This window comes from Gulosibacter sp. 10 (genome assembly GCF_900163695.1).
In the GTDB taxonomy this organism is placed as follows: Bacteria; Actinomycetota; Actinomycetes; order Actinomycetales; family Microbacteriaceae; genus Gulosibacter.
On the sequence record NZ_FUIC01000007.1, the window covers coordinates 168370 to 226040 of the forward strand.

At 71.2% G+C, this 57671-nt stretch carries 43 protein-coding genes (1 of these 43 running past the window's edge); 17 read left to right on the top strand and 26 right to left on the bottom strand.

Features of this window, described 5'->3' with window-relative positions:
* Window positions 1–1137 carry the 5' portion of an ABC-F family ATP-binding cassette domain-containing protein gene (locus FM112_RS02190; protein ID WP_087002792.1) on the bottom strand. Its footprint begins 537 nt before the window's first position, so only the first 1137 of its 1674 coding nucleotides appear in the window; its start codon is at window positions 1135–1137; the stop codon falls past the left edge of the window.
* A 192-nt stretch (window positions 1138–1329) separates the two neighbouring features.
* Between FM112_RS02190 and FM112_RS02195 the strand changes: the two genes are divergently transcribed.
* A complete protein-coding gene (locus FM112_RS02195; protein ID WP_087002794.1) occupies window positions 1330–1641 on the top strand; it encodes a hypothetical protein in 312 nt (103 codons plus the stop codon).
* Here FM112_RS02195 and FM112_RS17490 read toward each other — a convergent pair.
* The 3 genes from FM112_RS17490 to FM112_RS02210 all read right to left on the bottom strand — a co-directional run bounded on the left by FM112_RS17490 (window position 1635) and on the right by FM112_RS02210 (window position 4031).
* Complete coding sequence (locus FM112_RS17490; RefSeq protein ID WP_254910323.1) at window positions 1635–3080, bottom strand: heparan-alpha-glucosaminide N-acetyltransferase domain-containing protein; 1446 nt, start codon at window positions 3078–3080, stop codon at window positions 1635–1637. The genes FM112_RS02195 and FM112_RS17490 overlap by 7 nt on opposite strands.
* Before the next feature lie 58 nt (window positions 3081–3138).
* Window positions 3139–3534, bottom strand: a complete 396-nt coding sequence (locus FM112_RS02205) for a hypothetical protein (protein ID WP_140400538.1) — start codon at window positions 3532–3534, stop codon at window positions 3139–3141.
* A 164-nt stretch (window positions 3535–3698) separates the two neighbouring features.
* On the bottom strand, window positions 3699–4031 hold the full coding sequence (locus FM112_RS02210) for a hypothetical protein (RefSeq protein WP_087002799.1): 333 nt from the start codon (window positions 4029–4031) through the stop codon (window positions 3699–3701).
* A gap of 139 nt (window positions 4032–4170) precedes the next feature.
* On the opposite strand from FM112_RS02210, the gene glgX reads away from it, so the two are divergent.
* From glgX to treZ, 3 genes are read left to right on the top strand one after another with little or no spacing between them, the layout of a single operon-like run.
* Complete coding sequence (glgX, locus tag FM112_RS02215) at window positions 4171–6357, top strand: glycogen debranching protein GlgX (RefSeq protein ID WP_087002948.1); 2187 nt, start codon at window positions 4171–4173, stop codon at window positions 6355–6357.
* A gap of 19 nt (window positions 6358–6376) precedes the next feature.
* A complete protein-coding gene (gene treY / locus FM112_RS02220; RefSeq protein WP_087002801.1) occupies window positions 6377–8719 on the top strand; it encodes a malto-oligosyltrehalose synthase in 2343 nt (780 codons plus the stop codon).
* Between the two features lie 59 nt (window positions 8720–8778).
* Entirely contained in the window at window positions 8779–10545 is a 1767-nt protein-coding gene (gene treZ / locus FM112_RS02225; protein ID WP_087002803.1) for a malto-oligosyltrehalose trehalohydrolase, read from the top strand.
* 70 nt (window positions 10546–10615) lie between these two features.
* On the opposite strand, the gene erm is transcribed toward treZ, so the two are convergent.
* On the bottom strand, window positions 10616–11389 hold the full coding sequence (gene erm / locus FM112_RS02230; protein ID WP_087002805.1) for a 23S ribosomal RNA methyltransferase Erm: 774 nt from the start codon (window positions 11387–11389) through the stop codon (window positions 10616–10618).
* 326 nt (window positions 11390–11715) lie between these two features.
* Here erm and FM112_RS02235 point away from each other — a divergent pair, with 326 nt between their 5' ends.
* A complete protein-coding gene (locus FM112_RS02235; RefSeq protein WP_087002807.1) occupies window positions 11716–12642 on the top strand; it encodes a LysR family transcriptional regulator in 927 nt (308 codons plus the stop codon).
* A gap of 102 nt (window positions 12643–12744) precedes the next feature.
* Here the strand turns inward: FM112_RS02235 and FM112_RS02240 are convergent, their stop codons facing one another.
* The 5 genes from FM112_RS02240 to FM112_RS02255 form a co-directional block, all read right to left on the bottom strand.
* Complete coding sequence (locus tag FM112_RS02240; protein WP_087002809.1) at window positions 12745–14136, bottom strand: ferredoxin reductase; 1392 nt, start codon at window positions 14134–14136, stop codon at window positions 12745–12747.
* Window positions 14133–15437, bottom strand: coding sequence for an SRPBCC family protein (locus FM112_RS02245; RefSeq protein ID WP_087002811.1), 1305 nt, complete (start codon window positions 15435–15437; stop codon window positions 14133–14135). Before FM112_RS02245 ends, FM112_RS02240 begins: the two co-directional genes overlap by 4 nt.
* A 231-nt stretch (window positions 15438–15668) precedes the next feature.
* Complete coding sequence (gene purU, locus FM112_RS02250) at window positions 15669–16529, bottom strand: formyltetrahydrofolate deformylase (RefSeq protein ID WP_087002813.1); 861 nt, start codon at window positions 16527–16529, stop codon at window positions 15669–15671.
* A 91-nt stretch (window positions 16530–16620) separates the two neighbouring features.
* The gene (locus tag FM112_RS16750) at window positions 16621–16920 is read right to left on the bottom strand and encodes a hypothetical protein (protein WP_140400539.1); all 300 of its coding nucleotides are present in this window, start codon (window positions 16918–16920) and stop codon (window positions 16621–16623) included.
* A complete protein-coding gene (locus tag FM112_RS02255; protein ID WP_087002815.1) occupies window positions 16917–19658 on the bottom strand; it encodes an FAD-dependent oxidoreductase in 2742 nt (913 codons plus the stop codon). The genes FM112_RS16750 and FM112_RS02255 overlap by 4 nt, the downstream gene beginning before the upstream one ends.
* Window positions 19659–19784: 126 nt before the next feature.
* On the opposite strand from FM112_RS02255, the gene FM112_RS02260 reads away from it, so the two are divergent.
* Window positions 19785–20516: an IclR family transcriptional regulator gene (locus tag FM112_RS02260; protein WP_087002817.1), complete on the top strand. Its 732-nt coding sequence runs from the start codon at window positions 19785–19787 to the stop codon at window positions 20514–20516.
* 60 nt (window positions 20517–20576) lie between these two features.
* Here the strand turns inward: FM112_RS02260 and dinB are convergent, their stop codons facing one another.
* A complete protein-coding gene (dinB, locus tag FM112_RS02265) occupies window positions 20577–21872 on the bottom strand; it encodes a DNA polymerase IV (protein WP_087002819.1) in 1296 nt (431 codons plus the stop codon).
* Between the two features lie 57 nt (window positions 21873–21929).
* Here dinB and FM112_RS02270 point away from each other — a divergent pair, with 57 nt between their 5' ends.
* Window positions 21930–23630: an AMP-binding protein gene (locus tag FM112_RS02270; protein ID WP_254910324.1), complete on the top strand. Its 1701-nt coding sequence runs from the start codon at window positions 21930–21932 to the stop codon at window positions 23628–23630.
* Window positions 23631–23815: 185 nt separating this feature from the next.
* Window positions 23816–24685: an acyl-CoA thioesterase II gene (locus FM112_RS02275; RefSeq protein WP_254910331.1), complete on the top strand. Its 870-nt coding sequence runs from the start codon at window positions 23816–23818 to the stop codon at window positions 24683–24685.
* Here the strand turns inward: FM112_RS02275 and FM112_RS02280 are convergent.
* Window positions 24682–25362 carry an NUDIX domain-containing protein gene (locus tag FM112_RS02280; protein WP_140400540.1) on the bottom strand — a complete coding sequence of 227 codons (681 nt, stop codon included), beginning with the start codon at window positions 25360–25362 and terminating at the stop codon, window positions 24682–24684. The two genes, FM112_RS02275 and FM112_RS02280, sit on opposite strands and share 4 nt — an antisense overlap.
* A 95-nt stretch (window positions 25363–25457) precedes the next feature.
* Between FM112_RS02280 and FM112_RS02285 the strand changes: the two genes are divergently transcribed.
* The gene (locus FM112_RS02285) at window positions 25458–26258 is read left to right on the top strand and encodes an MBL fold metallo-hydrolase (protein ID WP_087002823.1); all 801 of its coding nucleotides are present in this window, start codon (window positions 25458–25460) and stop codon (window positions 26256–26258) included.
* Here FM112_RS02285 and gatB read toward each other — a convergent pair.
* From gatB to FM112_RS02305, 4 genes are all read right to left on the bottom strand, one after another.
* Window positions 26230–27744, bottom strand: coding sequence for an Asp-tRNA(Asn)/Glu-tRNA(Gln) amidotransferase subunit GatB (gatB, locus tag FM112_RS02290; protein WP_087002825.1), 1515 nt, complete (start codon window positions 27742–27744; stop codon window positions 26230–26232). The genes FM112_RS02285 and gatB overlap by 29 nt on opposite strands.
* Window positions 27744–29261 carry an Asp-tRNA(Asn)/Glu-tRNA(Gln) amidotransferase subunit GatA gene (gene gatA, locus FM112_RS02295; protein ID WP_087002827.1) on the bottom strand — a complete coding sequence of 506 codons (1518 nt, stop codon included), beginning with the start codon at window positions 29259–29261 and terminating at the stop codon, window positions 27744–27746. Before gatA ends, gatB begins: the two co-directional genes overlap by 1 nt.
* Window positions 29262–29270: 9 nt before the next feature.
* Window positions 29271–29567 carry an Asp-tRNA(Asn)/Glu-tRNA(Gln) amidotransferase subunit GatC gene (gatC, locus tag FM112_RS02300; RefSeq protein WP_087002829.1) on the bottom strand — a complete coding sequence of 99 codons (297 nt, stop codon included), beginning with the start codon at window positions 29565–29567 and terminating at the stop codon, window positions 29271–29273.
* A 67-nt stretch (window positions 29568–29634) separates the two neighbouring features.
* The gene (locus tag FM112_RS02305; RefSeq protein ID WP_140400541.1) at window positions 29635–30345 is read right to left on the bottom strand and encodes a DUF6882 domain-containing protein; all 711 of its coding nucleotides are present in this window, start codon (window positions 30343–30345) and stop codon (window positions 29635–29637) included.
* 469 nt (window positions 30346–30814) lie between these two features.
* Here FM112_RS02305 and FM112_RS02315 point away from each other — a divergent pair, with 469 nt between their 5' ends.
* Both FM112_RS02315 and FM112_RS02320 read left to right on the top strand, forming a co-directional pair.
* Entirely contained in the window at window positions 30815–31840 is a 1026-nt protein-coding gene (locus FM112_RS02315) for a hypothetical protein (protein ID WP_140400542.1), read from the top strand.
* 3 nt (window positions 31841–31843) lie between these two features.
* Entirely contained in the window at window positions 31844–32200 is a 357-nt protein-coding gene (locus FM112_RS02320; protein ID WP_369678154.1) for a GntR family transcriptional regulator, read from the top strand.
* Window positions 32201–32242: 42 nt separating this feature from the next.
* On the opposite strand, the gene FM112_RS02325 is transcribed toward FM112_RS02320, so the two are convergent.
* The 7 genes from FM112_RS02325 to FM112_RS02355 all read right to left on the bottom strand — a co-directional run bounded on the left by FM112_RS02325 (window position 32243) and on the right by FM112_RS02355 (window position 40583).
* The gene (locus FM112_RS02325) at window positions 32243–32968 is read right to left on the bottom strand and encodes a hypothetical protein (protein ID WP_140400543.1); all 726 of its coding nucleotides are present in this window, start codon (window positions 32966–32968) and stop codon (window positions 32243–32245) included.
* Window positions 32969–33028: 60 nt separating this feature from the next.
* Window positions 33029–33418 carry a hypothetical protein gene (locus tag FM112_RS02330; RefSeq protein WP_087002838.1) on the bottom strand — a complete coding sequence of 130 codons (390 nt, stop codon included), beginning with the start codon at window positions 33416–33418 and terminating at the stop codon, window positions 33029–33031.
* Between the two features lie 28 nt (window positions 33419–33446).
* A complete protein-coding gene (gene ligA, locus FM112_RS02335) occupies window positions 33447–35747 on the bottom strand; it encodes an NAD-dependent DNA ligase LigA (RefSeq protein WP_254910325.1) in 2301 nt (766 codons plus the stop codon).
* A gap of 5 nt (window positions 35748–35752) precedes the next feature.
* A complete protein-coding gene (locus FM112_RS02340) occupies window positions 35753–36232 on the bottom strand; it encodes a hypothetical protein (protein ID WP_140400544.1) in 480 nt (159 codons plus the stop codon).
* Window positions 36229–37413: a tRNA 2-thiouridine(34) synthase MnmA gene (gene mnmA, locus FM112_RS02345; RefSeq protein WP_087002844.1), complete on the bottom strand. Its 1185-nt coding sequence runs from the start codon at window positions 37411–37413 to the stop codon at window positions 36229–36231. Before mnmA ends, FM112_RS02340 begins: the two co-directional genes overlap by 4 nt.
* A gap of 36 nt (window positions 37414–37449) precedes the next feature.
* A complete protein-coding gene (locus tag FM112_RS02350) occupies window positions 37450–39309 on the bottom strand; it encodes an ABC transporter ATP-binding protein (protein ID WP_369678155.1) in 1860 nt (619 codons plus the stop codon).
* A gap of 65 nt (window positions 39310–39374) precedes the next feature.
* The gene (locus tag FM112_RS02355) at window positions 39375–40583 is read right to left on the bottom strand and encodes a cysteine desulfurase family protein (protein ID WP_087002849.1); all 1209 of its coding nucleotides are present in this window, start codon (window positions 40581–40583) and stop codon (window positions 39375–39377) included.
* A gap of 108 nt (window positions 40584–40691) precedes the next feature.
* On the opposite strand from FM112_RS02355, the gene FM112_RS02360 reads away from it, so the two are divergent.
* The 3 genes from FM112_RS02360 (at window position 40692) to glgB (ending at window position 47190) form a co-directional block, all read left to right on the top strand.
* On the top strand, window positions 40692–42755 hold the full coding sequence (locus FM112_RS02360) for a glycogen-debranching protein (protein ID WP_087002851.1): 2064 nt from the start codon (window positions 40692–40694) through the stop codon (window positions 42753–42755).
* Window positions 42756–42891: 136 nt separating this feature from the next.
* Complete coding sequence (locus FM112_RS02365; RefSeq protein ID WP_254910332.1) at window positions 42892–44856, top strand: alpha-1,4-glucan--maltose-1-phosphate maltosyltransferase; 1965 nt, start codon at window positions 42892–42894, stop codon at window positions 44854–44856.
* Between the two features lie 18 nt (window positions 44857–44874).
* A complete protein-coding gene (glgB, locus tag FM112_RS02370; RefSeq protein ID WP_087002854.1) occupies window positions 44875–47190 on the top strand; it encodes a 1,4-alpha-glucan branching protein GlgB in 2316 nt (771 codons plus the stop codon).
* A gap of 73 nt (window positions 47191–47263) precedes the next feature.
* Here the strand turns inward: glgB and FM112_RS02375 are convergent, their stop codons facing one another.
* Window positions 47264–48214 (bottom strand): tetratricopeptide repeat protein, encoded by a 951-nt coding sequence (locus tag FM112_RS02375; RefSeq protein WP_087002857.1) that lies wholly within the window; start codon window positions 48212–48214, stop codon window positions 47264–47266.
* A 13-nt stretch (window positions 48215–48227) separates the two neighbouring features.
* Entirely contained in the window at window positions 48228–50861 is a 2634-nt protein-coding gene (locus FM112_RS02380) for a hypothetical protein (RefSeq protein ID WP_140400545.1), read from the bottom strand.
* A 248-nt stretch (window positions 50862–51109) separates the two neighbouring features.
* Here FM112_RS02380 and FM112_RS02385 point away from each other — a divergent pair, with 248 nt between their 5' ends.
* From FM112_RS02385 to FM112_RS02395, 3 genes are all read left to right on the top strand, one after another.
* On the top strand, window positions 51110–52942 hold the full coding sequence (locus FM112_RS02385) for a DivIVA domain-containing protein (RefSeq protein WP_087002863.1): 1833 nt from the start codon (window positions 51110–51112) through the stop codon (window positions 52940–52942).
* Window positions 52943–52990: 48 nt separating this feature from the next.
* Window positions 52991–54004, top strand: coding sequence for an AI-2E family transporter (locus FM112_RS02390; RefSeq protein WP_369678156.1), 1014 nt, complete (start codon window positions 52991–52993; stop codon window positions 54002–54004).
* An 856-nt stretch (window positions 54005–54860) separates the two neighbouring features.
* Complete coding sequence (locus FM112_RS02395) at window positions 54861–56915, top strand: HNH endonuclease signature motif containing protein (RefSeq protein WP_087002869.1); 2055 nt, start codon at window positions 54861–54863, stop codon at window positions 56913–56915.
* 376 nt (window positions 56916–57291) lie between these two features.
* On the opposite strand, the gene FM112_RS02400 is transcribed toward FM112_RS02395, so the two are convergent.
* Window positions 57292–57603 (bottom strand): hypothetical protein, encoded by a 312-nt coding sequence (locus FM112_RS02400; protein ID WP_140400546.1) that lies wholly within the window; start codon window positions 57601–57603, stop codon window positions 57292–57294.
* Window positions 57604–57671: the final 68 nt, after the last annotated feature.

Here is a 57671-nt window from a genome sequence, read left to right on the forward strand (position 1 = left end):
GTCGGTGCCCCCTGCTGCGAGCAGCCGCAGGAAATGCGATTTCCCGGAGCCGTTCGAGCCGAGCACCGCGACCCGGTCGCCGTACCCGGCCTCGAAGCCGAAGGGCCGCATGAGCCCCGTGAGCTCCAGCGAGTCGCACCGCAGCACCCGCTTGCCGGTGCGGCCGCCGGCCAGATGGATCGCGAGCCGCTGCTCGCGGGGCCGCTCCTCGGGCGGTCCCGCGGCCTCGAACCGCGTCAGGCGCGTCTGCGCGGCGCGGTACCGGGAGGCCATGTCGGAGTTGTAGGCCGCCTTCTGCTTGTACATGAGCAGCAGCGAGCGGAGCTTCGCCCGCTCCTCGTCCCAGCGGCGCCGCAGCTCGTCCAGCCGCTCGAACCGCCGTTCCCGGGCCCGGCGGTACGTGTCGAATCCGCCCGGGTGCGTCCATGCGGCGCTCCCGGCCGCACCGAGCTCGAGGGTGACGATCGAGGTCGCGGTCCGGGCCAGCAGCTCGCGGTCGTGGCTCACGAAGAGCACGCCCTTGCCGCTCGACCGCAGCTGTTCCTCCAGGCGGCGCTTGCCCGGGACGTCGAGCGAGTTGTCGGGCTCGTCCAGCAGCAGGAGCTCGTCCGGGCCGCGCAGCAGCGCCTCCAGCGCGAGCCGCTTCTGCTCGCCGCCCGAGAGCGTGGACAGCGGCCGATCCCGGCACCGGTCGAAGGGCTCCCCGAGGGCGTCGATCGTGCAGGCGTCCCACAGCACCTCGGCCTCGTATCCGCCGGCGTCGCCCCAGTCCGCCACGGCCGCGGCGAACGCCATCTGCGAGTCCGTCGTACCGCGCTCCGTCATCGCCCGCTCCGCTCCGGCGAGGCGGGACGCCGCCGCGCGGACGCCCGCCGGCGCGACGGAGAGCAGCAGTTCGCGCACCGTCCCGCCCTCGATGAACTGGCGCATCGCGCCCATCGCGCCGCTGCGGGCGACCGTCCCCGAATCGGGGGCCAGCTCCCCCGCGACGATGCGCAGCAGCGTGCTCTTCCCCGCGCCGTTGGCACCGATGAGGGCGACGCGCTCCCCGGGGCCGACCCGCAGGGATGCGTCGCGCAGCAGCGGACGGCCGTCCGCGAGCGTGTACGCGGCCGAGACGACTTCGAGATGACCCATGCCCGGAAACTATCACACCTGTGATAATCATCGATCCGCTCTGTCCGCGCCGACACGCTCCCGCACGCCGAGGAGCCGTCGCGCACGAGCCGCACCTCCGGCCCGTCGACTCCGCGCTCCCAGGTTCCCGCCCGCCCTCGCGCGTAGCGTCTTCGCCGTACCGATCGCCTGTCGAGCAGAGAAGGAGCCGGCGTGTCGAACTACCAGCCGTACCCCCAGCAGCAATACCAGTCCGGGCCGCCTCAGAACCAGGCTCCCGCCGACTCGATCGGCAGCTGGATGCTCACGATCTTCATCATGGCCATCCCGATCGCGGGGTTCATCTACATGCTCGTCATCGCGTTCGGCGGCACGCAGTCGGTCTCGAAGCAGAACTTCGCGCGCGCCTACCTCATCTGGATGCTCATCGGCATCGCCATCGCCATCATCGCCGCCATCCTCCTCGCGATCGCCGGCGTCTCGTTCTTCGCCTGGTTCTCGGACGCCACGAGTCGCCTCTACTGACGGACGGGCGGCGCTTCGGGCTCGCGCTCGGAGCGCCGCGCCCGCGGCACCTCCGCGGCGGCCCGGGCCGCTCGCGCCACGAGCCGTTCCAGCGGTCCGCGCCCGAAGAAGGCCGACCACGCGGTGGCCGCGATGACGAGCAGGAGCGCGAACCAGCCCCAGCCCGCGGGATCCTGGTAGTAGCCGAGCGGTCCGCCGAGGACGAAGAACACGACGACGTGCAGGCTGTACGTGGTCAGCGGCATGCTCCCGAGCGCGGCGATGGGCAGCAGCGGCCAGCGCAGCGGGCGGCTCAGCAGCAGGCTCAGGCCGATCACGGCGAGGGCGAAACCGCCCGAGCCGACGATCTCGGCCGAGCCGCCGGAATGCGGAGACGCGCTCGCGGCGGCCTCGAGCAGCATCGCCGGGATCTGCTCGGCCCCCAGCATCGCGGGATACTCCGACCATCCGGCGCCGAGGCCCGACCACGACTCCCCCTCCCAGCTCCAACCGCTCTCCGACGAGTCGACGAGCTGCTCCTCGGGATAGCACGAGACGAAGCCGTCGCCGTAGTCGTCGCACACGAGCCCGTCGAAGTCGAGAGCATCGGGCGGCACGCCCACCTCGCCGTCGAGGCCGTAGTCCTCCGAGGAGAACGACTCGTACCCCTTGCCCGCGAGGCCCGAGTCGGAGTAGCCGAACGCGGAGACGCTCTCCTCGTCGGAACCCGCGTGCGCGGAGTACAGCGCCGAGGCGCCGTAGCCGATCGTCGCGAGCAGCGCGCCGAGGAGCAGCAGCGCGCCCGCCGTCCGCCCCCGATCGATCCGCAGCCTGCCCACGACCATCCCGGCCAGCAGCAGCGCGAGCCACACGGTGATCGGATACGTGCCGACGAGCACGAGCGAGAGGCCGGGCCCCATCGGCTGCAGCACGACGGCCAGCAGCAGCGCGAGCAGCGGGGCGCCGAGCAGGCCGATCGCCGCCGAGAGCAGCAGGAGGCTCCGGCTGCGCCAGCGCAGGAACGGGATGGCGAGCACGTAGAGCACGCCGTACAGGGTGAGGATCACCGCGATCGAGGTGTTGAGCCACTCGAGCGCGAGGCCGACGACGAAGATCGCCGCGCCGCGCCCGAGCATCGAGAGTCGGATGCCCGGCATGCGCTCCGGCTCCGGCCGCGCGAAGCGGCCGGTCATGAGCGTGATCGAGATGCCCGCGAGCACCGCGAAGAGGATCGAGGAGCGGCCGTGGACCAGCCCCGTCCACGTGGCCGGCTCGAGGAGCGAGACCTCGTCCACGCCGACGCCCAGATGCGCGGCGACCATGCCGAGGATCGCCACGGCGCGGGCCACGTCGAGCCCCATGATGCGGGGCGGTCGCCCGAACGTGCGCCACCATGCGGCGGGTCGGGCGAAGAACGAGGGCGCCGGCGTCGTGCCGGAGGCGGGGATGGAGCGGCTCACCACCGCAGTCTAGAGCGCGAACACCGCCCGCACCGCCGAGACCACCGGCGCGGCCGCCTCAGCGCGCCGCCTCCCCCGCGAGCGCCTCGCGCACGGCCGAGACGCGGGCGTCCAGGCCCGCCGGCGGGCCGTCGATATCGAGCCGGAGATCGGCGAGCTCCCAGGAGCGCTCGGCCTCGTAGAAGGCGTCCTCCTGCGCGCGCCAGTCCTCCCACCAGTCGTCCCCGCCGTCGCGGAGCCCGGCGCGGCGGCGGCGCGCGGCCTCGTCGCCGTCGATCCACACGGCCGCGTCGAGGAGGGGCCGAGAGGCCCGCGAGAGCGCGCCGCAGCCCTCGACCACCACGAGTCCGGCCGGCTGCACGTCCTCGTGCGGGAGGAAGCGGTGCTCGTGCCAGTCCCACCGCCGCTGACGGGCGGGGCGGCCCTGCCGCAGCGGCTCGAGGACGTCGCTCACGAGGAACTCCGCGCCCGCACGCAAACCGCCCCAGCCGGGGTAGTAGTCCTCGACGTGGAGCAGTGCTGCGCGGGTGCGCGCCGCGAAGGCGCCGGCGAGCGTCGTCTTGCCCGACCCGGATCGGCCGTCGAAGGCGATGATCCGGACCGGGCCGTCGGCCTCGGCTATTTCTTCAGCGCCTTCACCAGGCGCGGCAGCGCCCAGCCGGCGACCATCACGAGGGGGGTGAGCGTCGCCAGCAGCGCGATGATGTTGGGGCGGAAGCGGGTGCCGTAGTCGTCGCCCACGTAGGCGCCGAGCGGGATCGCCACCCCGCCCTCGCCGCCGCCCTCGGCACGGCGGTCGGGGTCGAGCCCGCCCTGGCCCTCGGCGGAGCCGCCGGCCCAGAACGCGACCGGGATGATCTGCTCGTGCCCGAAGTCGATCTTCTCGCCGTAGGCGAGGCGTGCGCCGACCTTCGTCACCGTTCCGTTGGTTGCATCGCGTCGTTCACTCATGGCCGTAACGCTACGGACTCCGCATGGGCCGCACCTGGCAGTCCGCACAACTCGCGCCGCGCGGGTCAGGCAAGCGGTCAGCATTTCAGCCTAGGCTTCCAGACTGATGAACGAGACAAATCCTGCCGTCAGCGCAACGATCGAGAGCTGGCCCGGAACGGCGTATCCGCTTGGCGCCACCTATGACGGATCGGGGACGAACTTCGCGATCTACACCGACGGCGCCGAGCGCGTCGAGCTGTGCCTCTTCGACGAGGACGGCGAGGAGACCCGCGTCCGCCTCTACGAGCAGGACGGGTACGTGTGGCACTGCTACCTCCCCTCCGTGCAGCCCGGACAGCGGTACGGCTACCGCATCCACGGCCCCTACGACCCGGCCTCGGGCCAGCGGTTCAACCCGAGCAAGCTGGTACTCGACCCCTACGCCAAGGCGATCAGCGGCGACATCACCTGGGACCAGGCGGTGTTCAGCTACGACTTCGGCGACCCCGACTCGTTCAACGACCAGGACTCCGCGCCGTACATGCCGAAGGGCGTGGTGATCAACCCGTATTTCGACTGGACCGGCGACCGCCACCCCCGCACCCCGTACGCCGACTCGCTGATCTACGAGGCGCACGTCAAGGGCCTCACGCAGCTGCACCCGGATGTGCCCGAGGCGCTGCGCGGCACCTACGCGGGCATCGCCCATCCCGCCGTCGTGGCGCACCTGAAGAACCTCGGCATCACCGCCATCGAGCTGATGCCGGTGCACCAGTTCGTGCACGACTCGGTGCTCGGCGAGAAGGGCCTGCGCAACTACTGGGGCTACAACACGCTCAACTTCTTCTCGCCCCACGGCGAGTACGCCTCGGCCGGCGACTACGGCCAGCAGGTGCAGGAGTTCAAGAGCATGGTGAAGACCCTGCACGCGAACGACATCGAGGTGATCCTCGACGTCGTCTACAACCACACCGCCGAGGGCAACCACCTGGGCCCCACGCTGAGCTGGCGCGGCATCGACAACGAGGCCTACTACCGGCTCGAGGAGGACCGCCGCTACTACACCGACTACACGGGCACGGGCAACTCGCTGAACATGCGCCACCCGCATTCGCTGCAGCTCATCATGGACTCGCTGCGGTACTGGGTCACCGAGATGCACGTCGACGGATTCCGCTTCGACCTCGCCTCGACCCTCGCCCGCGAGCTCCACGACGTCGACAAGCTGTCCGCGTTCTTCGACCTCGTGCAGCAGGACCCGATCGTCTCGCAGGCCAAGCTCATCGCCGAGCCCTGGGACGTCGGCCCGGGCGGCTACCAGGTGGGCAACTTCCCGCCGCTGTGGACGGAGTGGAACGGCAAGTACCGCGACACGGTCCGCGACTTCTGGCGCGGCGAGCCCTCGACGCTCGGCGAGTTCGCCACCCGCCTGTGCGGCTCCCCCGACCTCTACGCGCGCTCGGGGCGCCGCCCCGTGGCGTCCATCAACTTCGTCACCGCGCACGACGGGTTCACCCTCCGCGACCTCGTGAGCTACAACGAGAAGCACAACGAGGCGAACGGCGAGGACGGCAACGACGGCGAGAGCCACAACCGCTCGTGGAACATGGGCGCCGAGGGCCCCACCGAGGACGAGCACGTCCTCGCGCTGCGCGCCCGCCAGCAGCGCAACTTCATCGCCACGCTGATGCTCTCGCAGGGCGTGCCGATGCTGCTGCACGGCGACGAGCTCGGCCGCACCCAGCAGGGCAACAACAACACCTACGCCCAGGACAACGAGCTCTCCTGGGTGCACTGGGACCACGCGGATCAGCCGCTGATCGAGTTCACGAAGACGCTTGCCAAGCTCCGCCACGAGCACCCCACGTTCCGCCGCCGCCACTTCTTCAACGGCAAGGTCGCCAAGCGCGGCGACGGCGAGGGCCTGCCCGACGTCGTGTGGATCTCCACCGACGGCAGCCAGATGGAGGACGAGGACTGGAACGAGGCCTTCGTGAAGGCGATGGGCTACTTCCTCAACGGCGACGCGATCCCCGGCCGCGACGACCGGGGCCAGCGCATCGTCGACAAGAGCTTCATCATCTACTTCAACGCGTCGGAGTCGGATATCGAGGCCACGCTGCCGACCCACGAGCTGCGCTACCGCTGGGAGGTGGTCATCGACACCTCGGGCCAGAACGTGGATCTCGGCGTGCTCGAGCCCGGGGCGAGCCTCACGCTGCCGCAGCGCACCGTCACGGTGCTGCGCGAGTACAGCCAGCCGGAGCAGGAGCCCGACCATTCGGTGGCGGCGTCGGTCGCGACCCTGACGCAGCCGATCTCGATCATCCAGAACGCCGACTGATCCAGGAAGGGTGATTGCAGTGTCGACCAAGCACGGCGTCTCGCGGGCTCCCGCCAGCACGTACCGGCTCCAGATCACGCCCGACTTCACGTTGGACGACGCCGCCGCGCGCGTGCCGTACCTCAAGAAGCTCGGCGCGGACTGGCTCTACCTCTCCCCCATCCTGCAGGCCCGCAGCGGCTCCTCGCACGGCTACGACGTCGTGGATCCCACCCGGGTGGACGAGGCGCGCGGCGGCCGCGCCGCGCTCGAGCGGCTCGCCGCCGCGGCCCACGAGGCCGGCCTCGGCGTCATGGTCGACATCGTGCCCAACCACATGGGCATCGAGGTGCCGCGCGAGAACCCGTGGTGGTGGGATGTGCTCGAGCACGGCCGCGAGTCGCGCTACGCGAAGTTCTTCGACATCGACTGGGATGCGGAGGACGGCAAGGTGCTGATCCCGGTGCTCGGCGACGACGACATGCCCACCGAGCCGGGCGGCGAGATCGGCGGCCTCTGGATCGACCGCGGCGTCGGCGTCGTCCGCTACTACGACAACGAGTACCCGCTCGCGGCGGGCTCGGCCGAGGACCCCGAGGACGACGCCCGCACGGTGATGGAGCGCCAGCACTACCGGCTCGTGCACTGGCGGGTCGGCGACTGGGCGCTCAACTACCGGCGGTTCTTCACGATCACCACGCTCGCGGGCCTGCGCGTCGAGGACGACGAGGTGTTCGAGGCCTCCCACGCCGAGATCCTCTCCTGGGTGCGCGAGGGGCTCGTCGACGGGCTCCGCATCGACCACCCGGACGGGCTGCGCGATCCCGAGGGATACCTCGCGAAGCTCCGCGAGCGCACGGACGGCGTCTACGTCACCGTCGAGAAGATCCTCCATTTCGGCGAGGACCTCCCCGACTGGGCGTGCGAGGGCACGACCGGGTACGACGCGCTCGGCGAGTACGAGCGCATCCTGATCGATCCGGCCGCCGAGGCCGTGCTCGACGAGACCACCGCGGCGCTCTCGCGCACCGACGTCGACGACTGGCACACCCTGGGCCACGAGATGAAGCGCTTCGTCACCGACGGACCGCTGCAGGCCGAGATCCGCACCGTCGTCCGCATCCTCGAGGGCGCCGGGTTCGAGGCGCCGGACGCCGCGGACGCGCTCTCCGAGATCGCCGCCGGCTTCGGCGTCTACCGCACCTACCTGCCCGCGGGGCGCGAGGAGCTCGACCGGGCCGCTCGGGAGGCCGCCGACTGGCGCAGCGACCTGGCGCCCACGATCGAACGGCTCCACGAGGTCCTGGCCGATCCCGGGCATCCGGCCGCGATCCGCTTCCAGCAGATCACCGGCATGATCATGGCCAAGGCGATCGAGGACCGCGCCTTCTACCGCTACTCGCGCCTCACCTCGCTCAACGAGGTGGGCGGCGACCCCTCGCTCTTCGCGCTCTCGCCCGAGCGCTTCCACGAGCTCCAGCGGCGCCGCCTGCAGTGGTGGCCGGAGGCGCAGACCGCGCTCACGACCCACGACACGAAGCGCAGCGAGGACGTGCGGGCGCGCCTCGACGTCCTGAGCGAGGTGCCGGACCTCTGGCACGACACGCTCGAGCAGCTCCTCGAGATCGCGCCCATCCGCAACCGGTCCTTCGGCAACCTGCTGTGGCAGGCCATCGTCGGAGTCTGGCCGGCCCGCCAGGAGCGCATCCGCGACTACGCCCTCAAGGCGGCCCGCGAGGCCGGCCAGGAGACCGCCTGGACCGATCAGGACGAGGAGTACGAGGCCGAGCTCCTCGCCGCCGTGGACGCCGCCTTCGAGCATCCCGCGGCGAAGTCGCTGCTGCTCAACTTCGTGGACGCCACGAGGCGGCCCGGGTGGTCCAACTCGCTCGTGCTCAAGGGCATGCAGCTCCTCGCCCCGGGGGTGCCGGACGTGTACCAGGGCACGGAGCTGTGGAGCCACTCGCTCGTGGACCCCGACAACCGCCGCCCGGTCCGCTGGCTCACCCGCGAGACCGCCCTCGACGCGGTGGTGCACGGGGCCCGCCCCGAGATCGACGACAGCGGCGCCGCCAAGCTCATGCTCGTGACCGCGGCCCTGCGGCTGCGCAAGCACTTCGCCGACCGCTTCCACGGCTACGAGCCGTGGTACGCCGACGGGCCGGCCGCCGAGCACGCCATCGCGTTCGACCGCGGCGGCGTCGCCTTCGTCGGCGTGCGCCGGCCGGTCGGGCTCGAGCGCGGCGGCGGCTGGCACGACACCAAGCTCGCCCTTCCCGAGGGCACCTGGATCGACCAGCTGAGCGGCAGGTCGTTCTCGGGCCGCGTCGCGATGGCGGCGCTGCTCGCGGACCTGCCCGTGGTGGTCCTGCTGCACCAGTAGCGCCGCCCCGCGCCGCCGCCCCACCGACCCCATTCGCTTCCGCCCCTGGAGGATCCGATATGCGCGACTCCCGATTCGACGTCTGGGCGCCCTTCGCCGAGACGCTCCAAGTGCAGATCGACGGCGAGGCTCACCCCATGCGCCGCGCCGAGGACGGCTGGTGGCGCCCGGCGGAGCTGGAGTTCGACGGCGCCGAGCACGACTACGCCTACCTCCTCGGGGAGGACCCGACGCCGTACCCCGACCCGCGTTCGCGCCGGCAGCCGCACGGCGTGCACGGCGCCTCGCGCACCTTCGACCCGTCGGCGCACGCGTGGTCGGACGGCGGGTGGACGGGCCGCCGGCTCGCGGGGGCGTCGATCTACGAGCTGCACATCGGCACGTTCACACCCGAGGGCACGCTGGACTCGGCGATCGGCCGTCTCGACCACCTCGTGGAGCTCGGCGTGGACTTCGTCGAGCCGCTGCCCGTCAACGCGTTCAACGGCGAGCACGGTTGGGGCTACGACGGCGTGTACTGGTACGCCGTGCACGAGGCCTACGGCGGCCCCGCGGCCTATCAGCGATTCGTCGACGCCTGCCACGCGCGCGGCCTCGGCGTGATCCAGGACGTCGTCTACAACCACCTCGGCCCCTCCGGGAACTACCTCGGCAAGTACGGCCCGTACCTCTCGAACCACCACCAGACCGCGTGGGGCGACACCGTGAACCTCGACGGCCCCGAGTCCGACGAGGTGCGCCGCTACATCCTCGACAACGTGCGCATGTGGCTGCGGGACTTCCACGTCGACGGGCTCCGGCTGGACGCGGTGCACGCGCTCGTGGACACCCGGGCGACGCACCTCCTCGAGGAGATGGCGCTCGAGGTCGAGGCGCTCTCGGCCCACGTCGGCAGGCCGCTCGCGCTCATCGCCGAGTCGGATCTCAACGCGCCGCGCATGATCGCGCCGCGCGAGATCGGCGGCTACGGCCTCGACGGCCAGTGGTCGGACGACTTCCACCACGCCGCGCACGTGACCCTCACGGGCGAGTCCTCCGGGTACTACGCCGACTTCGCCGAGACGGCGGGGCACGGCCTCGGCGCCCTCAAGAAGGTCCTCACCGGCGGGTTCTTCCACGACGGCACGCTCTCGAGCTTCCGCGGCCGGCACCACGGCAGGCCGCTGCCCGCCGGGACGCCCGGCTGGCGCCTCGTCGCCGCCATCCAGAACCACGACCAGATCGGCAACCGCGCCCGCGGCGACCGGCTCTCGGAGACGCTGAGCACGGCCGAGCTCAAGCTCGGCGCCGTGCTGCTGCTGTGCTCGCCGTTCACGCCGATGCTGTTCCAGGGCGAGGAGTGGGGCGCGGGCACGCCGTTCCAGTTCTTCTCCTCGCATCCCGAGCCCGAGCTCGCGCAGGCGGTCTCGCAGGGCCGCAAGCACGAGTTCGCGCGCATGGGATGGGATGAGTCGCAGGTGCCCGACCCGCAGTCCTTCGAGACCTTCGAACGCTCGAAGCTCGACTGGTCGGAGCCGGGTCGGGACGGGCACGCCGAGCTGCTCGACGTCTACCGGCGCCTGCTCGCCCTGCGGCGGCAGCGGCCCGAGCTGACGGATCCGTGGCTGCACGAGGTCGCCGCGAGCGCCGATCCGGAGCGGCGGGTGCTCGTCGTCTCGCGGGGCGCGCTGCGGATCGTGCTCAACCTCTCCGCCGAGGAGCACGAGGTGCCGCTGCCGGAGGCCGGCCTGGAACCGCTCTTCGCCACGGACGGCGCCGTGAGCGTCCGCGACGAGGCCGTGCGCCTGCCCGGCTGCAGCGCCGCGATCCTGGCCCCTCGGGAGTAGCCCCGAGCTCCCGGGCGCGACCGCCGGCGCCGCGTACCGGCGGCCGCGCCTCGCGTCGGGCGCCGGCCGGTCAGCGCCGGCGCTGCGCCTCGAACAGCGCCGCCCAGTGCCGCGCCTCGAGGTCCTTCGGCAGGGCGGAGGCCGGGATGCCCTCCTCAGCGAGCCTCGCGCGCACGGCCCTCCTGGACCGCGGCTCGACGACGCGGTCGAGGATCGCGCCGATCCCGCGGCCCCGCCCGGTGAAGACCGCGTGCACGAACCGCCGGTAGGCGCTCCTGTCCCGCGAGCCCACGAGGGGGCGTTCGCGCCGCCGCATCACGAGTATGCCGCCGTCGACGCCGGGCCGCGGCCGGAAGGCGCTCGCGCGCACCCGCCCCTCGAGCGAGAACTCGACCCACGGCCACCACTGCGCCGTCATCATCGTGGCGCCGCCGACCGCGGCGCGGCGGCGCGCGACCTCCCACTGCACGAGCAGCACCGCGTCGGTCCAGGAGCGCGAGTGCAGCACCCGTCGGAGCGCGGCGGTGGTCAGGTGGAAGGGGAGGTTGCCGACCACGACGTGCGGGCGGTCCGGCAGCCGGTGGTCGAGGAGATCGCCGGCGACGAGCTCGACGTGGCGCGCGAGCCGCGGCCGCAGCTCGCGCACGAGCGTCTCATCGATCTCGATGGCGCGCAGGGGGCGTCCGAGCCGCTGCAGCGCGAGCGTGATCGCGCCCGAGCCCGCGCCGAGCTCGATGATCGGCCCGTTCGTGCGCTGCACGAGTCGGACGAGGTGTTCGATGGTCTTCCGGTCGGTGAGGAAGTTCTGACCGTGTTCGTGGCGTCCGCCACTGTAGGTAGGCATGAGAAGCGTGCTCCGCAGAAGTCGTGTGCTTCCGGGCAGCAATGAGCACCGCCCGGCTGGACTGCCTGAGCGGCGGAGACTGTGTACGGTGCAGGTCCGCCGCTATGCGCGACGGATCCGTACTATTGCCATGACTGGGATACCCACGCCCTCAGCGTAGCAGGGGCCGAGCGATGCCGTCCCGGCGCGGCGGCCACGAGTCCGTGCGCAGCGGCCGCGCAGCTACTACACTGCCCGGGACCGCAACGATCCCGCCCTCGCGGGGGTCAGGCGCCTCCGCCCCTCCGGCGAGGCCTCTTCGTCACCGTCGACAGGGAGGAGCCCCGATGCTCGATCACCGGCTCACCGTGCTTCGCACCTTCGCAGCCTGCGGAACGGTGGGCGCGACCGCCGAGACGCTGGGCTACTCCGCGTCGGCCGTGTCCGCCCAGCTCCGCGAGTACCAGCGCGCACTCGGCATACGGCTCGTCGTCAAGGACGGCCGCGGGCTGCGGCTGACCGCGTCCGGGGCGACGCTGGTCGAACGGGCCGACGAGCTGGTCTCCGCATGGGAGCGCATCTACAGCGAGATCCGCAACGCGGACGAGGACGCCGCCCCCGCCCTGCTGCGCCTGGGCGGGTTCTCCACGGCGACCGCCTCGCTGCTCTCGCCCGTGGCCGCGCGCCTCAAGGAGCGGCACGCCCTGCTGGACGTGCACATCGTGGAGGCCGACCCCGCCCGGTGCGTGGACCTGCTCGTCGCGGAGCGGCTCGACATCGCCGTGATCGTCGCGATGCAGACCACGCCGGGGATCAACGACGGCGCCCTCGAGCAGATCACCCTGGTCGACGATCCGCTCGACGTCATCGTCCCCGCCGGCCACCCGCTCGCCGACAGGGAGGCCGTGAGCCTCGAGGAGTTCGCCGGCGACCACTGGATCACCGATCGTCCCGGCACCCCCTACCGCGCCCTCTTCGTCACCGCGTTCACGGCCGTCGGCGTCACGCCCCGAGTCGTGCACCAGGTCTCCGACTGGGGCTCGCAGGAGTCGCTGGTGAGCAACGGACTGGGCGTGGCGTTCGTCCCCCGGCTCATGCGGCTGAGCAGTGATTCCGGCGTGCGGCGAGTACCGCTGACGGGCGCGACGGCGCCCACGCGCAGGGTGCTCGCCGTGCTGCGCCGCGGCACGAGAACGCACCGGCTGTTCTCCGAGGCGCTGGGCTCGCTCACGGAGACCGCGCTCTACGCGCAGAGCCTCACCACGCCCCGCTGAGCCGCCGCCGACGCCCCGACGCACACCGCGGGCGCCCCGACGCACACCGGATTCGGGGGCACCGCGAACGGCGCCCCCGCGGTTCCGATGCCGCGAGGCCCGTCAGGCCTCGATGACGAGGTCCGTCCGCGCCGTGGAGCAGCAGGGAAGGAACTTCCCCGATTCGATCTCCCGCCTGCGGATCCCGCCCTGGTGGTGCATCTCCACCTCGCCGGAGCGCTTGATCGACTTGCAGGAGCCGCACATGCCCTCCTGGCAGTTCATGGGAATGCGGATGCCGGCGGCGCTGGCCGCGCCGAGGACGTTCTCCCCCTCCTCGATCCGCACGTTGAGCCGGCTGCGCAGAAAGGTCATGGTCAGCGCCCCCTCGCCCACGGTGTCGAACGCGGCCGCGTCCGGCCCGCCCTCCCCGGCCGCTGCCTCGGCACCGCCGTCGACCGGCGTCCCCGCATCGGCCGGGCCGTCCCCGCCCTCCCCGGCTCCGGAGGACGGCACCGGCCGCGCCTCGCGCTCGTGGCCGAGCCCGTAGACGTCGAACGCCGCGGGCTGCCCGTCGAGGGACTCCTCGGACGCGGCCGCGATCTCCTCGGCGAGCTCCACCTCCGCCTTGTACTCGAGACGCGTTCCGTGGTCCCCGGAGAAGAACTCCATGTGCACGGAGGTGTCGTCGACGCCCAGATCGCGCAGCAGTTCCCCCGCCGCGTTGAGGTATCCCTCGGGTCCGCAGGCGTAGACCTGTCTGCCGTTGGCGTCCGGGGCGACCTCCTCGATCATCGACGCGGTGAGCCGGCCGGCCATCCCCTCCCACGAGCCGTCGACGCTGCGGTCCCCCAACGAGTAGTAGACGACGATGCGGTAGTCGACGGAGGCGAGGTACTCCAGCTCGCGCGAGAAGGCGAACGTGCCCGGCGCGGCCCCGTGGTAGAGCAGCACGATGTCCGCGGCGCCCGGCAGCGAGTGCACGGTGCGGACCATGGACATCAGGGGCGTGATGCCGGACCCCGCCGCGAGGAAGAGGAACCGCGCGCGGCGATCGGCATCCGGCAGGTGGAATGCGCCCACCGGCCCCAGCATCTCGAGCACGGTGCCGGGCCGCACGTGCTCGTGCACCCAGGGGGAGACCCGTCCCCCGGTCTCCCGCTTGACCGTGATCGCGAACGTCCACGGCTGCGTGGGGGCGCTGGAGATCGAATAGCTGCGGTCCACCGGATCCGCGTCCGGGCCGTCCACGGGGAAGGCGATGTTCACGTACTGCCCGGAGCGGAAGGCGAGCGGGGCGCCGTCCGTCCGCCGGAACACGAAGGTCATCATGTCCCCCACCTCGGGGACGGTCTCGACGCACTCCGCCGTGAACTCCTGCGGGTGCCAGGGCCCGAGCGCCTTCGCCGCGCCGGCCGGCTCCGCCGAGGCCTGGAGCACGCGGTTCCACGGCATCTCCAGGCCGCGGATGCGCTCGGCGAAGGGCAGCGCGGTCGTCGAGATCTCCACCGTCATGCGAGGTGCTCCTGCATGCGCTTCGCGTACCAGCTGATGAAGGCCTCCACCTGGTACTCGCTCTTCATGTACGGGCCGGGCTCGTACGCCGGGCTCGAGGCTCCGCGCTGGCAGAGCTCCACGAAGTGCTTGTCCTGCAGGTTGGTCTGCTTCCAGGTGTGGGTGAGCTCCTCGAGGTCGTAGTCGACGCCCTCCACCGCGTCGTCGGCGACGAGCCAGGTGGTGCGGACCAGCGTGCGCCCCTCGTCGATGGGGAAGGCGGAGAAGGTGATGACGTGATCCGAGAGGAAGTGGAACCACGAGTTGGGCTGCAGATGCATCGAGCATCGGCCGAGGCGGAAGTCCCGAAGGTCGCCGAGGAGCTTCTTGGACAGCCTCCGCCCGGTCGCCGAGAAGGACTCGCCCTCGCCGTCGAGCGGCTCGCGGGAGATGCGGATCCCGGCGATGCGCGTGTCGAGCTCCTCCACCACCTCGTACGGCAGCCCGTAGCGCTTGCACCGTTCGCGGAGCGCTTCCTCGGAGGCGAGGTTGCGCTGCCAGACCTCCTCCAGATGCGGCGGGATGATGCCCTCCGTCAGCCCCCAGGTGGGGAACAGCGAGCAGGCCAGCTCGGGGTGGCCGTCGCAGTGGTAGCACTCGCGGTTGTTCTCCATCACGAGCTTCCAGTTGCCCTCTTCGACGATGTTCTGCTGATAGGCGACCTTCGTCTTCCCGAGCTCGTGCGGCGCCAGGTAGGGTTCGAAGCGCTTCGCGACCTCGTCGAAGTCCTGCGGCGGCTCGTCGGCGAGGCACACGAAGATGAGCCCCGCCACCTCGCGGGAGTGCGCGCGCTTGAGGTTGTAGCAGCCCTTGGCGAAGTCGGCCTCGCCCGGGGCCGAGGCATGGATGAGCGTCCCCTCGGCGTCGTATGTCCACGAGTGGTACTGGCAGACGAGGTTGCCGGTGGTTCCCGTCTTCTCGGTGAGCACTCGTGCGCCGCGGTGGCGGCAGACGTTGTGCAGCACGTTGATGCCGCCGTCGTCGTTGCGGAGCACGATCAGGGAGTGCGGCCCGTAGTCCACCGTCACGTAATCGCCCGGTTCCGGCACTTCGGCCGTGCTCGCCGCGAAGACCCAGTGGTTCGCGAAGATGCCCTCCATGTCGGCCGCGAAGATCGCGGGGTCGGTGTAGAAGGGGGCTTCGAGGGAGAAGCCCGCCCGGCGCTCCTCGAGGAGCCGGCGGAGCTCCGCGAGACGCTCCTCGAGGAGCGCCGCCGTCGGGCGGCCGGGCCTGGTGGAGGTCAGGTTCACTGCAGGTGCCATGGTGTGTCTCTCTCCTGGTTTCGTCTGCCGAGCTGTGCAGCAGGGCATGGCGCCCCTGGACGCCGTACGGACGGATGCGATGTCGGATGACGGATCCCGGCTGTGCGGGGCGAGCGCGATCCACTTCGATGTGCACCGGCTCACTGGCCAGGCTAGGGATTCCGAACATTGAAGAAAAGCGCAATTCATCGCAGGAGATCATGCGGGTTTCTTGCAGATTCCCAGCGGCCCTCAGGCCAGGATCACGGTCCGGCTGCCGTTGAGGAACACTCGCGACTCGCAGTGCCACTTCACCGCGTCGGCCAGGGCCCTGCTCTCGGAGCCGCGTCCCGCGGCGACGAGGTCCTCGGGGTCGAACGTGTGGTCGACGGGGATGACCTGCTGCGCGATGATCGGTCCCTCGTCGAGCTCGTCGTTGACGTAGTGGGCGGTCGCGCCCACCGTCTTCACGCCGCGCTCGTACGCCTGGTGGTAGGGCTTGGCGCCCTTGAAGCTGGGCAGGAAGGAGTGGTGGATGTTGATCGCTCGCCCCGCCAGGGCGGCCGAGAGCTCGTCGGAGAGGATCTGCATGTATCGGGCGAGCACCACGAGGTCCACCTCGAAGCGGTCGACGAGGTCCATGAGCCGCTGCTCGGCCTCCGGCTTCGTCGTCTTCGTCACCGGCACGTGGAAGAAGGGGATGCCGTGCCATTCCACCGTCTGCCGATGATCGGGATGGTTCGACACCACGGCCGCGATCTCGGCGTTGATCTCCCCCATCCGCGTCCGGTAGAGGAGGTCGTTGAGGCAGTGCCCGAACCTGGACACCATGACGAGGAGCCGCTGCTTCTGCCCGGTCGGCCGCAGCTCCCACTCGGCGCCCAGCTCCTCGGCGAGCGCCGCGAAGTCCGCGTCGACCCGTTCGAGATCCGCGCCCTGCCCGAGCGAGAACCGGATGCGGGAGAAGAAGCGGGAGGTGCGGGGGTCGTCGAACTGCTTGAGCTCGATGATGTCCCCGCCGTGAGCGACGAGCACGCCCGTGAGTGCGTGGACGATGCCGCCGCGCTGCGGGCAGGCGAAGGTGATGACGTGGTCGAGCGTCTGGATGGTCATGCGAGCTCCTGATTCGATCGGATGTCGGTGCGTTCGGCGATGGATGGGCGGCGGCGGGGTTTCGCCGCAAGATGGCGCAGGGGAGGTCCGGTCAGTCCTCGACCTTCGGCTTCACCCTGACGACCCGGTCGGGGAGGACCAGCAGCATCGTGGCGGTGTCGAGGTAGTCGTGGTCGTCCTGCCCCGCCTCCAGACGCTCCGCCTCCGCCCGGCTCGAGACCACGGACACCGACCCCAGCAGCGGACGCTTCGCCGTGTCCCTCTCATCGTCCGGTGCTGGGTCGGGAGCTCCGCCGCGGGAACGCCGCTGTTCCTCCGCGCAGGGGTCGGCGGCGGGCTCGTGGGCGCCGGGGCGGTGCGCGGCATGCGCGGCACCGCCCCGGTCGCTCACCGGCGGATGCGGGCCATCTGCGGGTCGTAGACGGGCTCGGCGAGCACCCTGGCCGCGTGCGTCCGCCCGAACCGCATGATGCCGAGCTCCGTGCCCGGCTCGGACAGCGCCTCGGGCGCCCAGGCCAGGCCGATCACCTGGCCGGTGACGTACCCGAAGTCCGCGCTCGTCACCCAGCCCGCGGCGTCGGCATCCGAGCCGACCTCCGCGGCGCCCCGCGCCGCGGAGGCGAAGACGGGCGATCCGGCCTCGGGGCGGCCGGCGTCCAGGCGCATGCCGAAGGCCACGAGCCGGCGCCCGCGCGAGGGCAGCGCGACGAGCGCCTCCCTGCCCGTGAAGCCGCCCGCCTTCTCCATCCGCACCGCGAAGCCGAGCCCCGAGTCCTCGGGGGTGTCCTCGCGCGTCATGTCCGATCCCCACGCGCGGTAGCCCTTCTCCAGCCGCAGGCTGCTGAACGCCGCGCGCCCCGCCGGGACGATGCCGTGGCGCGCCCCCGCCGCGAAGATCTCGTCCCACAGCCGCAGGCCGTGGGCCGCCTCCGTGTAGAGCTCCCAGCCGAGCTCGCCCACGTAGCTCACCCGCAGCGCGAGCACGGGCACTCCGGCCACTCGGATGCGGGCGCAGCGGAAGTACCGCAGGCCCTCGTGACTGATATCGCCCTCCACGAGCGGCTCGAGGACGGCTCGCGCGCGCGGCCCCCATAGCCCGACGCAGCACGTGGAGGTCGTGATGTCGTCGATCACCACGGAGCCGTCGGCGGGCTGGAGGCGCGCGAGCCGGTCGAGGTCGAGCGGCCCGTTGGCGCCGATCATGTACTCGTCCTCGTCCACGCGGGCGACGGTCACGTCGGAGAGGATCCCGCCCGCGTCATCGAGCATGAGCGAGTACGTGACGGCGCCGACGCTCTTGCCGATCCTGTTGGTGCTGAGCCGCTCGAGCCACGCCGTGGCGCCGGCGCCCCGCACGCGGTATCGGGTCAGCGAGGTCATGTCGTACGCGGCGACGCGGTTGCGGGTGGCCCAGGCCTCGGCGGCGGCGATGGGCGACCAGTTCACCTGATCCCACGCGTCGCGGCGAGGCACCGCCACCGGCACGGGCGCGGCGAGGTCGTCCGAGGCCGCCGGGTCGGCGAGCGCGGTCGCCGCCTCCGCCGCGGCGCCGAACGCCTTCGCCGCCCGGGTCCGGAACTCCGGATCCTCGAACAGCGCCGCGTTCTGCGCATGCCAGAGCGGGCGCTCCCAGCCGTTCGCCTCGACCATGTATCCGCCCGCGTCCAGGATGCGGGTGTGGAACGGGCTGGTCTTGAGACCGCGGGCGACCATGGTGGCCTGGTGCGGGAAGGCGACGTCGTAGACCTCGTCGTACGCCTCGGCGCCCCGGCCCCGGATCCACGCGTCGCCGAGCAGGGCGGGGTCGAATCGGGCGAAGTCGAGCTCCTGCGTGGCGATGCCGGGGTCGCCCGTGACGATCCAGTCGGCGAGCACCTGCGCGCAGCCCGCGGATTGCGTCACCCAGATCGCCTGGGCGGACCAGAACCCCTCGAGTTGCGGCGACGGCCCGAGCATGGGCCCGCCGTCGGGGGTGAAGGAGAAGACGCCGTTGAACTCGTCCTCGAGCGGGAGCTCCTCGACGATCGGCAGGAGGCGGGCGACCTCGGCGCGGCAGAACTCGAAGTCCTCGACGGTGAAGGCGCGCTTCGCCGGCTCCTGCCCGGTCTCGAGCAGGTGCGCCGTATCCGTGAGGTCCTCGGGGGCGACGGGGATCGGCCGGTGCTCGTAGGCGCCGATGCCGATGCGCCTGCCGAACTCGCGGAAATAGAGTCCGGACCCCTGGTGCCGGACCATGGGGCGGCCGGACTGGTCCTCCGCCAGAGGGTTCCCGTCGCGGTCGGCGCCGGGCAGCTGCGGCACCGGGGCGGTCCAGGCGAATCCGTGCTCCATCGGGTGCATCGGCAGCCGCAGGCCGCCCAGCCTCCCCAGCAGGTGGCCCCAGATCCCGCCGGTTGCGACCACCACATCGGCGGGGAGCGTTCGCCGGCCCTCCCCCGTCTCCGCGTCCTCGCACACCACGCCGACCACCCGCCCGGCCTCGGACTCGACGTCGACGACGCGGGTGAGCCCGTGGAGCACCGCTCCTCCGGCCTGCGCTCGGCGGGCCTGGTACTCGACCGCACGGCTGGAGAAGACCACGCCGTCGGTGGGCGTGTGCAGCGCGCCGACGATCTGCGACACGTCCAGATCGGGCCAGAGCTCGGCGACGCGCTCCGGGCCGATGAGCTCCGCGGGAACGCCCCAGGCGCGGGCGAAGCCGTAGCGGCGCCGCAGCTCCTGCAGCTGCCCCTCGGTCGTCGCGACCTCGATCCCGCCCACGCGGTCGAGGAGCCGGCGGCCGTCCAGCTCCAGCCCGTCGAGCTTGTCCAGGGTGCGCCGCGCGAGCTCGCACATCACCCGGGAGCCGTTCGTCTGGAACACGAATCCCGGCGCGTGGGAGGAGGACCCGCCCGTCCGGTAGAGCGGCCCCTGGTCGAGCACCGTGACGTTCGCGCATCCGCGCGCCACGAGCTCGTCGGCGAGCGCCGCGCCGACGACGCCCGCGCCGATGATGACGATCCGCGCGTTCGGATCGACCGGTTGCGGCTGCCCGGCGACGACCCGTGCGGAGACGGTGAGCGGGGTGCCGGATGGTGAGGATGCACGTGCTTCCGCGGGATCCGCGGAGTCGAAAGCTGCGTTGGTCATGACGCCTCCTTGCGCTGGCCAAGTACGGGGAATACGATCGCCGGTGTTGCGAATTGTGCAACTAACGCGTATCGTGCAACTATTCAACCGCGCACCTCGGACGACGTCAAGCGAAAGAAGGCCCCGGTGAGCATCCAATCCGTCGATCGCGCCCTGGAGGCGCTGGAAGTGCTGGCCGCGGTGGGCGAGGCCGGGGTCGGGAAGATCGCGGAGCGGCTCGACGTCCACAAATCGACGGCTTCGCGCCTGCTCGCCTCTCTCGCCGCGCACGGCCTCGTCGAGCAGGACGGCGCCGGCGGGGCGTACCGGCTGGGATTCGGCCTCGTCCGCCTCGCCGGCTCCGTGACCAGCCGGCTGGACCTCTCGCAGGCCGCGCAGTCGCTGTGCGATCGGGTCGCCGCCGCGCTCGACCTCACCGCGAACGTGGCCGTGCTCGACGACGTCTTCGCCGTGAACGTCTCGCAGGCCGTGGGCCCCGGCCTCATGGCGCCGAGGCACTACGTGGGCCTGCGCACCCCGGGGCACGCCACCAGCTCGGGCAAGGCGCTGCTGGCCCACGACGAGGCGGCGGCCCGACGCGCCGCCGCAGACCTGCAGGCCCACACCCCCGCCACGATCACCGACGAGGAGGCGCTGCGCGAGGAGCTCGACCGCGTGCGGGCGCAGGGCTGGGCCGCCTCGAACGAGGAGTGGGAGCAGCACATCACGGCGGTCGCCGTCCCGCTGCGCCTGCCGGGCGGGGACGTGGAGGCCGCCCTCACGGTCACAGGCCCCACGCGCAGCCTGCCGCCCGAGGCGTTCGCCGAGACGGCCGACCGGCTGTGCAGGATGACCGCCTCATCCGGGCGATGGGCCTGAACGGGATCCGGCGAGCGGATCGCGGTCCGGCGCCGTCGCTCGCCCGATGGGGCGCGGGGCTCAGCCCGCCTCCCCGTCGATCCCCTGCGAAGGCCGGTTGGGTCGCTCGCTGAGCCCATCCCTGCCGTCGCGGCGCTCCCGGCGGCCGAGCAGCGAGGCGGGCCGCAGCGCGTCCTTGCCGAAACGGCTCGTGGCCCGGTCGATCGTGCGCTCGGCGGCATCCCACTCATCGTCGTGATGCTCGTCCCACAGGGTGAGCGCCATGCCCTCGCCGTCCTCGGAGAGGTGGTCGGCGCGCACGCCCAGCAGGCGCACCGCCTGACCGTCCGAATGCGCCTCGTCGAGGAGCCCGCTCGCCGCCCGGAACAGCGTCAGCCCGGTGTTCGTCGACCTCGGCAGCCTGGTCTGCCTGGTGATGGTCTGGAAGCTCGCCCAGCGCAGCTTGAGCGCGACGGTGCCGGCGGCCAGGCCGGCCTTGCGCAGCCGGGCGCCGACCGCATCCGCCTGCGCGCGCACCTCGCGCTCGAGCTCGGCGTGGGAGGTCACGTCCACGTCGAAGGTCTGCTCGTGCGAGACCGACTTCTCGATGCGCTCGGTCTCCACGCGGCGCGGATCGCGGCCCCAGGCCAGCGCGGAGAGCCGCGCCGCGTTCGCCTTGCCCACGGCTCGCTCGAGCGAGTCCACGGGCGTGTGCGCGAGGTCGAACACCGTGTGGATGCCGCGGCCGCGCAGTCGCTGCTCGGTCGCCTCGCCGACGCCCCAGATCGCGCTGATCGGCAGCGCGTGCAGGAACCCGACGGTCTCGTCTTCGGGCACCACGAGCAGCCCGTTGGGCTTGCTCTTGCCGCTCGCGAGCTTCGCGACGAACTTGGTGGCGGCCGCGCCCACCGAGCAGGGCAGGCCCGTGCGCTCGAGCACGCGGCGGCGGATGAGCCGGGCGATCTCGCGCGGGGTGCCGAACAGGCGCGTGGCCCCCGACACGTCGAGGAACGCCTCGTCGATCGACAGGGGCTCGACCAGCGGCGTGATGTCGCGGAAGATGCGCATCACCTCGTGGCTCGCAGCCCGGTACTTGTGCATGCTGCCCGGCAGCATCTCGAGGTGGGGGCACAGCTGCAGGGCGCGGCCGATCGGCATCGCCGAGCGAACGCCGAAGGCGCGCGCCTCGTAGCTCGCCGAGGAGACGACGCCCCGCCCGCCCACGCCGCCGACGACGAGCGGCCGGCCGCGCAGCTCGGGGCGCTCGAGGAGCTCGACCTCCACGAAGAATGCGTCCATGTCGACGTGCAGAATGGTCGCCGAACGGTCGTCGGCGCCATCCCCGACGACTCGTCCCCCGAAATCCTTCCTCGACACGGTTCCATTCTGCCGCGACCCGGCGACATCGCATCCTCCGCCCCTAGACTGCACGCCATGGACGCGACGCAGATGAACGCAACCCGCCGATGGACCGAGCACTACGCCGAGGGGGTCCCCGCGGATATCGCCCCGGTCGAGGAGTCCCTCTACGACGTCCTGGCCGAGCGCGCGACGGCGTACGCCGACTCCCCCGCGCTCGAGTTCTTCGGCGCGGAGCTCACGTTCGCCCGGCTCCACGAGCACGTCGTGCGCTTCGCCAACGGCCTGCGCCGCATCGGCGTCAAGCCGGGCGAGCGCGTGGCCCTCGTGCTGCCGAACTGCCCGCAGCACGTGATCGCCTACCTGGCGGTCGCCCGCCTCGGCGCGATCGTCGTCGAGCACAACCCGCTCTACACCCGTGCCGAGCTGCTCGCCCAGTACCGCGACCACGGCGCCACCATCACCGTCGCGTGGGACAAGGCGGCCCCCACGGTCCAGTCCCTCGCGGGCGAGGTCGACGTCCGCCACGTCATCTCCGTGAACATGACGAGGATGATGCCGCCGAAGCTGCGGCTGATGCTGTCGCTGCCGGTGACGAAGGCGAGGGAGTCGCGCGCCAGGCTCACCGCGAAGGCCCCCGGCACGGTGCCCTTCGAGAAGCTGCTGGGCCAGCAGCCCGTCCCGGAGGAGCACCCGATCCCGGGCCCCGAGGACATCGCGTGCATCGCCTACACCTCGGGCACCACGGGCGCGCCGAAGGGCGCCGTGCTCACCCACGCGAACCTGCTCTCGAACGGGCGCCAGGGCGCGGCCTGGATGCCCGCGTTCGTGCCGGGCAAGGAGACGATCTACTCGTTCCTCCCCCTCTTCCACTCGTTCGGCCTGCTGCTCGGGCTCACGTACGGCCTCACCTCCGCATCCCGCGTCACGCTCTTCCCGAGCTTCGACCCCGACCTCGTCGTGGACGCCTCGAAGCGGCATCCGGCCACCTTCATCCCCGGCGTGCCGCCCATGTACGACCGACTCGCGCGCGTCGCGAAGCAGCGTCCGGAGTTCGACCTCTCGCACGCCATCTACGCGATGTCGGGAGCGATGACGCTCACCGACCAGGTGGTCGAGCGCTGGGAGTCGGTGGCCGAGGGCAGGCTCAACGAAGGCTACGGGCTCACCGAGGCCTCGCCGTTCCTCTTCGCCAACCCGTTCTCGGACAAGCGCAAGATCGGCACCATCGGCCTGCCCTGCCCGTCCACGCACATCAGGATCGTCGATCCCGAGGACCTCGATCGCGAGGTCGAGCTCGGCGAGACCGGCGAGCTGCTCGTCAAGGGCCCGCAGGTGTTCCAGGGCTACTGGCGGAACCGGGAGGAGACCGACAAGGTGCTGCTCGCGGACGGCTGGCTGCGCACCGGCGACCTCGTGACCCAGGACGAGGACGGCTTCGTCCGCATCGTCGACCGCAAGAAGGAGCTCATCATCACGGGCGGATTCAACGTCGCCCCCACCGAGGTCGAGCACGTGCTCATCGAGGTGCCAGGCATCGAGGATGCGGCCGTGGTCGGCGTCCGGCGCGGCTCGAGCGGCGCCGAGGTCATCACCGCCGTGGTGGTGCTCGAGGAGGGCGCGGCCTTCGACGAGTCGAAGGTCCGCGAGCACGCGCGCGCCAACCTCGCCGAGTACAAGGTGCCCCGCACCTACCTCGTGTGGGACGAGCTGCCGAAGTCGCTGCTCGGCAAGGTCCAGCGCCGTCAGGTCAAGGAGCGCATCCTCGAGGACTAGCGCGGCGCCGCGACCGGCGACGGCCCGCGCGCGCCGAACCGTATGATGAGACGGTGAGTGCAACCCCCGATCAGCCATCCGAGCAGCCGCGGCCGACTCCCAACTCCTCCGCCGGCTGGGCGCGGAACGACCCCGGCACGAGCTCCCCGCAGTTCCTCCCCGAGGACGCGAGCGAGCTCGAGCAGCTGCCGCCGCTCGACGCCTTCCTCGAGACGCTCAACCTCCTCGACACGGGCGCGAACACCGGCGCGAACATCTACACCGGCAAGAGCCAGTGGATGCCGCACGGCCGCGTCTTCGGCGGGCAGGTCTCCGCGCAGTCGATCGTCGCGGCGAGCCTCACCGTGGACGAGGAGCGCCCGATCCATTCGATGCGCGGCTACTTCGTCCGCCCGGGCGACGTGCGCAGCCCCATCACCTTCGAGGTGGAGCGCATCCACGACGGCAACTCGTTCAGCACCCGGCTCGTGCAGGCGTACCAGCACGGCCTGCCAATCTGGTCGATGATCGCGAGCTTCCAGGTCGAGGAGGACGGCCTCGACCACGCCGTGCGGATGCCGACCGGCATGCCGGACCCGGAGTCGCTGCAGAGCGAGGCGGCGCATGTCGCCGTGGCGGGCCAGGCGCTCGCGAACTACTGGGTGCACCGCCGCCCGTTCTCGATGCGGCACGTCGACGGCCCGGTCTATCTCCAGCCCGCGCAGCAGCGCAAGGCCACCGAGGCGGTGTGGGTGAAGGCGCAGGGCTCGCTGCCCGACGACCCGGTCATCCACCGCGCGGCCATCTGCTACGTCGCCGACTACCTGATGATCGATCCGGTGCTGCGCCGGCACGGGCTGTCGTGGGTGGATCCGCGCCTGCGCATCGCGAGCCTCGATCACGGCGTGTGGTGGCACCGCTTCGCGCGCGCGGACGAGTGGCTGCTCTTCGCCCTCGAGTCGCCCAACGCGCACGGCGGCCGCGGCCTGTCCTACGGCCATTTCTTCGACCGCGAGGGCCGCCTCGTCGCGAGCGTCTCGCAAGAGGCGATGGTGCGCCTCAAGCAGCAGCGCTAGCGGCCGGGCTCGGTGATGTAGCGCCAGGGCCGGGTGGCGGTCTCGAGCCGATGCCGGCCGGTTCCCGTGCCCGCCTCGTCCTCGAAGGCGGCGTCGCCGAACCAGCAGAACCGATCGCCCTCGCGGGCGCGGGTCTCGAAGTGCTCGAAGGGCTCGTTCGCGCAGCGGTCGAGCGCCTCGGCGACCGTGCCGGAGTCGCGCATCTGATGGAGCGTCACCCAGGTGGGCACGACGAGCGTGAGCTGCTCGCAGGCGTGCGCGTCGAGCATGTCCGCCGGCCGCACCCATTCGAGCGCAGTCGCCTCGTCCTCGCAGGCCACCGGCTCGCCGCCCGGATCCGGAGCCATGAAGAACCATGTGCGGAAGCGGGGCGAGACGCCCTCGGGCGGGCTCCAGATCGCGTGCGCGACCATCGACTCCGGGTCGAGCCGCAGGCCGGTCTCCTCCTCGGTCTCCCGCACGCCGGCGCGGCGCGCGATATAGGACTCCACCTCGCTCGCGGCGTGCTCGCCGTCCCGGTCGACGGCCTCCACCGCTCCCCCGGGCCAGACCCAGGCGTCGGCGAACGATCCGGTGGACGGCCGCTTGAGCATCAGCGTCTCGAGGCCCGACGAGCCGTCCCGCACCACGATCACCGTGGCGGCGAGCCGGTTGACCGTCCGATCCGGTTGCAGCATGCCGAACACGCCCTCCTCAGTTGTCCTTGCTCGTGCGGGTAGTCGTCTTGGGCACACTACCCGTTCGGCGAAATCCGCACGAGTAGCCTTGTCGCATGCGGTTCCCCGATCCGGTCTCGTCCTTCGTCCAGTGCGTGCTCGCCCCGAACCCGGGCCCGATGACGCTCTCGGGCACCAACACCTACGTGATCGGCGCACCGGGATCGCCGGGCTCGGTCGTCGTCGATCCGGGACCGGACGACCCGGGGCACCTCGATCGTATCGTCGAGGCCGCGGGCCGAGTGGATCTGGTGATCCTCACGCACCGGCATGCGGATCATACGGGCGGCCTGGCTGCTCTTCTGGAGCGCACCGGAGCCCCGTCACGCGCTCGACTCCCCGAGTTTAGTCGAGGCGCGCAGCCGCTGCACGAGGACGAGACCATCGAGGCCGCCGGCACGGCCCTGCGCATCCTCGCGACGCCGGGCCACACCGCCGATTCCATCAGCGTGCTGCTGCCGGAGGCCGGCCCGCACGGCGCGCTGCTCACCGGCGACACGATCCTGGGCGGCTCGACGACGATGATCGACCATCCCGACGGCACCCTCGCGGACTACTTCGCGACGCTCGACCGCATCGAGACGCTGGGCGAGGCGCTCATCCTCCCCGCGCACGGCGAGCCGATCGCGGGTGCCGCGGACGAGGCCCGACGGCTCCGGGGCCATCGCCTGCGGCGCCTCGAGCAGGTCGCCGAGGCGCGGGACCGGCTGCGGGATGCGCGCCCGGAAAGCGCCGCGGGCGCCGACGCGGACGACATCCTGGATATCGTCTACGCCGACGCCCCCGAGCGGGTCCGGGCCGCGGCCCGCGCCTCGATCGAGGCGCAGCTCAGCTTTCTGCGGCGCGCTCGAGGATGAGCTCGCGCACGCGCTTCGCGTCCGCCTGACCGCCCATCGCCTTCATGACGGCGCCGATGATCGCGCCGGCCGCCTGGACCTTGCCGTCCTTGATCTTCGCGAGCACGTCGGGCTGGGCCGCGAGCGCGTCGTCGATGGCGGCGATGAGCGCCCCGTCGTCGGAGACGACCGCGAGCCCGCGCTGCTCGACGACCTCGGCGGGGCTGCCCTCGCCCGCGAGCACGCCCTCGAGCACCTGCCGCGCGAGCTTGTCGTTCACCGTGCCCTCGGCGATGAGCGCCTCGATCTCGGCCACCTGTCGCGGGGTCGCGAGGTCGGCGGGGGCGACGCCGCGCTCGTTCGCGATGCGGCTCAGCTCGCCGAGCCACCACTTGCGCGCGCCCGCGGGCGTCGCGCCGGCCTCGACCGTCTCGGCCACGGCCTCGAGCAGGCCGCCGTTGACGATGTCCTGGAACACCTGGTCGCCGAAGCCCCAGGCCTCCTTGTAGCGGCGGCGGCGCAGCACGGGCGACTCGGGCAGCGCGTCGCGCAGCTCCTGCACGAGCTCGGCGGAGGGCCGCACCGGCATCAGGTCGGGCTCCGGGAAGTAGCGGTAGTCGTCGGCGTCCGACTTCGGCCGCCCGGAGGAGGTGCGGCCGGTGTCCTCGTGCCAGTGGCGGGTCTCCTGGGTCACGCGCCCGCCCTTGGCGAGGATCGCGGCCTGGCGCTGGATCTCGTAGCGCACCGCGCGCTCGATCGAGCGGAACGAGTTGACGTTCTTCGTCTCGGTGCGGGTGCCGAGCCGCTCCTCGCCGCGCGGGCGGAGGGAGACGTTCGCGTCGCAGCGCAGGTTGCCCCGCTCCATGCGCGCCTGCGAGATGCCGAGCGAGCGCACGATGTCGCGGATCGCGGAGACGTACGCGGCGGCGAGCTCCGGCGTGCGCTCCTCGCCGCCGAAGACGGGCCTGGTCACGATCTCGACGAGCGGCACGCCGGCCCGGTTGTAGTCGACGAGCGAGGAGCTCGCGCCCTGGATGCGGCTCGAGGCGCCGCCGACGTGCGTGAGCTTGCCGGCGTCCTCCTCCATGTGCGCGCGCTCGATGTCGACGAAGAACACCGTGCCGTCCTGCAGCTCGACCTCGACCTTGCCGTCGTGGGCGATGGGGTCGTCGTACTGCGAGATCTGGTAGTTCTTGGGGTTGTCCGGGTAGAAGTAGTTCTTCCGGGCGAAGCCCGAGACCTCGGCGATCTCGCAGCCGAGCGCGAGCCCCAGCTGGATGGAGTAGCGCACCGCCTCCTCGTTCACGACCGGCAGCGTGCCGGGCAGGCCGAGGTCGACCGGTCCGATCCAGGTGTTGGGCTGGTTGTCGTCGTTCTCGGCCGCCGGGTTCGGCGTGGGCGAGAACATCTTCGTCCTGGTCGACAGCTCGACGTGCACCTCGAGGCCGATGACGGGCTCGTACAGCTCGAGCGCCTTGTCGAAGTCCATGAGTTCCGGCTTGGCCATTAGCGGTTCGACTCCTTCAGTTCCGGTGCCTTCGCGGTGAAGGGCGCGCCCCATTCCGCTTCGAGTGCCTGCTCGAGGGCCGCACTCGCCTTGTAGAGTTGCGCGTCGCCGCGCGCCGCTGCCATGAACTGCATGCCCACGGGCAGTCCGTCCACCAGGCCGCCGGGGATGGAGATCGCCGGCACGCCCGCGAGGTTCGCGGGGATGTTCGTGAGGTCGGAGGTGTACATGTCCTTCGGCTCGGTGAGCTCGCCGAACCGCTTCGCGCCCGAGAGCGCGCTCGGGGTGAACAGCACGTCCGCCTGTGCGAAGGCCTCCTCGAAGTCGCGCTGCACGAGGGTGCGCACCTTCTGGGCGGAGCCGTAGTAGGCGTCGAAGTAGCCGGAGCTCAGCGCGTAGGTGCCCAGCACGATGCGGCGCTTGACCTCGGGGCCGAGCGCCTCGGCGCGGGTGGCCCGCATCACGCGCTCGACGTTGGCGGTGCCGTCCTCGGGCGTGACGCGCACGCCGTAGCGCACCGAGTCGTAGCGCGCGAGGTTGCTGGAGACCTCGGCGGGCATGAGCAGGTAGTAGGCGGCGACGGCGTAGTCGAAGGTCTTCGTGTCGATCCAGGTCACCTCGGCGCCGAGCTCCTGCAGCAGCTCGATGTTGCGCCGGAAGAGCGCCGACACGTTCTCGTCGTAGGCGTCGCCCTCGGCGATCTGCCGCGGGATGCCCACGCGCAGGCCCTTGATCGCGCCGGGCTCGCGGCCTGCCCGCGCCGCATCGGCGAAGGACTCCCACTCGTCGGGCATGGAGGTCTGGTCGCGCCGGTCGTGGCCGCCGATGACGTCCTGCAGCAGCGCGGAGTCGAGCACGGTGCGGCTCGCCGGTCCGATCTGGTCGAGCGAGGAGCCCATCGCGATCGCGCCGTAGCGGCTGACCGCGCCGTAGGTCGGTTTCATGCCGACGGTGCCGGTGAAGGATGCGGGCTGGCGGATGGAGCCGCCGGTGTCGGTGCCGAGCGCGATCGGCGCCTCGTATGCCGAGACCGCGGCCGCGGAGCCGCCGCCCGAGCCGCCGGGCACCCGCTCGAGATCCCACGGGTTGCGGGTCGGGCCGTAGCCGGACATCTCGGTGGAGGCGCCCATCGCGAACTCGTCAAGGTTGGTCTTGCCGAGGATGGGGAGGCGCGCGGCGCGGAGGCGCTCGACCACGTGGGCGTCGTAGGGCGGGATCCAGCCCTCGAGCACGCGGCTCGCGGCGGTGGTCTCGAGCCCCTTGGTCACGATGTTGTCCTTGACCGCGATCGGCACGCCCGCGAGGGGCGAGGATGCGGCGCCCGCCGCGCGGGCCTCGTCGGCCGCCTCGGCCTGGGCGAGTGCGCCTTCGGCGTCGACCGCGAGGAAGGCGTGGAGGTCGCCGTCCACCGCGCCGATCCGGTCGAGGTGGGCCTGCGTGACCTCGGCGGAGGTGGTGTCTCCGGCGGCGAGCGCCTCGGCGATCTCCGCGGCGGTGAGCCTGGTGTAGTCCGTCATGTGCTCCTCCTACTCTTCGCCGAGGATCGCGGGCACGCGGAACTGCTCGCCGTCCTGGTCCGGGGCGCCGGCGAGCGCATCGGCTCGGTCGAGCGTCGGGGCGGGCTCGTCGGGGCGAAGCACGTTGCTCATGACGTGCGGGTGGCTCGCCGGCGGGATCTCGGGGGTGGCGACCTCCTTGACCTGCTCGATGAGCGGCTGGATGGCCACGAGCTGCTCGGTCATGACGGCGACCTCGTCTTCCGTGAGGTCGATGCGCGCGAGGTCGGCCAGGTGGGCCACATCGGCTGCGGTGATGTCGGACATAGTGCTCCGTCTTCGAATGCGAATACGACGCGTGTCAGTCTAGTTCCCCTGCGGAACCTCGGATGCGTCAGCGCAGCTGCGTCTGGAGCCGTTCGGCCGCGGCGGCCTCGTGGAGGGCGACGAGGCGCCCCGACTCGTCGGATTCGAACTCGACGCCGCCGGTGGCGCCGCGCAGCAGCATCCGGCGGGAGCCGGCGTCGAGCCGTTCGAGCCGCAGGCCGAGCCGGGTCGCGTACCGTTCGAGCGCGCTCCGGTGGTCGTGCGTGACGCCGAGCTCGGTGCCGCGCATCACCGCGGCGAGCAGCTCGGCGGAGTCGAGCGGCCGCATGGGGCCGATGTTCACCGCGAGCACGAGGCTGAGCCCCTGCCCCGCGTCGACGAGCATGGTGTGGCTGACGGCCCCGAGCGTCTCGGCGGCGAGCTGCAGCATGAGCGACGGCGTGTTCGACAGCACGACCACGGGCTCGATGAGCTCGCGGATGCCGAGCGCGCCGCCGGACTCCTGCACGCGGCGCGCCGCCCGGAGGGCCTCCTCGGGGAAGTGCTCGGCGTTCGAGGCCTCCCAGCCCCACATCCAGGTGCCCGCCGACCGCGCGATCGAGCCGAGGAGCTGGACGGGGTAGGCGCGCTCCTCGCCGGCCGCGCTGAACGAGATGGTGCCGCCCTGCAGGTCGACCTGCCAGTAGGTCCCACTCGAGATCGCCTCGAGCTCGACCTTGCCGTGCACATGGGTGAACAGCGACATCGCGGCGAGTTGCCGCAGATTCTCACTGACCATTCATGCTCTCCAGTACCGGGGCGGTGCGCCCGCCGGCCTTCCCGTATTCGACTTCGTGCTCGGGCCGCCGTAAGCGCGAGTGCGCCCGAGCGCGTCCTCGGAGGCGGCCAGGGGTCAGCATACTCCGCCGCCTGTAGAGCATCTGAGAACCATCGGGCTTCGTGCACGAATCGATACAAATGGCCGGTCGCACTGGTTTTTCACCGCCGTTCACAAAGCGCCGCGGGGTCGGCGTCGTCGCCGATGGGCACCCGCTGCCGGCCGGTTCCGATGCTAATCCGCGGCGCCATGCTGCGACCGCCGACCGCCCGGGATCCACACCGGTGTCCACCCTGCGCCGCGCTCGCACCCATCCCCATCCCCGCCCTCGCCCGCCTCCAACCGTGGCAACCGTATCGACGAGGTGATACATTTTGTATCAAGCAATTGACACGCTTGACGTCAGGCGTCAACGACTGAGGAGGCGACCGTGCCGCTGCTCGTACTCGAAATCCTGCAACCTCTGCTGATCGGGGCCCCGGTCGCCCTGCTGGTCTTCTGGCTCCGGCGTCCGGCGTCGGCTCCGCTGCCGCGTCCGTCCCGACGAACGGCTGTCGCCGCCCTCGCCGTCGTGCTGCTCGGCCCGCAACTGCTCGGGTTCGCCCTCATCGCGCTGCTCGCCTTGTTCGACCCGCGGAAGCCGTGGGCGCCGATCGGGAATTTCGACAGCAAGTGGCACCCTTTCGCCCAGTACTGGGTGGAGGAGGTCCCCCTGGCCGATATGAAGTGGAGGCTCATCGCTCCCCTGGCCTTCGCGATCATCGCCGTGGTCGTGATGCTCTTCGCCTCTCGGCGAACTCCGACGAACGGCAGCGCGGTCCTCGCGCCGCGTACCGCGCTCACCTTCGCGTCCCGGGGATGGATCGTCTCGGGTGCGCTCGTGCTCGCGCTGGTGGTGCTGACTGCCGTGACGGCGGGGCTCACGTCCGTGCCCGCGTTCGACGGGAAGCACAAGTACGTCCTCATCGACGTGGGCGGGACCCAGCTGGGGATAGAGGTCTACGGCTGGTACTACTCCGCGCTGCCGCTACTGCTGCTGCTCGTCCTGCTGCTCCTGTGCTGGGCCGCTCTTCGACGCATCGCCGCCCGTCCGCTCGCCGATGCCCCGGAGGCGGATGCGGCCGTCCGGCGGCGGCAGACGTTCGCCGTGCTGTCGATCACGACCGGCGCGCTCCTGGTCCACCTCGGGCTCGTGTGGCTGGACCTCGCCAACACCTGGTCCGCGCTCGGCGCCGGGCCGCTCATGGAGGTGTCCGGCCCGGATGTCGAGGGCGCGACCAGCGTGTTCACCACCGGCCCCGCGCTCGAGACGCCGCTGCGCGTCATGGGCCATGCGGCCTCGGCGACGGGCTATGCCGTCTGGTGCTACGCGCTCGCGTCGTTCGCCGTGTCGCGGAGACGCGCGGTCGAGGAGCCGGCGGCTGAGGAGCCGTCGGCGGCAGAGCGGAAGGGCTGAGCCGTGCCCCTGCGCATCTCCCTCACCGGCTCCGGCTCTCCCGCGGAGCAGATCCGCGATCAGCTCCGCGGGCTGATCGTCACCGGCCATCTGCTCGGCGAGGAGCGTCTCCCCTCGGTCCGGCAGCTCGCCGCCGATCTCGGCGTCGCGCCCGGGACCGTCGCCAAGGCCTATCGATCGCTCGAGGCGGAGGGGCTCATCACGAGCCGCATCGGCGCAGGCACACGAGTAGCGCCGCAGACCCGCGGCACGCCCCGAGCCGTGCTCGAGCACGCCCGCGCGCTGGCCGAGGCGGGCATCCGCGAGGGTGTCGACTTCGAGGAGGCCGTCCGCGTGCTCCGCGCGATGTGGCAGGAGTGATCACGGCCCGCTGGAACGCGAGCTCAGGGCTGGAACACGAGCTCAGGGCTGGAACGTGAAGACCGCGCCGTCCTCCCGCTCCACGTCCACGGGTTCGAGGCTGTGGTCGCCGGTCTCGAGGGCGAACCAGTTCGCCTCGCCCTCACCGCGCGGCTCGGCCGCATCGCCGCGGATGGCCGACTGATCGATGTCCGCAGGAAGCAGGTAGAACCGCTCGCCGGCGGCGGGGTCCCCGCCGTAGGTAGTGGCGAGATACATGCCGGACATGTAGAAGTCGCCCGGATGACCGCAGCTGGAGGAGCCGGTCTCGCCTTCCTCGTCGACCAGTTGGATGAGGCAGATCTGCGGCCCATCGCCGACAGCAACCCAGTAGGTGCCCACGTCGGTCTCGCCGCTCCTGCGAATCGCGTCTTCCTCGAATTCCCCGAGACCGCCGTCGTACCCCTCGGGGAATGCGTCCTCCGCAGTGGGTTCGCGGGCGAAGGGCGGGATCATCGCGGCGATCGAGGACGCGTCGCTGCCCCGAACCAGTTCCTGCTCGACGAGTTCGCCCGTGTCAGGCTCATCCTGGGCGCAGGCGGACAGCGCCGCGACAGCCGTTATCGCAGCCGCGCAGGCGAATGCCTTGCGTCGTCCGTTTCTCGTGTACCGCACGGCACTTCCTTTCCCGCGGCAATCCTCATTGCACAGTATGCGGATGCAGCGCCCGCCCACGGCGTTCGAAACGACATCGTTATCCACATAGGGATTCGGATTTCGGCGCAGCATGCCCGAAGCACCGGGCCGAATAGTGCTCGCCCGCTCATGACGGGCGGCCTGCTCAGTCGGCTATGACGAACGGCCGTGCACGAGTTCCGGCAGCAGGCGCATATCCCGGAACACCTCGGCGCCGGCCTCCTCGAGCCAGGGCGCGGGCGTGAGCCCTCCCGCGAATCCCAGCACCCGCATCCCCGCCGCGCGCAGCTCGCGGTCGAAGGCCTCGAGATAGCGGGGGAACTGCTCGTCCTCCCAGGACTCGGGCAGCGGCTCGCCGAGATGCGCCGAGAGCGCCTCCCGGACGGCGCCGAAGGAGCGCCCGAGGAAGCGCTCCACGATCTCCTCGGTGCTGAGCTCCCAGCCGTGCTCAGCGAGGATCACCCGGTCGAGTTCGACCGAGACGACCTCGCTGTCGACGAGCACGCCGTCGCAGTCGAAGATCACCAGCTCGATGCCGTCCATCCCGCTCGCCATGCCCCGGCGCTCCCGCCTAATCCTCTTCCCCGGCCAGGTGCGCCACCGCCTCCGGGCCGCCCTCGAGCAGGAGCCGGAAGCCGTCCGCGTCGAGCACGGGGATGCCCAGATCCTCGGCCTTCGAGAGCTTGGAGCCCGCCCCCGGCCCGGCGGCGACGAAGTCGGTCTTCTTGGATACGCTGCCCGCCGCCTTGCCGCCCGCCGCGATGATCGCCTCCTTCGCGCCCTCCCGGGTGAACCCCTCGAGGGTGCCGGTGGCCACGACGGTCAGGCCGCTCAGCGGGCCCTCGATGTCGTCGGTCTTGCCCGGCCCCGGGTGCCCGGGCGTGGAGAACCGGACGCCGGCCGCCGTCCACCGGTCGACGATCTCGAGGTGCCAGTCGACCTTGAGCCACTCGACCACCGATTCGGCGATGATCGGCCCGACGCCCTCGACCGCCGAGAGCTCCTCCACGCTCGCGGCGCGAATCGCGTCGAGCGAGCCGAACCAGTCGGCGAGCGCCCGGGCGGCCACGGGCCCCACATGCCGGATGTTCAGCGAGACGAGCAGCCGCCAGAGCTCCTTGGTCTTCGCCTTCTCGAGCTCGTCGAGCAGCTTCTGCGCCTGCTTGCTCGGCCGGTAGGCGAGATAGTCCTTCCTCAGGCCCGCGGCACGGCGCTCGGCGAGCGTCATCTCCTCCGCGCCCGACCCGGGCGGATACGTCTTCTCCGCGACCCGGAAGGGCGTGCGCCGCACCGGGCTGCCGTCCTCGTTCATCCGCGGCTCGCCCGTCTCGGCGTCGCGGACCGTCACGAGGATCGGCACGAGCCGGTCGATGTCGAGGTCGAAGAGCCCCGCCTCCGTCCGCAGCGGCGGATCGTCCGTCGAGTCCGGCTGGGTGAGCGCGGCGGCCGTCACCTCGCCGAGCGCCTCGATATCGAGGCCCTGCCGGGAGCCGATGTGCTCGACGCGGCCGCGAACCTGCGCGGGACAGCTCTCGGCGTTCGGGCAGCGGAGGTCGATGTCGCCCTCCTTCATGGGGCGCAGCGCCGCGCCGCACTCCGGGCACTCCGCGGGCATCTCGAAGGCGCGCGCGTCCTCGGGCCGCAGCTCGAGCACCGGCCCGAGCACCTCGGGGATGACGTCGCCCGCCTTGCGCAGCACCACGGTGTCGCCGATGAGCACGCCCTTCGCCCGGACGATCTCCTGGTTGTGCAGCGTCGCGAAGGATACGGTGGAGCCCGCCACCTTGACCGGCCGCATGACCGCGTACGGCGTGACCCGGCCGGTGCGGCCGACCCCGACGCGGATGTCGAGCAGCTCGGTATGCACCTGCTCGGGCGGGTACTTGTAGGCGATGGCCCACCGCGGCGCGCGCGAGGTCGCGCCGAGCTCCTCGTGGAGGTCGAGGTTGTCGACCTTGGCGACGACGCCGTCGAGCTCGTGCTCGAACTCGGCGCGGCGCTCCCCCGTCTCCACGACGAACTCGAGCACCTCCGCCACGCTCGCGCACACCTTCGAATGCGGGCTCGTGGGCAGCCCCCATCCCGCCAGCAGCTCGTAGATCTCCGACTGGTTCTCGACGGGCGGCGTCTGCCACGCGCCGATGCCGTGCACGTACATGCTGAGCCGGCTGAGCCGGTCGCGCATGAGCGCCAGCTTCTCGGGGGTCTTGCCCTCGGCCTTCTGCCGCAGCGATCCGGAGGCCGCGTTGCGCGGATTCGCGAAGGCCGCCTCGCCCGAATCCACCTGCAGGGCGTTGAGCCTGCGGAAGTCCTCCACCGCGAAGAACACCTCGCCCCGCACCTCGACGACCTCCGGGAAGTCGTGGCCGTCGCGCTCGAGCCGCTGCGGGATCGCCCCGATGTACGCGATGTTCTCGGTGACGTCCTCGCCGGTGCGGCCGTCGCCGCGCGTGGCCGCCCGGGTCAGCCGGCCGCGCTCGTACGTGAGGCTGATCGCGAGACCGTCGATCTTCAGCTCGGTGAGCCAGCGCACGTTCCCGCCCGCCGCCTCGTCGGCGCGCTCGAGCCAGGCCTCGAGCTCCTCGGCCGAGAACACGTTGTCCAGCGAGAGCATCCGCTCGCGGTGCACGACGGGCGCGAACAGCGTGGACGCGCGGCCGCCGACGGTGTGGGTGGGCGAGTCCTGCGACTCGAGCTCGGGGAACTCCGACTCGAGCGCACGGAGCCGCTCCATGGCCGCGTCGTACTCGGCGTCGGTCACTTCCTGCGCGTCCTGCAGGTAGTAGGCGTCCGCCCACCGGGCGATGTTCTCGCGGAGCTCGTCGACCTCGGCGCGCGCCGCCTCGAACTCGGAATCGGATTGGTTCGCCACGTCGTCTACCCCTTCGCGCCGGAGCGCTTGTTCAGCACGTCCTCGGCCGTGCGGCGCGAGATGCCGAGCAGCCATTCGACCTTGTCGTCGTAGCGCTTCCGCGCCCGGCGCTCGCTCGTGGTGTCCACGTACACGGCGCCGAAGCCCAGCACGAAGATGAGTGCGGCCACCGTCGCGAACACCCACAGCCAGACGCCCTCGGGCTGCATGAACACCCAGGAGAGCAGGAACACGCCGCCGGCGAGGATGAGCCACAGCGGCACCGCGAGGATCCACTCCTTGACGCCGAAGGGCCGGGCGCCCAGGGTGCACTGGCCGGCGAGGCTCTCCGCCTCGGGGCGGAACCTGGCGTCGAACTCGGCGCGGAACGCCTCGCGATCCTCGATGGCCGGCTGCTTCTTCGCCCAGCGCTCGGCCTTGTCGCTCAGGCGGTCGAGCGCCTGTCCGTCCTTCAACGTGGGCCCGTTCCCGCGAGCTGTGCTCAATTGTGCTCCTTCGTGCCTGCACCCGCGGCGCGGGCGAGAATGCCTTCTTCGAGGTCCAGCTCCGAGACCGCGAGATCGATCGTGAACTGGCCGACCACCCGCGTGCCCTCGTAGATCACCGCCGTCTGCCCCGGCGCCACGCCGTGCAGCGGCTCGTCGGTGCGCACCGCGATCTCGACGCCCGCCTCGGCGGCATCGGGCCGCAGCGCCGAATCGGCGGCGCGGATGCGGCACGTGCCCGCCACGGGCTCGGCGTGCGCGCGGATCTGCACCTCGCAGCGGAAGTCGTCCGCCTCGGGCCGCGGCCCCGCCCACGTGAACCGCTGGCCGACCACCTCGCCGATCGCGAGCGCCTCGCGCGGGCCGACCACGACCGTGTTCTCGACCGGGTCGGTGCCGAGCACGAAGCGCGGCTTGCCGTCCTCGGCCGGGCGGCCGAGCCGCAGGCCCTTGCGCTGGCCGATCGTGAATCCCGTGGCGCCGGTGTGCTCGCCGAGCACCTCGCCCTCGCGGTCGACGATCTTGCCCGGCCGCATGGGGATGTGCTCCCCAAGCCAGGAGCGCGTGTCGCCGTCGGGGATGAAGCAGATGTCGTAGCTGTCGGGCTTGTTCGCCGTCACGAATCCGCGTTCCTCGGCCTCCGCGCGCACCTCCGCCTTGGAGGGGGTCTCGCCCAGCGGGAAAGCGCAGTAGCCGAGCTGCTCCTCGGTGAGCACGCCGAGCACGTAGGACTGGTCCTTGGCCTCCTCGCTCGCGCGATGCAGCTCCCGCACGCCGTCCTCGCGATCGACGATGTGCGCGTAGTGCCCCGTGACCACCTGCTCGAAGCCGAGGTCGATGGCCTTGTCGAGCAGCGCGGCGAACTTGATCTTCTCGTTGCAGCGCAGGCACGGGTTCGGCGTGCGCCCCTGCTCGTACTCGCTGATGAAGTCGTCCACCACGTCGAGCCGGAACCGCTCCGAGAAGTCCCACACGTAGAAGGGGATGCCCAGCTCGTCGGCCACTCGGCGCGCGTCCATCGCGTCCTCGATCGTGCAGCAGCCGCGCGAGCCCGCGCGCAGCGTGCCGCCGGCGCGCGAGAGCGCGAGGTGCACGCCGACCACGTCGTGCCCGGCGTCCACGGCGCGGGCGGCCGCGACGGAGGAGTCAACGCCTCCGCTCATCGCTGCGAGAACCTTCATGCGGACAAGTCTACGAGCCGTTCCGACATCGGACGGCTATTCGGAGGCGCCGCGGGGTTCCTGCTCGCGGTACAGCTCCGCGTAGGCGCCGCCCCGCGCGAGCAGCTCCTCGTGGGTCCCCCGCTCGATGATCCGGCCGCGGTCGAGCACGTGAATGACGTCGGCGCCGCGGATGGTCGAGAGCCGGTGCGCGATCGACAGCACCGTGCGGCCGCGGCTCGCCTCGTCGATCGCCCGCTGCACGTGCCGCTCGCTCACCGTGTCGAGGGCGCTCGTGGCCTCGTCGAGGATGAGCACGGGCGGGTCCTTGAGCAGCACCCGGGCGATCGCGATGCGCTGCTTCTCGCCGCCCGAGAGCCGGTAGCCCCGCTCCCCCACGATCGTCTCGTACCCGTCGGGGAACGAGCGGATCTGCTCGTGGATGCTCGCCTTGCGGCAGGCCTCCTCGAGTTCGGCCGCGGTCGCGTCGGGCTTGGCTAGCCGGAGGTTCTCGGCGATGCTCGCGTGGATGAGGTACGACTCCTGGCTCACGAAGCCGAGGTCGCCCCGCAGTTCGCCGCGGTCGAGCATCCGCACGTCCTCGCCGCCGAAGCGGACGGCGCCCTCGCTCGCGTCGTAGAGCCGCGCGGAGAGGTAGCCGATCGTCGACTTGCCGGCGCCCGAGGCGCCGACGAACGCCGCCATCTGCCCGGGACGCACGGCGAAGGACACCCGGTCGAGCGTCGGCCGTTCCGAGGCGTCCTGATCCGGGTACCGGAAGGTCACGTCCTCGAACTCGAGCTCGCCGATGCGGTCCCGCCGCGGCGTGCGCGGCCTTTCGGGATCCCGGATCGCCGGCTCGAGCCCGAGGTACTCGAAGATGCGCGCGAACAGCGCCTTCGAGGTCTGGATGTCGAGCCCCGTGCGCATGAGCCCGGTGAGCGGTCTCGTGAGCTGGCTGTTGACCGTCGTGAAGGCGACGATCGTGCCGGCCGTGAGCGCCCCGCCCGCATCGGCGCCGCCCGAGAGCAGGAAGCCCGCCACGAGGTAGATCACGACCGGCACCATGCCCATGACCACGCGGACCACGCCGAAGAACCACTGGCCCATCATCGCGAGCCGCCGCTGCAGCCGCACCTGCTCGCGGTTCGCCTCACGGTACCGCTCGAGCGACTCGTCCTCGCGGCCGAGCGTCTTCGTGAGCAGCACGCCCGAGACCGAGAGCGACTCCTGGGTCATCGCCGTCATCGTCGCGAGCGACTGCTGCGTCTGCGTCGCGATACGCGCCCGGCGCTGCCCGACCCGGCGCTGCATGAGCACGAGCGGCGGCATGATGACGAGCGAGAGGATCGCGAGCCGCCAGTCGAGGACGAACATCGCGCTCACCGCCGCGATCGTGCTCACGACGTTGCCGACGATCGAGGTGAACGTGCTCTGGAGCGTCGTGGCCACGCCGCCGACGTCGTTCTGCAGGCGCGACTGGATCTCGCCCGTCTTGGTGCGCGCGAAGAAGGCGAGCTCCATCTGCTGCAGCCGCTCGAACAGCCGCACCCGCAGGTCGGCCGTGACCGAGTTGCCGATGAGCACCGTGAGCCAGGTCTGCCAGATGGTGAGCGCCGAGTTGAGCAGCAGCACCCCGACCATCGCGCCGAGGATCCACCACAGCGCGACGAGGTTCGGGCCGCCGCCCTCGAGCGGGAAGAGCCCGCGGTCGAAGGCCTGCTGGGTGAGCAGCGCGGGCAGCACCCCGAGCGCGCCGGTGATCAGCACCAGGACGAGCGCGAGGACGAGGGTCCACCGGTAGGGCGCGAAGAGGGCGCCGGTCCGCCGCCAGATGCGGTCGATCTCAGGCGCCTCCGTGTTCCGCGCCCGCACCGCGTGCTCGTCCACGAGGGAACGACCGCGACTGCCCATCATGCTCATACCTGACGACTCTACTGAGGTGCGATCGGCGGCGCGGGGCGGGGCCGGCGAGGCGAGGGCTAGCGGCGCGCCTCGCGGTTCGACAGCCCGGCGCGCCCCGCCTGCGCCACCGCGCCCGGCAGCGCCGCGAGCAGCGCATCCACGTCGGCGCCGGTCGAGGTATGCCCGAGCGTGAAGCGCAGCGCGCCGCGGGCCGTGGCCTCGTCGAAGCCGCAGCCGAGCAGCACGTGGCTCGGCTCGGGGATGCCCGCCTGGCAGGCCGAGCCGGTGGACGCCGAGATCCCGGCCATGTCGAGGAGGAACAGCAGCGAGTCGCCCTGGCAGCCGTCGAACGTGAAGTGGGCGTTGAGCGGCAGCCGCGCCGGCCCGCCCTCCAGCTCGGGCGCGTCGAGCGCGGACCCGCGCAGCCGCGCTCCCGGCACGCGCTCCCCGACCTCGAGGACGAGCCGGTCGCGGAGCTCCCGCAACGCGTCCGTGCCGGGCAGGACCCCGTCGACGAAGGCGTCGGCCAGTGCGGCGAAGGCGAGCGCGCCCGCGAGGTCCTGGGTGCCGGAGCGGAAACCGCGCTGCTGCCCGCCGCCGTGGATGAGCGGCTCGGGAGCCGCGCGCCGCGAGACCGCGAGCGCCCCCACGCCGACCGGCCCGCCGATCTTGTGCGCCGAGACGCTCACCGCCGAGACGCCCCAGTCCCGCAGCGAGACCGGCAGCTGGCCGTAGGAGGCCACCGCGTCCACGTGCATCGGGATGCCGGCGTCCGCGGCGAGGCGCGCCAGCGCCCGCACCGGCTGCACGGTGCCGATCTCGTTGTTGCCGTGCAGCACGGTGAGCAGCGCGGCGTCCCCGGCGGCGCGCCCGATCGCCGCGGCCGCCGCGTCGAGGTCGACGAGCCCGTGCTCGTCCACCGGCAGCCACTCCACGCGGGCGCCCTCGTTCGCGACCAGCCATTCGACCGCGTCGAGAGTCGCGTGGTGCTCGGTGCGCGTCGTGAGGATCAGCGGCCGCGCCTCGTCCCGGTTCCGCGCCCAGAAGAACCCCTTGATCGCGAGGTTGCTCGACTCGGTGCCGCCCGAGGTGAGGACGGTCTCGATCGACTGCGCGCCCAGCGTGCGGGCGATCCGCTCCCGCGCATCCTCGAGCTGCGCCCGCGCCCGCTGGCCGTGGCCGTGGATGGACGCGGGGTTCCCCACCGACCCGGCCGCGCGCAGCCACGCCTCGCGGGCGGCCGGGTGGAGCGGGGTCGTCGCTGCGTGATCGAGGTACACGGACATGACTACCATTGTCCCACCGCCGGGTTCCGGTGACGGTAGAATCGGCTCGTTTCAACGGAGCGACGGCGGCTCCCGCCTCGCACGCCCCCGATCAGGACTCTCTCCCCCATGGACGACCACCACTGCCCCGACCTGGGCATCACCGAAGTCGACGGACTGCCCAGGCTGCGCGTCTGGTCGGCCAACGCCACCGCCGTCACCGCGGTGCTCTTCGACGCGGATGGCGCGCCGGGCCACGAGTGGCCCCTGGAGCGCGACGGCGACGTATGGGAGGTGCGCAACGCGGAGCTCGCCCCGGGCGCGCGATACGCGCTGCGGGTCGAGGGACCGGACGGCCCCGAGCACGGCTTCGACCCGGATGCGCCGGTGCTCGATCCGTACGCGAGGTCGGTCGAGAATCTCGGCACGGCGGATGCGCCGCGCTGGGTCTCGCGATCGGTGGCCGCCGAGCCCTTCGACTGGGGCGGGCACCGCGACGTCGGCACCCCGCTGCGCGACGCCGTGATCTACGAAGCCCATCTCAAGGGCCTCACCCGGCTCGCGCACTTCGTGCCCGAGGAGGAGCGCGGCACCTACAAGGGGCTCGCGCACCCCAACGTCGTCGCGCACCTCAAGAACCTCGGCATCACCGCGGTGGAGCTGCTGCCGATCCAGGCCTTCGGCAGCGAGACGCACCTGCGCCGCGACGGCCTCACCAACTACTGGGGCTACAACACGCTCGGCTTCTTCGCCCCGCATCCCGACTACGCCACCGCGCGGGCGCGCGCCGAGGGCCCCGAGGCGATCGCGCGCGAGGTCAAGGAGATGGTCCGCGCCCTCCACGAGGCCGGCATCGAGGTCTATCTCGACGTGGTCTACAACCACACGGCCGACGAGGGCGACGGCGGCGCGCCCGTGCTCTTCCGCGGCCTCGACCGCGCCGTCTACTACCGCCAGGACGGCGAAGGCGGCCTCGTCGACGTGACCGGATGCGGCAACTCGGTCGACACCTCGCAGCCGATCGTGCGGCAGTTCGTGCTCGACTCGCTGCGCTACTGGGTCTCCGAGTTCGGCATCGACGGCTACCGCTTCGACCTCGCGACCACGCTGGGCCGCAACGCGGAGCACCACTACACCGCCGACCATCCGCTGCTGCGCACCATCGTCGAGGACGAGGCGCTGCGCGACGTCAAGATCATCGCCGAGCCCTGGGACGTCGGCATCGGCGGCTGGCAGACCGGGCACTTCCCCGCCGGCTGGTCCGAGTGGAACGACGAGTACCGGGATCTGCTGCGCCGGTTCTGGGTCGAGAGCTTCGCCCACGCCCGCGCCACCGGGCACCACCGCGAGTCCATCGGCCGGCTCGCCACCGCCATCGCGGGATCCTCGAGCCGGTTCTCGGACGAGCGCGGCCCCGTCGCGAGCGTCAACTTCGTGACAGCGCACGACGGCTTCACCCTGCGCGACCTCGTGTCCTACAACGTCAAGCACAACCTCATGAACCACGAGCTGGGGCGCGACGGCACCGACAGCAACCACTCCTACAACTTCGGCGCCGAGGGCGAGACGGCGGATGCGGGCATCCTCGAGGCGCGCCGCCTCGCCGTGCGGAACCTCATGGGCACGCTGCTCATCTCGGCGGGAGTGCCCATGCTGACGGCGGGCGACGAGCTCGGCCGCACCCAGCACGGCAACAACAACCCCTACAACCAGGACAACGCCGAGTTCGGCTGGATCGACTGGGACCTCTCGGAGCCGCAGGAGGAGACTATCCTCCACATGCGCCGGCTCATCGAGATCCGGCGCGAGCATCCCGTGCTGCGCCCGAGCCGCTACAACCACAGCGCCGAGACCCTCGAGGACTCGACGCGGTTCGAGTGGTTCGACGCCTTCGGCCGGCACATGGACGACTGGCAGTGGAACAACCCGGCGAGCCGCTCCGTGCAGTTCCTGGCGTCCTCGCTGCTCCCCGACGGCCGCACCGACCGCGTGCTCGTGATCATCCACGGCGTGACCGATCCGGCCCCGTTCCGGCTTCCCCGGCTCGAGGGCGTGAGCGGCTACCGGCTGCTGTGGGACTCCGCGGCGTACCGCGTCTCGGAGATCGACACGGATGCGATGTCCGTCGCCGCCCCGCAGGAGCGGATGCGGCTGGTCGGCCCGTCGATGCGCATCTACGCCGCGCTGGACTGAGCCGCTGCGAGCGCACCAGGCCTCGCACACGTTCCCTTGCTAGCGTCGAGTCGTGGCTAAGACGACACCGCGACTGAGCATTTCCGACTCCGCAGCAGCGCCGACCGGTTCGACGTACGAACCCGTGTACGGCCGCATCCCGATCATGCGGCTGCGCCCGCAGATCGAGGACGCGCTCTTCCCCTCGAAGGCGTACGCCGGCGAGGTGGTGCCGTTCTCCTGCGTCTCGTTCCGAGAGGGGCACGACAAGATCGGCGTGGATCTGGTGCTGACCGACCCCGACGGGCGGACTCGGCGCCGCCGCCTCGAGCGAGGCCGGCCGGGCCTCGACGAGTGGCGCACGACCGCGCAACTCGACCGCGAGGGCGAGTGGCGCTGGCGCGCCGAGTCCTTCGGCGACGACTTCGCGACCTGGCGGCACAACGCGGAGATCAAGGTCCCCGCCGGCATCGACGTCGAGGTGATGCTCGAGGAGGGCGCCCGCGTCCTCGACCGCGCCGCCGCAGGGCGCGGCGTCGAGCCCGAGACCCTGCGCGCCCTCGAGCAGGCCTCCGCCACCGCCCGAGAGAAGGCGCTGCAGCCGCTCGAGCGGCTGCGGGCGCTGCTCGACGAGCGCATCATCGACCACCTGACCGCGCAGCCGGTGCGCTCCCTCGTGACCCGCTCCGAGGAGCGCGTCATCCGCGTCGAGCGCAAGCGCGCCGGCTACGGCGCCTGGTACGAGTTCTTCCCGCGCTCGGAGGGCGCGGTGCCGAACGCCGACGGCTCCTGGCGGAGCGGCACCTTCCGCACCGCGGCCGAGCGCCTGCCCGGCGTCGCCGACATGGGCTTCGACGTCGTGTACCTGCCGCCCATCCATCCGATCGGCCGCACCAACCGCAAGGGGCCGAACAACACGCTCACCCCGGGCCCGAACGACCCCGGCTCTCCCTGGGCCATCGGCGCGGAGACGGGCGGGCACCGCGACGTGCACCCGGACCTCGGCACCCTCGACGACTTCAAGGCCTTCCGCGAGCGCGCCGAGGGGCTCGGGCTCGAGATCGCGCTCGACCTCGCCCTGCAGGCGACTCCGGACCACCCGTGGGTGCGCGAGCACCCCGAATGGTTCACGACCCTCGCCGACGGCAGCATCGCCTACGCCGAGAACCCGCCCAAGAAGTACCAGGACATCTACCCCGTCAACTTCGATAACGACCCGGAGGGCATCTATCGGGAGGTGCTCGACATCGTGCGGCACTGGATCGACGCCGGGGTGAAGATCTTCCGCGTGGACAACCCGCATACCAAGCCGCTGCAGTTCTGGGAGCGGCTGATCCACGAGATCAACGCGGCGCACCCCGAGGTCGTCTTCCTCGCGGAGGCCTTCACGCGCCCCGCCGTGATGCAGTCGCTCGCCAAGGCGGGCTTCCAGCAGTCCTACTCCTACTTCACGTGGCGCAACACCCGCGAGGAGCTCGAGGAGTTCCTCGACGAGGTCTCGCACGAGACCTCGGACTTCATGCGCCCGAACCTGTTCGTGAACACCCCCGACATCCTCACCGAGTACCTGCAGCGCGGCGGCCGCCCGGCCTACGAGGCCCGCGCCGTGATCGCGGCGATGGCCGGCCCGAACTGGGGCATGTACTCGGGGTTCGAACTCGTCGAGAACGTCGCGCGCCCCGGCGCCGAGGAGAACATCGACAACGAGAAGTACGAGTACAAGCAGCGCAACTGGGAGGCGGAGGAGGCCTCCGGGCGCTCGCTCGCCCCCCTCATCCGGAAGCTCAACGGCATCCGCCGCGCGCACCCCGCCCTGCACCAGCTGCGCAACTTCGAGGTGCAGTCGGCCGACCACCCGAGCATCTTCGCGTTCTCGAAGACGCTCGAGGCGGAGTACGCCGAGCACGGGATCGCCGACACGATCATCACTGTCGTGAACATCGACCCGTTCGACACCCACGAGGCCACGCTCGCGGTGGATTCGGAGAAGTTCGGCATCCCCCGCGGCGACGGCTTCCAGGTCGAGGACCTGCTGTCTGGCCAGATCTGGGACTGGTCCGACTACAACTACGTGCGGCTCGCCCCCGGGCAGGCGCACGTGCTCCATGTGCGCCATCACTAAGAGAAAGCGGCATCGATCATGACCAGTCAGAACACCTCGCCACACGACGCCGATCCCCGCGGCCCGCAGCCCGAGGGCGCGCTGCCGGGCGCGGCCGCCTCGGATGCCGCAGCTGCGGCGGATGCGACGGAAGCGACGGATGCGGTGCAGCCCGCCGCCGAGCCGACGCCGCCGAGCATCCCCGACGCGGAGCTGCAGGCGCTGGCCGAGGGACGCCATTCCGGACCGCACGGCGTGCTGGGCCAGCACCCCTACGGCGAGGACGGCGAGAGGATCGCGCTGCGCGTGCGCCGCCCGCTCGCGAAGAGCGTCGCGGCCGTGCTGAGCGACGGCACCCGCGTCGAGCTCGAGCACGAGGCGCACGGGATCTGGCTGGGCACCCACGACCGGGGGCTCGACGACTACGCCATCGAGACCGCGTACGAGGGCGGCGAGACGTTCGTCGCCGACGACCCGTACCGGTTCATCCCCACCGTGGGCGAGACCGACCTCTATCTCTTCGGCGAGGGCCGCCACGAACAGCTGTGGAAGACCTTCGGCGCGCACGTGCGCGAGCACTGGGGCACGAACGCCTTCTTCGAGGGCACGGCGTTCTCGGTCTGGGCGCCCCACGCGCAGGCCGTGCGCATCATCGGCTCCTTCAACGACTGGGACGGCGCGCAGCACGCCATGCGCCGCCTCGACGGCCGCGGCGTGTGGGAGCTGTTCATCCCCGGCGTCGGCGCGCACGAGACGTACAAGTACCAGATCCTCACGCCCTCGGGCGAGTGGATCGACAAGGCCGATCCCCTCGCGCGCCACGCGGAGACGCCCCCGCAGACCGGATCCGTGATCGCCAGGCCCTCGGAGCACGAGTGGGGCGACGACGAGTGGCTCGCGAAGCGCGCGTCCTCGAACCCCCACAACGGCCCGCTGAGCATCTACGAGCTGCACGCGATGTCCTGGCAGCCCGGCCTCGACTACCGCGAGCTCGCCGACGAGCTCATCGCCTACCTCGACGACATGCAGTTCACCCACGTCGAGTTCATGCCGCTCGCGGAGCACCCCTTCGGCGGCTCGTGGGGATACCAGGTCACCGGCTACTACGCCCCGACCTCGCGGCTCGGCTCCCCTGACGACCTCCGCTACCTGATCGACCGCCTGCACCGGGCCGGCTACGGCGTGATCATGGACTGGGTGCCGGGGCACTTCCCTAAGGACTCCTTCGGCCTCGCGCGCTTCGACGGCGAGCCCGTCTACGAGCACGGCGATCCGCGCCTCGGCGACCAGGCCGACTGGGGCACCTACGTCTTCAACTTCGGCGACTCCCAGGTGCGCAACTTCCTGGTCGCCAACGCGCTGTACTGGCTCGAGGAGTTCCACATCGACGGGCTGCGCGTGGACGCCGTGGCCTCGATGATCTACCGCGACTACTCGCGCACCGACTGGCTGCCGAATGTCGACGGCGGGCGCGAGTACTACGAGGCCATCGACTTCCTCAAGGAGGTCAACGCCACCTCGTACAAGCTGCACCCCGGCATCATGATGGTCGCCGAGGAGTCCACCAGCTTCCCCGGCGTGACGAAGCCCACCGACTGGGGCGGGCTCGGCTTCGGCCTCAAGTGGAACATGGGGTGGATGAACGACAACCTCCGCTACATCGCGAAGGACCCCATCTACCGCCGCTGGCACCACGGCGAGCTCACGTTCTCCTACGTGTACGCGTGGAGCGAGCAGTTCGTGCTGCCCATCTCCCACGACGAGGTCGTGCACGGCAAGGGCTCGATGTTCGGCAAGATGCCGGGCGACGACTGGCAGAAGGCCGCGAACCTGCGCCTGTTCTACTCGTACCAGTGGGGCCATCCCGGCAAGCAGCTGCTCTTCATGGGGCAGGAGTTCGGGCAGCCGGGCGAGTGGCGGGAGGACCGCGGCCTCGACTGGTGGCTGCTCGAGAACCCCACGTTCTCCGGCATCCGCGGCTACGTGAAGGCCCTCAACGAGCTCTACCGGGAGACCCCGGCGCTCTGGGAGCTCGACCACGACCCCTCCGGGCTGCAGTGGATCTCGGGGGACGACGCCGAGCACAGCCTGCTCGCCTTCCTGCGGCGCGACGCCCAGGGCGGCGCGATCGCCTGCGTCTTCAACTTCTCGAACGAACCGCTCGAGGACTACCGCCTCGGCGTCCCCTCCGGCGGGGCGTGGAACGAGGTCCTCAACTCCGACGACACCCGGTTCGGCGGCTCGGGCGTCGTGAACGGCGAGCTCGTCGCGAGCGCCGAGCCCGCGCACGGGCAGAGCCAGTCGGTGGCCCTGCGCATCCCGCCGCTCGGCGCGACGTTCCTCAAGCGCCGCTGATGCGGAAAGACGCCGCGGCCGGTTCCCGATCGGGAACCGGCCGCGGCGTCTCGAATCCGGCGGGGAGCATCCCCTAGGAGAAGAGCAGGCTCGTGAGCCGCTGCCTGGCGCGGACGACCCGGCCGTCCTCGGGGCCGGCCACGTCGAAGAGCTCGAGCAGGCGCTCGCGCACGCGGGTCTTATCGGCCGCGTCGAGCTTCGGGAAGAGCCCGAGCAGCCGCGCGAACGCGTCGTCCACGTGCCCGCCCGAGAGGTCGAGGTCCGCCACGTCGAGCTGCGCATCGACGTCCTCCGGGTGCTGAGCGGCCCGATCGCGGATCTCCTGCAGCGTCTTGTCCTGAAGCCGCACGAGCAGGTTCACCTGCGCGAGCCCGATCTTCGCGTCGTCATCGGCCGGCGACTCGGCGAGCTGACGCTCGTAGGCCGACTTCGCGGCCTCGACGTCGCCGCGCTGCAGCGCGTCCTGCGCCTCCTGGTGGAGCGGCGGCAGCGGCTTCGGCGCGGGCGCCTCCTGGGGCTCGCCGGTGATCTGCACCTGCCCGGTCAGCCCCTGCTGCGCCGCGACCTGCAGCAGCTCGTTGAGCACCTGCGCGATCTGCTGCTGCGGCGGGTTGCCCTGGAACAGCGGCAGCGGGCGGCCGCCGACGAGGGCGAGCACCGAGGTCTGGCCGCCGAGCTCGGGATACGCGTCGGCGTCGATGCGGAGCAGCACGAGGCGCCCCTCCGCCGAGCGGACGATGTCGGCGAGGACCGGGCCCAGCGCCGTCGAATCGGGGTCGCTCTCCGAGTAGACCTGCACGAGCACCGGGATGCGCTGCGAGTGCGCCGAGAACTGCTCCAGCTCTTCGGGGCCGCCCTCGATCACGACATCGGGCAGCGCGATCGCGTCGCCCTGGCCCTCGGGTCCCTCGGCCTGCCCGTTCTGGCCGGCCTGCGCCGCCTGCTGCTGGTGCCGCTGCGCGAGGCCCGAGAGGTCGATCCCCCCGCCCATCGCCGCCATCGGAACGTTATTCGGATCAGTCATCGATTCGGAACTCCTAATCGCTCAGTTCGGTTGCGTCGGTCATGGCCTGCGAGACTCCGAGGAACTGGACCGCGCCGCCTGCCTCGGCGCTCGGGACGAAGAAGAGCAGCTGGTCGGTGTAGGTCCGCTCGAAGCCGGTATCGCTCGTCTCCACTCCGGATAGTACCGCCGTACGGCCTGAGACCGTGATGAGCGCTCGATCGTTCGCGGCCTCGAGCGTCTCGGTCTCGGTGATCGACACCGCGACGATCGCGCCGCCGTCGATCGACGTGATGCCGATGGGCGCCGTGTCGGTGGCGGCGTAGGCGAAGGAGATGCTCACGACCTCGGGGTCGAGCTCCTCCTCGAGCTGCGAGCGGTACTCGTCGTTCACCTGCGTGCGGAACACGTCGTTCTCCGCGTCGAACCGGTCGGCGTACTCCGAGTCCTCGCCGTTGGCGATGATGTCCGCGTACGCCGCGGCGATCTGGTCGGGCTCCATCACGAGCTCCGCGTCGGAGTTCGCGATGCTCGGCGCGCCGACGCTCACGGGCGCCGCCTCCGGCAGCACCACGTTCGGCGCGAGGCTGGTGAGCGAGGCCACCTTGAAGTTCGAGCGCACGCTCTCCTGCACGAGCATGAGCGCCACGGGCGTCGCGCCCTCCGCGGCGTCCTCGGCGGGGTTCACGACCGCGAACACGACGCGCGGCCAGGTGTCGCTCGTCTCGGGGATGGCGTACACCACCTCCCCGGTCGGGAACGGCGCGGGCGCCGGCATCTCGGAGTCGGCGCTCCGGGCCTCGTAGAGGGCTGTGCGCTCCGCGAGCGCATCGCCGGTGAAGCGGGGATCGAGCAGATCGGCGTCCAGCGCCTCGTCCGCCTGCGCCGCGACCGCGGCCGCGTTCTCGACCGCGGAGTCGAGCTGGGCCTCGTTGAGCGTGGGCGGGTTCGCGCCCTCCTCCAGGATCGCGGCGTCCACGGTGGATGCCGGCGTGCCGGTGGGCTCCATCTCGGTGTCGGTCCAGGAGGCGGGCCAGTACTGCGGCGCGCAGCCGGAGAGCCCCAGCGCCACCACGATCGTGGCCGCGGGGGCGAGGAGGAACCGCTGCTTGGGCGCGGACGAGCGGTTCCGGCCGCGCGGCCGGCGCCACTTCGTGTCGTCGTCCCCGTTCGACTGATCCGGCCCGGCGGGGGGCTCGGTCTGCTTCGGCTCGTCGTCCCCGTTCACCTGGTCCGCCTCGGCAGGAGTCTCGGCCGGTTTCGGCTCAGCCGGCTTCGGCTCAGCCGGCTTCGGTGCGTCCGCGATCGATTCGGGTGCGGGGTGCATCGCCGGGGCGGCCTGCTCGGGTGCGGGCACCGGCGTCGTGGACTGCGGTCCCCTGGCCTCCGACGAAGGCTGCCGGGCGGCCGCCTCCTCGACGGGCAGGGTCTCCCCGCCCGCCTCGGACTCGAGCTGCGGGGTGGAGGGATCCGCCGGCGCGCCTTCTCCGCGGAGCGCCGCACGGCGCCTCGAGCGGCGCAGCGGCTCCGGCTCGGAGGCCGCCGGGACGGTCTGCGCTGCGTCCGACTCGCCGGCCGGCTCGGGTGCACGCTCGGACGCGGGCTTCGCCGGCTCCGGCGCCCGCTCCTGCGCGGCGTCGGGAGCGGCCTCGGCGGGCGCTGCCGCCTCGTCCGGCGAGGTCCGCACGCCCTCGGCCTGCGGCGGCGCGAACGGCGAGTGGATGGGCTGCTCGAACGACGCGGGGCCTGCGGGCCGGTCCTCCGCCTCGGCGGACGCGACCTGCACATCCTCCGCGGCCCGACCGTCGCCGACCAGCGCGGCGTCGAATTCGGCGGGAGCGCCGCCGTCCGGGGCTTCCTCCCCGTTTGCCCCTTCCGCGGGGGCGAGCACCTCTTCGATGGTCTGGTCCGCGGTCGGCTCCCCGATGTCGTCCGCCCAGCGGACGGGCGTCCAGGTGCCGTCGGCGCGGTTGGCGGGCATCGTCGAGGCCGCGAGCTCTCGTCGCGCCGCCCGGCGAGCCGCGCGGCGCTCGGCGCTCGCCTCGATCCTGCGCACCTTGCGGCGGTGCAGAATCGCCCAGAGGAGCAGCAGCGCCGCGATGAGGATCAGGATGCCGCCCCCCGTCAGCAGCGGGCCGACGAGCGGCGCGTAGCCGCCGAACGGCCAGCTGATCGTGATGCTGCTCGGAGCCGGCTCCGTGCCGTCCGAGGCGATGAGCAGCGAGTATCCGGGCGACACGACGACCTCGAAGTCGAGCACGTTCTCGGCCGTGTGCTCCTCGAACCACAGGTCGTTGCCCGCGGGGTTCGGGGCCGTCGGCTCGGTGCCCGACTCGGCGAAGGCCAGCGTCTCCTCGTGGTCGCTCGTGTTCTCGACGGCCTCGTCGATCGTGACGGTGTTGTGCAGCGTCTCGCCGACCCAGGCGTTCACGTCATCGGTCCGCCCGACGGCGACGAAGATCGGCCCCTCCCCCTCGAGGTGAACGGACTGCGTACCGGCGCGGGACGAGAGCGTCTCGTTGCCGATGACGGTGAGCGGCGCCGCGGAGTCGGAGGTCCCCGTCGCAGTCACCTCGCTGATGCTGGACGACTGCGTGTACTGCACGCCGCCGATGACGAGCGCGACGACGCCGGCGACGAACGCCACTGCGGCCAAGATGAATCGCACGCGTTCTCCTCATAGTCGGGGCAGATGAATAGCAGTCGATTCTATCCCAGGGTGAATTTCGTGATCTGATCGTGATCTGGGAGGGGACAGGATCGCCGTGCAGGCGCGGAAACCGCACGGGCGTCTGCGAGCTTCCATGACAAACACCCGGCTCGCGTCGCGGGCGCCAACTAGACTTCTGCAAAAGCGGCCGCACGGTTTTCCGCGCGTCCGCACGGCATTCGGAGTTCGGTTCGAAAGGACGGTTTGTGGACGGCTTCAACTTCACTACGGCCATGCGCGGGTACAACCGCGAAGAGGTCGATCAGTCGATCGCTGATCTGCAACGGCGGCTCCACGAGACCGGCGCCTCACAGGATCGCGCGGCGCAGGAGATCCGCTCGCTCCAGGAGCAGGTCCGCAGGCTCACCGAGGAGCTGCAGGAGGCCGAGTCGCCCAGCTACGCCGGGCTCGGCACCAAGCTCGCCGGCACGCTCGCGACCGCCGAGGATCAGGCCGCGCGGCTCGTGTCCGAGGCGAATCGCGAGGCGGACCGCATCCGCGAGCAGGCCCAGCACGAGGCGATCAAGATCCACGAGGACGCGAACGACTACGCCGAGCGCGTGACCAACGACGCGGACGGATCCGCCCGCCGCGTGGCCCAGGAAGCGCAGTCCACCGCCGATCAGCTCGTCGAGAATGCCAAACAGGAGGCGGAGCTCACCCGGCTCAACCAGGAGCGCGAGATCGACTCGGTCAAGGACCAGGTCACCGCCGAGCTCCGCGAGCTGCGCCACGCCACCGACCGCGAGATCGAGTCGGCCCGCGCCCAGGCGAACGAGGAGATCGCCCGGCAGCGGCAGCAGCACGAGGAAGAGCTCGCGGCCGCGCTCGCGAAGCTCTCGAACCAGCAGCGCGAGTTCTCGGAGTACGAGGCCGCGGCCCGCCACCGGCTCGAGCAGGAGCGCGAGGCCTTCGAGCGCGAGGTGGTCGAGCGCCGGGGCACGATGGAGCGGGAGCTCGGCGAGGTCCGCCGCCGCCAGGAGGAGGAGCTGAGCGAGGCGCAGGCCACGTTCGCCAACCAGCAGGCCGTCCAGCGCGAGCAGCTCAACGCGGAGATCGCGCAGGCCCGCACGCAGCTCGAGCACGAGCTCGGCACCGCCCGCAGCCAGCACGAGCGCGAGATCTCCACCGAGCGCGAACTGGTCGAGACCGACCTCGCGGAGCTGCGCAGCTCGACGGAGCTCGAACTCTCCGAGGCGCGCAGCCGACAGACCCGCGAGCTGGACGAGGAGCGCCAGCGCATCACGACCGAGCTCGCCGAGCTCCGTGAGAAGACGATGCGCGAGCTCACGAAGGCGCGGAGCGATCAGGAGGTCGAGCTCGCCGCCAAGCGGAACGAGTTCGAGCAGCAGCTCGTCGTCGCCGGGCGCAATGCCGAGGCGGCCGCGAAGAAGCTCATCGACGAGGCCACCGAGCAGCTCGCCGATCTGAACCAGCGCAGCGAGCAGGTGCGCCGCGAGGCCGGCCGCATCACTGCGGACGCACGCAAGCGCGCGCAGGAGACTATCGAGACGGCGGAGCGCCAGGCCGCCAACCTCCTCGAGAACTCGAACCGCCAGGCGCGCGAACGCGCCCGCGAGCTCGAGGACCGCGCCCGCACCCAGCAGGCTCAGGCCGAGCGCCGCCTCGCGGAGATCCGCGACGAGCGCGACCAGATCGCGGACCACCTCGAGCAGATGCGCGCGGTCTTCCAGCAGCTCAACATCCCGACGGTGCCCTCCGCCGGGGGCGAGGCCGATCCCGCCCCGGCGGAGGCGGCGGGCGAGTCTTCGGACGAGGCACCCGCCGACGGCGGGGCCGTGGAGTCCGAGGCTTCAAAGGACGAGGCCGAGAACGCGCCGGAGTCCGAGCCGGATGCCGCGGCGGACTCCTCCGATGCCCAGCAGGGCGCTTCCGCCCAGAACTCCTCCCCGCAGGGTTCTTCCCCGCAGGGTTCTTCCCAGCAGGGCGGTTCCGGTCCCCGGCAGAACTCGAACTCGGGCCGGCAGCAGCGCCCGAATAACCGGGGCGGCCAGGGCAGGACGCAGAAGAAGCGCTAGCCGGGAGATCCTGCGTTGACCATCGAGAATCCGTTCAGAGTCGGTTTCATGGGCGCCCTCGGGGTGCTCCTCGCCATCTTCCTGGCAGGCATGCTGGGTTCGCTCTCGACCGTTCTCACGTACATCGGCGCCGCGCTCTTCCTCGCCCTCGGCTTCGAGCCGATGATCGCGTGGTTGGAGCGCCGCCGGTGGCCGCGCGGCGTCGCGATGCTCGTGACCATCCTCGGCGTCGCGCTCATCATCATGGTCATCGTGTGGACGATCGTCCCGTCGATCACGGAGCAGGTGAACGAGCTCTCGCTCCGCTACGGCTCGATCATCGGCGATCTGCTCACCTCGAACATCGTCGAATGGCTCAGCCAGACGTTCCCGGCGCTCGACGTGCAGTCCGCCATCGCGCAGGCGACGTCGTGGCTGCAGGCCAATGCGGCCTCGATCACGGGCGGCGTGCTCCAGGTCGGCGTGGGCATCGTCAACGGCCTGTTCGGAGCGCTGATCGTGTTCATCCTCATGATCTACTTCGTGACGAGCATGCACTCGATCAAGGGCGTGTTCTTCCAGCTCACCCCTGCGTCGAACCGCGAACGCACCGAGGAGATCACCGAGAAGATCACGGGCTCGGTCGGCAAGTACGTGGTGGGGCAGATCACGCTCGGCGTCATCAACGGCGTGCTGACGCTCATCTTCCTGTCGATCCTTGGCGCGTCCATGCCCATGGTGTTCGCGGTGATCGCGTTCCTCGGCTCGCTGATCCCCATGGTCGGCACCATCAGCGCCTCGGCCGTCATCGTGCTGGCTCAGCTCTTGCTCGCGGAGCCGGGCTCCCCCGTCTGGTGGATCGCCGCCATCTACTATCTGGTCTACATGCAGGTGGAGGCCTACGTGATCAGTCCGCGCATCATGTCCTCGGCGGTGTCGGTGCCGGGGTCCGTCGTCGTGATCGCGGCGCTCACCGGCGGAACGCTGCTGGGGCTGCTCGGCGCGCTCATCGCGATCCCCGTGGCCGCGAGCATCATGATCATCATGCGGGAGATCATCATCCCGATGCAGGACGCCAGATGAGCCGGGCGTTTCCCGGCTGACGTGATAGCCCGGACAGGCCGCCGGCCACCTCGCATGCCGCTTCGGCGGTGCGGCGCGGGCGGTTTCGCTTTTCTCGCACCTGGGTGCCGAGGATTCCGCAGCCGGCGGCGGTTCGACGGCTGCTCCGCGGTTCCAGGGCTTCGGCCTTCGGCTTCGGGCATGCGCGAGTGACCGCTGGCGAAGCGAAGTCCTGCCGGACGGTGCGGTGCTGTGGGGTGCCGTGCGGTGCCGTGCGGTGCGGTGCCGTGTCAGAAGCCCAGAAGCCCAGAAGCCCAGATCATTTGAGCAGGTCAAGCAGGCCGAGCAGGTCGGGCCGTCAAGCAGTCCAAAGGATCTGAGCGGCTCGAGCCGCCTGAGCGGAAAACTCCTCCCGACTTTCAGGGGTTCACGACTGCCGTTCCACTCCGGAGATGGGGCCTGCTCCGGCCGACCCGGCATACGTCTGGGGCTAGTGGCATTGTCGTCCCAAGCCGGTGGCGCTGTTGTCCGCTGGCCGCACTCGTGTGCCGCGGCCATCCGCGTGGAGCCCATTCGGTTTGCGATGAGCGGCGGCTCAGTCAGTCCACGCCCGCTGCTCGCGAACGAGCATGTCGGTGGGTCGTGTTCTACTGCAGACATGAACCCGAACCCGCTGTTGCCCCTCCGTAAGTACGCCGCGATACCGACCGGCAAACGCCACGGGAACGACAGCGCGGTGACGGCTGCGCGGGCGGGAACACACAGGGTTGAAGTCGCTGCGGAGTTATCCACAACCCGAAGAAAACAGCGACCCGCGTAGTAGGATGAATGCACGAAAGCCGCAGGCAACCAGACCGTATGCGAAGGGGGTGGGACGATGACCACGACCAACAGCGGCACCACGGGTGCCAACACCACAGCCGTGACGGGCACCACGGGTACGACTGGCACCACGGATGCCCCCGCCCCGAGCGGTAGCGCTTCTTCTGCCCCTGACACCCGCAGCCGCGCAGGCAACGCCGCCGGGAATGACCGCACCCACCAGGACGCTCCTTCTCGCCCTGTGGGGACCCCGGAACACCTCAAGGGTGGCACCCGCACCCCGGCAGCCATGCACAACCGACGCCTACTCCTGGACGCCCTCAGCCACGCCGTGAAACTCCGCGCCTCCGCCGAAGCCCTCGAAGCGCAGCTCCTCGCTGCCTCGTACGAGCACTGCCGGCAACTCACCGCGGGCCACGGCCCCGACGCGTTCGAGCAAGAGCTGAAATCCCTCGCGGCAGAGATCGGCGCGGTCACGCGCACCAGCGACCGCACCGTCGCCGCGAAGCTCAACGCGGCACCCGCCCTGGAAGCCCGCTATCCCCGTACCGCGGATGCCTGGGGACAGGGGTCGATCAGTACCGGGCATGTGCGCGTGATCGAGTCCTGCGGCGACGGCCTCACCCAGTCGGAATCGATTCAGGCGTATGAAGAACTCGTGGTCGCGAAAGCCCACGAGACCACCCCGGGTCGGCTCCGCGTGTACGCGAAACGCGTCGCCGCGGACCTCGAACCCGAAGAAACCGAACAGCGGTTGCGCCACGCCCAGGACGACCGCCGCGTGTGGCTCCAGGACGAACCTGACGGCATGTGTCAGCTCTCCGCACTCCTGCCCGCAGTCGTAGGTGCGGGCATCTTCGACCGACTCACCCAGACCACGAAACAGCTCCACGGGCCGGGTCGTGACGCCCACGACGCGCGCACCTTCGACCAGACCCGCGCCGACGTGCTCGCCGACCTGCTCCTCACCGGCCAGGTCCCCCCGGGCTCCCCGAACCATGTCGCGAAACCGATCCAGGCGACTGTCGCGATCACGGTGCCCGCGATCTCGTTGATCACCGCAGACCGTGCCACCACAATCCCGACAGCATCGACGACATCGACCATGAGTACCCCAGCAGGTCCGGTCGCAACCGCGTCGAGTCCCGTCGCGCACGACGACGAGGGAACCCAAGCACGCTCAAGCACCGACACCGGGATTGGCACTGGGACTGGGATTGGCACTGGGACTGGGATTGGCACTGGCGTGAGCATGCCCGCCAACGCCGGACGCACAGTCACCGCCAGTGCTTCCACGACCGCGGCGAACGCCGAGCCCGTTACGGATCCTGCTCGCGGTACGGCGACGATGCCCGTCCGCGAGACGACCATGACGACCATGACGCCCACCGCCGGCCAGCCCGAACAAGCCGAGCAGAACGCTCCCGGGCCCTCGGTTCCGCTGGCCGCGTTCACCGGGCCCGCGGAACTCGCCGGTCGCACCCCGATCCCCATCCACACCGCCCTCGAGTTCTGCGGGGACACGACCACCTGGTACCGGGTCCTCACCGACCCGGTCGACGGCACCCCGCTCACCGCGGAGACCTACCGGCCACCCGCCGCACTCCGCCGGTTGCTGCAAGTTCGAGATGTGACCTGCGTGGCCCCGGGTTGTCGCCGGTTGGCGAAGGACTGTGATATCGACCACACGACGCCGTGGGCTGCAGGCGGTCGCACGAAGTACGACAATCTCGCGGTGCTGTGCCGCGGGCATCACACGATGCGTGAAGCCGGGTGGGTGCTCGAGCAGGACGGCCCCGGCCGCATGGTCTGGGTGTCGCCGACGGGGCAACGGTTCGTCGTCTACGAAGACCATGTTGCCCCAGGGCTTCGCCATACCGGACGGCGCCACCGCGCCGGCGAGCAGCATCCCGGCAACCGGCACACCGAGCGGCACCATCCCGAGCAGCCGAACCCGGACCGGCACCAGGCAGAGCAACAGCACGCAGAGCAACGGCACGCAGAACGAGGCCCCGATCGACAAGGCCCCACGGTGCGCAGCCATCTGCGTCGAAGTGCCGAGAGCCGATCAGGCACGAGACCACCGGGCGAAGACCCGCCACCGTTCTAGAAGCCTGTCGCAGACGGGCTGGACTTCGAGCCTGCTCCACACGACGCAGGGGCCTCGGTCGTGCCGCGCCAAGGAGCTGCAATCTGCCGCATGATCGGGGTTCGCCTCCACGCTTGAGCAGACCGCCAGGCCCGGCCCTATACCCAGACCCAGACCCAGACCCAGACCCAGACCCAGACCCAAGGTTGCAGGAGGATCCAGACCCGCAACCCCGCAAGCTCTAGGAGCTCACACAGCAGGGCCACGACACCCGAGGGTATGTAGCCCCACAACAAAACACCGCGAGCTCCAAAAACCCGCCTAGCAGGGAAGACATTGGCTTCGGCCTCAACCTGCGCACCGTCAGGGACTCCGAGACGCCCGATAACGCCTATCCCTACACCTGCGGCGTGTGCTCTCCTCGCTCCGCAGCCAGCATGATGTTCAGCTGCTGCTGCGCCATCGTCCGCATTCCCGCGAGCACGATCGCCGTCATCAACGCAGCCACCCCGAGCATGAGCATCCCCGACCCGACCATGCATTGGGTCATCGCCCGCTCGAAGTAGTCGCGGCTGACCGTGCTCAGTACTGTGATTCCACCGATCAACAACAGGAACGGCGACACCACGAACAGCGCCACCCCAATGCCGGGCAAGCGGATATACGTCGCCGGAGGTATCGGACCCGATGGCTGCGAAGCGTTCGTCATGGATGGAAGCATACGCTCACAACAACAACCGCCCTCCCACCGCAACCACGCACGCTAGGAGCCTTCCC

Excerpts from the sequence above, each read along its gene's own strand:
- FM112_RS02325 (WP_140400543.1), bottom strand. The coding sequence starts at position 32,968 with ATGCTGCGCCGAAATCCGAATCCCTATGTGGATAACGATGTCGTTTCG.
- FM112_RS02360 (WP_087002851.1), top strand. The coding sequence starts at position 40,692 with ATGGACGACCACCACTGCCCCGACCTGGGCATCACCGAAGTCGACGGA.
- treZ (WP_087002803.1), top strand. The coding sequence starts at position 8,779 with ATGCGCGACTCCCGATTCGACGTCTGGGCGCCCTTCGCCGAGACGCTC.
- FM112_RS02270 (WP_254910324.1), top strand. The coding sequence starts at position 21,930 with ATGGACGCGACGCAGATGAACGCAACCCGCCGATGGACCGAGCACTAC.
- FM112_RS02330 (WP_087002838.1), bottom strand. The coding sequence starts at position 33,418 with ATGGACGGCATCGAGCTGGTGATCTTCGACTGCGACGGCGTGCTCGTC.
- FM112_RS02255 (WP_087002815.1), bottom strand. The coding sequence starts at position 19,658 with ATGACCAACGCAGCTTTCGACTCCGCGGATCCCGCGGAAGCACGTGCA.
- FM112_RS02285 (WP_087002823.1), top strand. The coding sequence starts at position 25,458 with ATGCGGTTCCCCGATCCGGTCTCGTCCTTCGTCCAGTGCGTGCTCGCC.
- FM112_RS02245 (WP_087002811.1), bottom strand. The coding sequence starts at position 15,437 with ATGGCACCTGCAGTGAACCTGACCTCCACCAGGCCCGGCCGCCCGACG.
- FM112_RS02390 (WP_369678156.1), top strand. The coding sequence starts at position 52,991 with ATGGGCGCCCTCGGGGTGCTCCTCGCCATCTTCCTGGCAGGCATGCTG.
- gatB (WP_087002825.1), bottom strand. The coding sequence starts at position 27,744 with ATGGCCAAGCCGGAACTCATGGACTTCGACAAGGCGCTCGAGCTGTAC.
- glgB (WP_087002854.1), top strand. The coding sequence starts at position 44,875 with ATGACCAGTCAGAACACCTCGCCACACGACGCCGATCCCCGCGGCCCG.
- FM112_RS02375 (WP_087002857.1), bottom strand. The coding sequence starts at position 48,214 with ATGACTGATCCGAATAACGTTCCGATGGCGGCGATGGGCGGGGGGATC.
- FM112_RS02210 (WP_087002799.1), bottom strand. The coding sequence starts at position 4,031 with ATGAGTGAACGACGCGATGCAACCAACGGAACGGTGACGAAGGTCGGC.
- mnmA (WP_087002844.1), bottom strand. The coding sequence starts at position 37,413 with ATGAAGGTTCTCGCAGCGATGAGCGGAGGCGTTGACTCCTCCGTCGCG.
- FM112_RS02280 (WP_140400540.1), bottom strand. The coding sequence starts at position 25,362 with ATGCTGCAACCGGATCGGACGGTCAACCGGCTCGCCGCCACGGTGATC.
- erm (WP_087002805.1), bottom strand. The coding sequence starts at position 11,389 with ATGCCTACCTACAGTGGCGGACGCCACGAACACGGTCAGAACTTCCTC.
- purU (WP_087002813.1), bottom strand. The coding sequence starts at position 16,529 with ATGACCATCCAGACGCTCGACCACGTCATCACCTTCGCCTGCCCGCAG.
- FM112_RS02355 (WP_087002849.1), bottom strand. The coding sequence starts at position 40,583 with ATGTCCGTGTACCTCGATCACGCAGCGACGACCCCGCTCCACCCGGCC.
- FM112_RS02350 (WP_369678155.1), bottom strand. The coding sequence starts at position 39,309 with ATGATGGGCAGTCGCGGTCGTTCCCTCGTGGACGAGCACGCGGTGCGG.
- FM112_RS02395 (WP_087002869.1), top strand. The coding sequence starts at position 54,861 with ATGACCACGACCAACAGCGGCACCACGGGTGCCAACACCACAGCCGTG.
- FM112_RS02400 (WP_140400546.1), bottom strand. The coding sequence starts at position 57,603 with ATGACGAACGCTTCGCAGCCATCGGGTCCGATACCTCCGGCGACGTAT.
- FM112_RS02240 (WP_087002809.1), bottom strand. The coding sequence starts at position 14,136 with ATGACGGTGGAGATCTCGACGACCGCGCTGCCCTTCGCCGAGCGCATC.
- FM112_RS02305 (WP_140400541.1), bottom strand. The coding sequence starts at position 30,345 with ATGGTCAGTGAGAATCTGCGGCAACTCGCCGCGATGTCGCTGTTCACC.
- gatA (WP_087002827.1), bottom strand. The coding sequence starts at position 29,261 with ATGACGGACTACACCAGGCTCACCGCCGCGGAGATCGCCGAGGCGCTC.
- gatC (WP_087002829.1), bottom strand. The coding sequence starts at position 29,567 with ATGTCCGACATCACCGCAGCCGATGTGGCCCACCTGGCCGACCTCGCG.
- FM112_RS02235 (WP_087002807.1), top strand. The coding sequence starts at position 11,716 with ATGCTCGATCACCGGCTCACCGTGCTTCGCACCTTCGCAGCCTGCGGA.